The sequence below is a fragment of the Aestuariimicrobium sp. T2.26MG-19.2B genome (genome assembly GCF_950101875.1).
In the GTDB taxonomy this organism is placed as follows: Bacteria; Actinomycetota; Actinomycetes; order Propionibacteriales; family Propionibacteriaceae; genus Aestuariimicrobium; species Aestuariimicrobium kwangyangense.
In genome coordinates this window covers 56897-114044 of the sequence record NZ_CATNLW010000002.1, presented here as the reverse complement: position 1 = coordinate 114044, position 57148 = coordinate 56897, and the positions used below count along the sequence as shown (strand labels likewise).

Below are 57148 nucleotides of genomic sequence, written 5' to 3'. Positions count from 1 at the left end.
CTGCAGTCCGTCCTGCAGGAGCCGACCCATCGAGAAGCCGAGCGCGTTCGATGCGGACGGGCTCACCTGGTCGTAGAGGATCCATTGGTCCGCCCTGATCGGACGATGGAACCACATCGCATGGTCGATGCTGGCGGCCTGCAGCTGCGCCGAAAGGAACGCCACCTCGTGGGGCACCGTCGAGACACCCAGCAGTGTCATGTCCGACAGGTAGGCGGTGACGGCCTGGTGGAGGCGGTGGTCGTCGGGCAAACCCTCGGTCGTCCTGACCCAGACGCGCATGTGCGCCCGGTGGGAACTGGGGCTGATCTCCCCCGATCGACCCGAGTCACCGGCGAAGCGGACGTCGAGGGCGTCCCACTCGTGGAACAGGCTGCTCTCCGACCCGAAACGCTCACTCATCACCTCGCTGAGGCGGCGGCACTGCTCGGGTGCCGGGACGTTCACCGGCGCCGGGTCGGAGTGCTCGAGTCCTTCCTCCAGTTCATGGAAACTCGCGCTCAGGGTGAAGATGACGGTGCCCCGCTGGCGGGCGAGCACACGTCTCGCCGAGAACGTGTGGCCGTCGCGAGTCCTCTCGACGTCGTAGATGATGGGCGCGTCGGTCGAGCCCGGGCGCAGGAAGTAGGCGTTGAGCGAATGGCAGATGCGCTCGGCGGGCATGGTGCCGTAGGCAGCCATCAACGCCTGGGCGAGCACCTGTCCACCGAAGGTTCGCTGCCAGGTCGTCCGCGGGTGAGAGCCCCGGTAGAGGCCCAGTTCGATCTCTTCCAAGCTGAGCAGGTCGACGAGTTCGGCGGTGGTTGCTGGCACGCAGGTCACTCAACCACAGATCGCCGACCTCGAGACCTGGCCGCTACCTCCGCGGCGACCCGGACGACCCACCCGTGGCTGGTCAGAGCTTCTTGAGTGCCGTCCGCACCCGCTTGGGTGAGATCGGCACGGCCGTCCTCAAGGTCTGTGCGAACAGCCCCACCCGCAGTTCCTCGATCAGGAAGGCGACCTCCTCCACCTGCGGCGTGAGCGGGCCAGGCGGTTGGCGGTCGACCACCGCGGCGTACTCGTCCTCGAGTTCGTCCACCTGCTCCTGCAGTTCCCGGTCACGGACCGGATTGCGGCCGGCTGCCTCGAGCCGCAGCTTCATGGCCTGCACGTAGCGGGGAAGTTCTGCGAACCAGGGGTCGGGGGTGGCAGAGATGAAGTTCGGGAAGATGAGGTTCTGCAGTTGACGTGAAACGTCCTGGCAGGCCGACGGCGGCGCATCCTGCCGCACCAGCTCCTGCACTTCCAGGCGGTGGGTGAGGGTCTGCGCGACCAACGACACCACCCTGCGCATCGCATCGGCCTGCTCCTGGCGAACGTGCAGGGCCACCGCCTCGTAGGCGGCCGCATCCCGCACCCCGTTGAGGTCACCGACCGCACCGACCGCCAGCGACTCGACGGTCTTGAGCCGGGCATCGGCCAGCAGTTCGGGGACGGAACCGTAGGGCGAGTGCGGCAGGGCCACCTTCTCGAGGTTGCTCAGGTGTGAGACCACCCATTTGGAGGGGTCGGGATTGGTCAGCACCAGCAGGCGCCTGACCCCCCGATGGTGCGAGCGCTGTTGGGCGGCTGGCGCGTCGAGCACCACTTGGCCGACCGAGGCCCCCTCGTCGATCAACGCCGGGTAGCCGACGGCCTTCGTACCGCCCCTGCCCACCTCGACGGTGACGGGGATCTGACCGAACGTCCAGGCGGTCTGGCCGGTGATCCGGTCGGCGCGGGTGGCCTTGGTGAGGGTCCGGCTCAGCTGGGCCGCCAACTCCTGGCGCAGTTCGTCGAAGTCCTTGCCGATCCGGTCGGAACCCTCCCTCGAGGTCACCTGGAACCGGACCCGCAGGTGGTCGGGTACCGCTTCGGGACGCCAGGCATCTGCCGGCACCGGGGAGCCGGTCAGGGCGGTCAGCGCTCGTCCGAGTTCATCGGCGAAACGCACGGACCGATCTCCGCCGCCCTCACCGTCCAGCCAACGCAGGGCCTCACGGGCATGGTTGGGGGCAGGGACGTAGTTGGTCCGCAGGTGTTTCGGCAGACCGCGGATGAGTTCGGTGGCGAGTTCCTGACGCAACCCCGGCACCTGCCAACTGAACGGCTCCGCCGTCAACTGGTTGAGCAGGCGCATCGGGATGGTCACCGTCACACCGTCGTGACCGGACCCCGGCTCGAACACGTAGCGCACGTCGAGACGAAGGTCACCCACCTGCCAGTGGTCGGGGAAGGCACCGGCGTCGACCGTCTGGGTGTCGTCCCGGATGAGGTCGTCGAGGTCGAGTTCCAGCAGTCGCTTGTCGTCGACCCGCCGCCACCACGCGTCGAAATGGCTGGCCGAGACCACCTCGTCGGGGATGCGACGGTCGTAGAAGTCGAAGATGACCTGGTCGTCGACGACCACGTCCCGACGCCGGCTGCGCTCCTCGATCTCCTCGGCCCGTCGCCGCACTTCGGCGTTGTGGGCCAGCACGGCGTGACGGTTGGGCCACGCCTGTTCGACGAGGCCTTGCCGGATGAAGATCTCGCGGGCCTCGACCGGGTTGATCCGGGCGTAGTTCACCGGACGCTCCGCGATGATCGGGACCCCGTAGAGGCTCACCCGCTCCAAGGCCACCACCGAACCCGAGTTGGACGACCAGTGCGGCTCGGAGTACTGGCGCTTGAGCACGTGCTCGGCCACCTGTTCGACCCACTCGGCCTGGATCTCGGCCACCGTGCGCGCCCAGAGTCGGCTGGTCTCGACGAGTTCGACGGCCATCACCAGCGGTGGTGGGTTGCGGGCCAGCACCGATCCGGGATTGATCGCGAACCGGGCGCCACGGGCACCCAGGTACTCCCGCGGCCCCGGGCGGGTGCGCTTGCGTGGGCCTGATCCGCGCGCGGGGGTCGGCTCCCGCACGTCCGCCAGTCCGACGTGGCCCAGGAGTCCGGCCAGCACGCTGGTCAACACGTCACTGGTGGCTGCTGCGGACTGGTTGCGGTGCCAGCCCAGTTCCTTGCACAGTTCCCGCAGTTGTGCGTGCAGGTCTTCCCACTCACGCACCCGCAGGAAGTTGAGGTACTCCTCGCGGCACATCCGGCGGAAGGCGTTGCCCGACAACTCGCGTCTGGCCTCACGCAGGTAGTTCCACAGTCGCACCAGCGGCATCACGTCGCCGCCCTCACCTGCCGGCGGGCCCTGCTCCTTGCGGGTGTTGGTGTGGGCGGTGTGCCGCAGTGGCCGGCCTTGGTCGTCTGTGCTGGCCTGAGCCGCCGTCACCACCTCGCGGGTGAACCGGGCGTGCATGGCGTCGGCCTGCGGCCGCTTGTCGACGGGCCGTTCCCTGACGTCCGGGATCGCGAGCGCGGAGACGATGACCAGCACCTCGCGCAGACAGTCACGCCGCTGCGCCTCGATCAGCATCCGTCCCAGTCTGGGGTCGACCGGCAGCTTGGCGAGGGCGTGGCCCGTCTGCGTCAGTCTGGGGTGATGGCGGTTGCCGAGCGCCAGGGCACCGAGTTCGTCGAGCAGGCGCATGCCGTCGGTGATCTGCCCGGAGTCGGGAGCCTCGACGAACGGGAAGGCCGCGATGTCACCCAGCCCCGCCTGCGCCATCTGCAGGATGACCGAGGCGAGGTTCGTCCTCAGGATCTCGGGTTCGGTGAACTCGGGACGAGCCTGGTAGTCCTCCTCTGAGTACAGGCGGATGCAGATCCCGGGAGCCACGCGACCGCACCGTCCGGCGCGCTGGTTGGCCGAGGCCTGTGACACCGGTTCGATGGGCAGCCGCTGCACCTTCGTGCGGGCCGAGTACCGACTGACCCGGGCAGTTCCGGGATCGACCACGTAACGGATGCCGGGAACCGTGATCGAGGTCTCGGCCACGTTGGTGGCCAGCACCACCCGCCGACCGGTGTGCGACTGGAAGACCCGCTGCTGCTCCGCGGACGACAACCGCGCGTACAGCGGCAGCACCTCGGTCTCGGGCAGCTTCAGTGCGGTGACCGCCTCGGCGGCATCACGGATCTCCCGCTCCCCCGACAGGAAGACGAGGATGTCGCCGGGACCTTCGGCCGCCAACTCCTCCACTGCTGCGCTGATGCCGGCGACCTGGTCGTCATCGTCACCCAAGGGGCGGTAGCGGGTCTCGACCGGGAAGGTGCGACCGGAGACCTCCACCACCGGGGCGCCCCCGAAGTGCTCGGAGAACCGGGCGGTGTCGATGGTGGCCGAAGTGATGACCACCTTCAGGTCGCGTCTGCGGGTGAGCAGCTGCTTGAGGTAACCCAGCAGGAAGTCGATGTTGAGGCTGCGTTCGTGGGCCTCGTCGATGATGATCGTGTCGTAGCGACGCAGGTCGCGATCACGGGTGATCTCAGCGAGCAGGACGCCGTCGGTCATCACCTTCACCCGGGTCTCGCGGCCCGCCTGTCGGGTGAACCGTACCTGGTAGCCGACCACCTCACCCAGCGGCGTGTTGATCTCGCTGGCGAGGCGCTCGGCCACGGACCGTGCGGCGATCCGACGGGGCTGGGTGTGGGCGATGCGCCGCCGGCCACGAGCCAGCGCGATCTTGGGCAACTGCGTGGTCTTGCCCGACCCGGTCTCCCCCGCCACCACGATCACCTGGTGGCGGTCGAGCAGGTCGCCGATGTCGTCGGCCCGGGCAGAGATCGGCAGCTGCGGCGCGCAGGTGAGATCGAGGCCGGCGGGCAGGGCGGCGAGGGCGGGCTGATTCATGGCCCGCCCAGCCTACGCGGTCAGTGCACCACCAGCAGCGGACATTTGGCGTGGGCCAGCACGGCGCGGGTGACGCCCCCGATCGAGAAGCCGATGACCGACGGCGGACGCATGCCCAGCACGAGCAGGTCGACGGTCGCAGACAGCGCGATCAGCTGCTCGACGGGGTGCCCCAGGGTGACCTGCAGGGTGTGCGGGACGTCCGGGTACTCCCCTGCCACCCGGCCGACGATGTCGGCGAGCTGCAGCTCGGCGGCGTGACGCATCTCCGTCTCGGCCTCGGCGGTGAGGCGATAGCCCCCGAACATGCCGGGAGGGATGTTGGCCTGCACGGTGGTGGCCAGCACGCTGGCACCGCGCAGGCGAGCCTCGTCGAAGGCTGCCTTCAAGGTCTGGGTGGAGTGCTTGTCGCACTCGACCCCGATACCCACCACACCGTGGGCACCGGTCGGGCCGGGGTTGACGGCGTTCGAGATCACCACCACGGGGCAGGCCGCGGTCGAGGCGAGCGAGACACTGGTCGACCCCACGAACATGCGCTCCAGACCAGAGATGGCCCGTCGTCCGATCACCAACAAGGTGGCGTCCTTCGACAGTTTGGCCAGCACCGCCGCAGCGTTGCCGAGCACCACCTCGGTGTGCACCTGGTCGGCGGCCATGCCCGTGTCGACGGCATGCTTCACGGCCTCGGCGAGCACCTCGCTGGCCGCCGACTCGAGGCTCGAGGGGTCGTAGACGACACCCCAAGTGCCGGCCAGCACGGCGTCGTCGACGGCGTGCACCAGCAACAGTTCTGCCTTGCGCGCCAGGGCCGCCCGTACCCCGAACGCGACGGCACGCAGGCCGTCCTCGGATCCGTCGACCCCCACCAACACGTGCGGTCGGTACTGCTCCGGCCCGTCCGTTTCCTCATGCGTAGACATCGACATCCCTCTCGGTTCCGGGGGCGACCGATCGTCCGGAGACTTCCGTGATTCGGATGGCCCGACCCAATTCTCTCTCGCCCGGTGCCCACGGTTCGGGCGCTGGTGTGGAAGTTCGTCCCGAGTCGGCCATCACCCCTCGCGCGACGACGCTCCAGCCGGTCCTGGTCTCGTCGTCGAGGTCATCGATCTCGAAGACGACCTCGCCGACGGCGCCCGCCAGTGGGCTGCCCGGCGAGGTCCGGTACCAGATCGTCTCGCCGTCACTGGTGCAGGTGACGGGAAGCAGGTGCACCCGCCCCTCCACCGCCCAGGCGAGTCGTCCCACACCCGCCTGCCGAAGCAGCGTGCGGCATTCGTCGGGGTCGATCGTGGAGAAGTGCCCGTTGTCCATCAGTGCCTCACTCGGCTCGTTGGTCGAAGGTGGTGCGGCCGCGCAGTTTGGCGGCAAGTTCGTCGTCGATGCCGTCGGCGACAGCACTGATCAGACGGAGAGCCTGGTGCAGGTGCGCGGGCACGAAGGGATGCGCGAGCACTGACAACTGCACGAAGACGCGGTCGCGGTGCAGCGCGAAGCGACCGTGGCGTGCCTCGACATTGAGGTCGTTCAGCACCTCGACGGCCCGTGAACGGCCCTCGACGTCGTGCACGAGGGCCGAGAACAGCACCACCTCCTCGGCGTCGGGAGTGGTGCGGACGAAGACCATGGTCGAACCGACACGGATGGCGATGTCACCCTCGGAGTCGCGCAACGGCTCGTGGCCGAACATCTGCGCGAGCTCCTCGGAGACCAGTTGGTCGAGATGTGCACGACCCGAGGGCATGATGGCCACCAGGTCGCTCGGATCGAAGCGCGACGGCTGCGTGTGTGCCTCGTCCTCGGCGGGAACACTGCCCTGGAGCACCTCCGCCAAGTGGTCGGGAGCCAGGAAGACCGGGTGCTGCACCCCGAAGACGTCACGCAGCGTGCGCACCCCCAGATCGGCGAGGAACGCCGACTCGTCCTGGGGGCGGACGAGGGTGAAGTTCGGGCTGGGGGTCTCGCCGTCAACCGTCGGTGACTGCCAGCCCAACTCTTCGAGCTGGTGCAGTTGCTCGACCCCGAGCTGGAAGCCTTCCCCCAGGACCGCATTGCTGGCGGCCTCGACCAGAACGACCTCGGGCCGTTCCCTCGAGACGGAGTAGCGGACGAAGGGCGCGGCGTCGGCGCTCGACGAGAGCGTCCCGATGGTCAACTCGCCGTCGGCGATCACCGAGATGACGTCGGCCAGCCGCTCGGCGAACTGCTCCCACGCCTGGGCGACACTGCGGTCGAGATCGAAGTCCTGATCGGGCATGGGCCCTCCTTCCACCCGTCAACCTAACCCACGAGGAATCCAGCCGTCCGCCGACCCGACCCGGTGAGGCCGTCAGCCGGTGATGTCGTGGACGGCACGGCCCGGCACCGGGCGCTCCCGCGTGGAAGGGCTCAGTGATGGACCAGCGCGGCGATCACGGTGATGGTCGGGATCGAGGCGATGGTGGTGATGAACACCACGTCGCGGGCCAGCACGATTCCCCGCGAGTAGCGCACCGACCAGACGAAGACGTTCTGGGCCGTCGGCAGGCCAGCGATCACGGTCACGGCCAAGGTCTGGATGGGGTCGAGTCTGAACGCCACCGCGAGTCCCCAGGCGATCAGGGGTTGGACGAGGAGCTTCAGGACGCTCGCCAGGGCGGTCTCGAAGCCCGCTCCCCCGCGACCCGGCAGCGGACCCAGTCGGAGCGACAGGCCATAGGCGAGCAACATGCAGGGCACGGCGAGGGCACCCAACAGTTCGAGCGGGTCGGCGACGGGGGTGGGGATCCTCCAGTCGGCGAGGTTCACGACCAGCCCGAGCAGGGTGGCCACGGTCATCGGGTTGCGGAACGGCAGGGACAGGTTCCGGAGCAGGCTGGGGCTTCGTCCACTCTCGCGGGCAGCGTCGGCGTCGAGCAGTGACAGGCAGATCGGTTGTAGGACGCCGACCTGGATCAGCAGGATCGGAGCCACCCAGGTCACGTCCTTGAGCACGTAGGCGGCGATCGGGATGCCCAGGTTGGCGGCGTTCACGTAACCGGAAGCGAAGGTGCCGATGATCCGGGGGGCGCGCTCGAGGTGCGGACGAACCACCAGCGAGATGGCGAGAAAGAGCAGCGAGGCCGACACGGCAGCGATGAAGCTGACCAACAGGTTCATGGCGAACACGCGCTTCAGATCGGCTCGCGCCATCATGGCGAACAGCAGAGCCGGTGAGCCGATGAAGAAGGTCACCTTGCCCAGGACCTGCTGGGCAGCCTCGTCGAGCACCCCGACGTGCGCGAGCAGCCAACCGACCCCGATCACCACCCAGATGGTCAGGAACCCGAGCAGGACGTCGATCACCCCCACAGGCTACGGGCTGGAGGCGGACCGGCCTCGACGACACCGCTGGCTAGGATGATCCGATGAACCCGCTCGACTGGGAAGCCCCGTGGGCTGTCGTCGCGGCGGCCCTGTTCGTCATCGTCATGCTGCGCGCCAACGCCACCTACTGGCTGGGGCGTGGGTTGGGTGCCTCAGCCTCGCGGCACCCTCGACTGCACCGCCTGGCCCAGTCGGCCCGGTACCGGCGGGTGCTGGGCTGGATCGACCGTTGGGGTCCGCCCGTGGTGTCGGTCTCCTTCCTCACGGTGGGAATCCAGACGGTCGTCAACCTGGCCGCGGGCGCCACCCGGATGCGCCTGGCCCACTACCTGCCCGCGGTCACCGTGGGATGTGTGCTGTGGGCCCTCATCTACTCGACCGTGGGGTTCGTCGGCTTCCGTTCGGTGGCAGCCCTGCACGAGCGCTCCCCCGTGGCGGCCTGGTCGGCTCTGGCGATCGCTGTGGCTGCCTTGACCACGTTCGTGCTTGTGCGGAGGCGAAGCGAGGTCCAGCCGGCTCAGTCCTGACCCAGGGTGACGACTTGGCCGCGCCACCGTTGCCTCAGCCAACGGTCGTGACTGGCGATCAGCACCGCACCGGGAAACTCGTCGAGGGCCTGTTCGAGCTCTTCGGCCAGTCCCAGCGCCAGATGGTTGGTGGGCTCGTCCAGCAGCAGTAGGTGCGGGGGGTCGGCGACCAGACGAGCCAGCTCCACGCGTTTCCGCGTTCCCAGGGAGAGCTCCCCCAGCGGTCGGTGCTGGTCGCGTCCGGCCACCAGCCCCAGGTCGGAAAGCGAACGTCCGACATGCTGGAACAGCTCGGCTGGGGTCGCATCGAGGTCGGTGGGTGTCGTGTCCTGGGTGAGGGTCCCGATCCTCAGGCCACGGCGCACCAGGCGGCGGCCGTGGTCGGGACGTAGGGTGCCGTTCACGACACCGACCAGTGTGGACTTGCCCGAACCGTTGGCGCCGGTCACCAGTACGCGGTCACGACCCCGCAGGTCCAGGTTGAGCTCGGTCAGACGGTGGTTGACGCTGACCTGCTGCAGACTCACCAGCACCTCGTCGCCGTCGAGGGGTCGGCCGCCGAATCCGGTGAACCGCAGCGCCGAAGGGGGCTTGCGCACCTGCTCCCGCTCGACCTGCTCGAGGCTGGCTCGGGCCCGGTTGACCCGCCGGGCAATGGTGGCCGAGGCCTTGTCGGAGTAGAACTTCTTCGACCCGCGCTGCTCGGTCTTGGGAGCCGTGGTGTGGAACACCTGACGAGCCCCGTGGGCGACCTCATGACGGAGTTCGTTGATCCGTTGCCGTTCGGCGCCGAAACGTTCGCCCCACGCCCTGCGTTCGCTCTCTCGCTGGGCCAGATAGTCGGAGTACCGCCCTGTGGTGGTGACGCCGACCCTGAGCTCCCCGACGGCTGAGCTGGCCGGGTCCAGGTCGACGATCCTGGTGGCCACCGTGTCAAGGAAGTGCCGGTCGTGGCTGGCGAACAGCACCGGGCCACCCCAGTTCGACAGCTCACCCGCCAAGAAGTCCAGGGCGGTGTCGTCCAGGTGGTTGGTCGGTTCGTCCAGCAGCAGACCGATGGGACGTTCCAGCAGCAGCGAGGCCAGCGCGAGCCGGGAGCGCTGACCGCCCGACAGGCTGGTGACGGGCCGCTGTTGGGACACCTCGGCCAGGCCGAGACCGGCCAGTGCCGCCTCGACCCGGGGTTCGATCGTCCATGCGCCGACCTGTTCCGCCTCATCGAGCAGGGTGGCATAGCGCGCACCCGCACGTGGGTCGTGGGCCAGCGCCTCGGCGGCACGATCGAGGTCGGCCAGCAGCGTCCGGGTGGGCACCAGGGCCCGCTCGAGCACGTGGCCGACGGAGTCGGTGTGGCGGAACGGCAGGTGCTGGTGCAGCATGCCCACCCTGGAGGGTCGGACGATGGTGCCCGACTGGGGCACCAGCGCGCCGGCGGCCAGGTGCAGGACGGTTGACTTGCCTGAGCCGTTCTCGCCGATCAGGGCGACCCGTTGCCCGGGGGCTGCCGTGAGGCTCAGGTCGGTGAGGAGAGGGCGTCCATCGTGGGTGAACGAGACGCCGTCGAGGATGAAGGATTGCATGACTGACTCCGCGTGGAACTGGGCCACCGCGGTCGGCGGCCTGGGGACGAGGGCACGTCAGCGATCTGTCATGACGCCCAGCCTAGCGCCACCCCCATCATGGCGTCGCGGGGTTTTCCGGGCCCCGCCATGGCCCGTGCGGGCCATGGACACGTCCGGTCGGGATGCCCACCGTGTCGATGCAGGAGCCGGGGCGCCACGAGCAGGGTTGATCCTGCAGCTGCGATCCGCGCAGGTGCAGCACGAAGGAGCACGTCATGCCATTCATCAACGTGAAGGTCATCGAGAACGTCTTCACCCCCGAGCAGACCCAGCAGATCGTGCGCGGGCTGACCGATGCCATGGTGGCGATCGAGGGCGAGAACATGCGCCCGGTCACGTGGTGCGTCGTCGAGGAGGTGAAGAGCGGGTCGTGGGGTATCGCCGGGAATCCCCTGAGCACCGAGGACGTGAAGGCCCTGGCCAAGGGAGGGTCGGCCTGAGCCGTGCACGTCGGGATCGTTGCGCCGCCGTGGGACTGAGCACTCTCACCATGGGGAGCCGCGCTGGGGCCGAGGATTCCGCCGACCAGCACCTGCGCGCGGGGCGCTGGGGGGCGGCCCGCGACTGCTTCCTGCGCCAGCTCGCCGAACGGCCCGATGGAGGCGCATACGAGGGCCTGGCGCAAGCCCTGCGGTGGCTGGACGATGGTGCCGGCTGCCTGGCAGCCCGCGAGTCGGCGTATCGGCTGTATCGCGACCAAGCGGACGACCTCGGCGCCGCCCGCGCGGCCACCTCGTTGGGCTATGACTCCCTGCTCTTCGGTGAGGGGGAGGCGGTGGCTCGCGGATGGCGGGGCCTGGCTCACGGGCTGCTCGATCGCCTGCCGGAGACGGTGGAGCAAGGATGGCTGGCCGTACGCGAGGCGGAGGCGGTCATCGCGGCGCAGGGCGACCCGCCCTTTGCCCAGGCCTGGGCCGAGCAGGCTGCGGCTGTGGGGGTTCGGCAGCAGGACGCCGACCTCAGCCATGCGGCAACGGCATTGGCGGGACTGGCCCTGACCCTGGCTGGATGCCCCGAGGAAGGCGCTCCCCTGCTCGACCGTGCGGTGACGGCTGCCACGACGGGCGAGGTGCGGGACGCGATGTGGATGGGCAAGATCTACTGCTGGCTCATCATCGCTTGCCAGCAGACCCGAGACCTGTCGCGGGCTGACGAGTGGTGCCGACGGGTCGAGACGGTCTGCGAGCGCCGACAACTGAGCCCGTTGTTCACCGCCTGCCGCATCCAGCACTCGTCGGTGCTGATCGAGCGGGGAACCTGGTCGCAGGCGGAGACCAACCTCACCGAGGTGATGGACGAGGCCGTCCCGTCCCGTCGCCACTCCCGTCTCGATGCCGTGGTGCTCCTGGGTGAGCTTCGCCGTCGACAGGGGCGGATCAGGGAGGCAGAGGAACTGCTCCGGCAGGCCGAGTTCGAGCCCGGGGCGATCGTGTCGCAGGCGATGATCCGGCTGTCACGGGGCGAGAGGATGCAGGCATGGACGGCCATCAGTGGAGTGCTGGCCGGCATTCCTGAACACCAGCGCACCGTGCGAGCCAGCTTCCTGCTGCCCGCCGTCCAAACAGCGCTCGCGGCCGGTGACGAGGAAGCCGCGCGCAACTGCGCCGACGAACTGAGGACGACAGCCGGCCTGGTCGGGAATGGTCCCCTGCAGGGGCTCGCAGCCGCGGCCGATGCCACTCTGGCGGTCGGCTCAGAGGCGGTGGCGCAGTGGCACACCGCTGTGCGTTGGTTCCACGAGTCCCGTCTGCCCTTCGATGAAGGTGAGAGCAGGCTCGCCCTGGCCACGGCTCTCCTTGCTCTGGGGGACGAGGGCGGGGCCGGCGAGCAGGTGGGGAGGGCGATCGAGCTGCTCGAGGGTCTGGGTGCGAGGGAGCGCCTCGACGATGCGATCCGGCTCAGGGGCCAGCTGTCCGGCCGACACGAGACGAGGCCGGTCCTCACCGAACGTGAGGTCGAGATCCTCCGGTGCGTCGCCCAGGGGATGACGAACCAGCAGATCGCCCAGACCCTGACCGTGAGTCCGCACACCGTCCACCGTCACCTGTCCCACATCCTCGGCAAGCTGGAGCAGCCCACCCGAGCGGGTGCCGTCGCGCACGCGCTCAGTCATCACCTGCTGTGACGAGCGAACCGCCGGGCGTCGTGGACGCCGCGTCGGGCTGGCCTCCTGGAGACCAGCCCGACGCGGGGAGCCACAGATGCCGTGACTCAGATGGGTCTCAGCTGCAACCGGAGGTCGACCCGCAGCCCTCGCAGACGTAGCACGAGCCCGACGGACGCATCTTGGTACCGCAGGTCATGCAGAGGGGGGCATCCACCGACATGCCGGTGATCGCCTCCATCAGCTCGGCCGTGGTGTGCGCCGAACCCGGGGCCGGAGTCGCCACCGGCTCAGCCGCCACCAGCGACGGCTGGTTCGCACCTGCCTCGTCGAAGCGACGGTTGTCGGCCTCGTCGTTCTTGAGCTGCTCCGCCTCGGGCATTCCCGCCTCGTCCTCCTCGGAGAGGTAGGTGCCGGTCTCGACGTAGCGGGCTCGCTCGGCGGCGGTGTAGACCCCGAGCTCGGAGCGCTCGTCGAACGACAGGTAGTCCAGCGCCAGGCGGCGGAAGATGTAGTCCATGATCGACTGGGCCATGCGGATGTCGGCGTCGTCGGTCATGCCGGCCGGCTCGAACTTGAGGTTGGTGAACTTCTGGACGTAGGTCTCCAGCGGAACGCCGTACTGCAGGGCCACCGAGATCGCGATCGAGAAGGCGTCCATCACGCCGGCCAGGGTGGAGCCCTGCTTGCCCAGCTTGAGGAAGACCTCACCCAGACGGCCGTCCTGGTAGTCATTGGTGGTCATGTAGCCCTCCGCGCCAGCCACCGAGAACGAGGTGGTGTGACCCGAACGGGACTTGGGCAGACGGGTGCGGCGAGGACGGTACTCGACGCGCACCTCGGGCGCAGGCGCTGCTGCGGCGACGGCCTCAGGCGCCTTCTCGTCCTTCTTCTTCGCATCGGACAGGGGCTGACCGACCTTGCAGTTGTCGCGGTAGACGGCCAGGGCCTTCAGGCCCAGCTTCCATCCCTGCAGGTAGACGTCGGCGATCTCCTCCACCGTCGCAGTCTCGGGCAGGTTGACCGTCTTCGAGATGGCACCCGACAGGAAGGGCTGGGTCGCGGCCATCATGCGCACGTGGCCCATCGGCTTGATCGCGCGGGCGCCCATGGCGGTGTCGAAGACCTCGTAGTGCTCGGGCTTGAGACCGGGCGCGTCGATCACGTGACCGTGCTCCGCGATGAACTCCACGATGGCCTCGGCGGTCTCGGTGGAGTAGCCCAGGTTCTTCAGGGCCCGCGGGATGGTCTGGTTGACGATCTGCATGGAGCCGCCGCCGACGAGCTTCTTGAACTTGACCAGCGAGAAGTCGGGCTCGATGCCGGTGGTGTCGCAGTCCATCATGAAGCCGATGGTTCCGGTGGGGGCCAGCAGCGACGCCTGTGCGTTGCGGAAGCCGTTGGTCTTGCCCAGCTTGACCACGTTCTCCCACTCGCGGGTCGCGGCCTTGTGCACGTCACCGTCGAGGGAACCGAGGGTGCGCAGGTCGTCGTTGGCGGCCTGGTGCTTGCGCATCACCTTCTGGTGAGCGGCCTGGTTGCGGGCGTAGCCGTTGTAGGGGCCGACCACCGACGCGAGTTCGGCGGAGCGACGGTAGGCGGCGCCGGTCATCAGAGAGGTGATGGCAGCCGCGAGCGAACGACCACCCTCGGAGTCATAGCCCTTGCCGAGGGCCATCAGCAGGGCGCCGAGGTTGGCGTAGCCGATGCCCAGCTGGCGGTAGTCACGGGTGGTCTGGCCGATCGCCTCGGTGGGGAAGTCGGCGAAGCAGATGGAGATGTCCATCGCCGTGAAGATCAGCTCGACGGCCTTCACGAACGACTCCGTGTCGAAGGTGTCCTTGTCGGTCAGGAACTTCATCAGGTTCAGGCTGGCCAGGTTGCACGAGGAGTTGTCGAGGCTCATGTACTCCGAGCAGGGGTTGGACGCAGTGATGCGTCCGGTCTCGGGGTTGGTGTGCCAGGCGTTGATGGTGTCGTCGTACTGGATGCCCGGGTCGGCGCACTCCCAGGCCGCCTTGGCGATCTTGCCGAACAACTCCTTGGCGTGCACCTCCTCGATGATCGAGCCGTCGCCACGCGAACGCAGGCCGAAGAGCCCGTTCTCCTCGACGGCGCGCATGAACTCGTCGGTCACGCGGACGGAGTTGTTGGCGTTCTGGTACTGCACCGAGGTGATGTCACGGCCGCCGAGGTCCATGTCGAAACCTGCGTCGCGCAGGGCCCGGATCTTGTTCTCCTCGCGAGCCTTGGTCTCGACGAACTCCTCGATGTCCGGGTGGTCGACGTCGAGCACCACCATCTTGGCGGCGCGACGGGTGGCGCCACCCGACTTGATGGTTCCCGCGGACGCGTCGGCGCCGCGCATGAACGACACCGGGCCGGAGGCCGTGCCACCGGAGCTGAGCAGTTCCTTCGAGGAGCGGATGCGCGACAGGTTCAGACCGGCACCCGAACCGCCCTTGAAGATGAATCCCTCTTCCTTGTACCAGTTGAGGATCGAGTCCATCGAGTCGTCGACCGACAGGATGAAGCAGGCCGAGACCTGCTGGGGGCTCTGGGTTCCGACGTTGAACCAGACCGGCGAGTTGAAGCTGAAGTACTGGTGCAGCAGCATCCACGCCAGTTCGTGCTCGAAGATCTCTGCGTCGAGGTCCGAGGCGAAGTAGTCGTTCTCGATGCCGGCACGGGTGTAGGTCTTCACCACGCGGTCGATGAGCTGGCGCAGGCTCGTCTCGCGGGCATCGGTTCCCACAGCGCCACGGAAGTACTTGGTGGTCACGATCGTCGAAGCGTTGAGGCTCCAGAACGAGGGGAACTCCACCCCACGCTGCTCGAACACGGTCTCGCCGGTTCGCCAGTTGGTCTGTACGACGTCGCGCTTCTCCCAGGTGACGTCGTCAAAGGGATGCGCTCCCTCGCGGGAGAACACACGGTCGATCGTCAGGCCTGACGACTTCTTGCCCGACCGACGGGTCGAGCGGGTGGTTTCGCTCATGGCGGGAACTTCCTCTTCTTGGTGGTGACCTGACGGAGTCAGGGGCGGGGGCGGTGCTGGGGGCGTCGGCTGCTGAATGGGGGTCAGCCGATGGATTCAAGGGTGGGCTGGGCAGAGGCCGGGGAACTCGCGCGGTGTTTGCGGACCCGGTCGGGTTGGGCGACGGCTTCGACGTCGGGATCGAGCTGCGCACCTTCGCGCATGGCCGCGATCTCGGCGGCGAAGTCGTCGACCGACTCGTAGTGCTTGTACACCGAGGCGAACCTGAGGTAGGCGACAGGGTCGAGCTCCGACAACGGACCCAGGATGGCGACCCCCACCTCCTCGGTGGGAACCTCGGCCATGCCGGAGGCGCGGAGAGCCTCCTCCACCCGCTGGCCGAGTTTGGCGAGGTCGGCATCGCTCACGGGCCGACCCTTGCAGGCCTTGCGGACACCCTGGACGACCTTGTCGCGGCTGAACGGCTCGACCACACCGGACTTCTTCACGACCACGAGTTGCATCTGCTCGACCGTGGTGAATCGACGCTCGCAGGCAGGGCACTGGCGACGGCGACGGATGGACGTCCCGTCGTCCGAGGCGCGCGAGTCCAGCACACGTGAATCCGCGTTGCGGCAGAAGGGGCAGTGCACCCGACCCACCTCCCTGACCTGCTCGCGCTTCATCCCGGCTCGGGCTGGGGATGAACCTGTGGACACGATGTGGACAAGTCACCCAACCAGTGGACAACCCACCACAACCTGTGGACGAATCACATCCACGGAACTACTAGATGTAGTGACTGTAGACACGTGATCTGCGCAGGTCAAGGGGACCGCGACGACACGCCGACACAAGATGTGGGACTGCTCGACTCCACCGATCACCACCGGTGGCGAACTAAGCCTCCGATGTGGCTGGGCCGGACCCTCAGGGACGGCCACAGGATCACGACCCTTCAGCCCAAGGGTGCGTTCGAGAAGCCCAGGAAGGTGTTAACTACCACGGCAAGGGACAACACGACCAGGCAGGCGAGGCTGCCCAACACGAGCGCCAGGCCACGCTCGGTGATCTGGACGCGTTCGATCACCGCCGGGGTACGCATGCCGACGCGAGCGGCGGTGGGCACGGTGCACGCACGACCCGACAGCGGTGACGCGGTGGGTGCGGACGCGAGCGGGCGATGCAGTCGGGGTCCGGTGGGGCGCGGCCCGGTCGAGAGGCGACGGTCGGCGCGCCCACGAACTCGGGGGCGGGGAAGGACGGGGGCCAGGGTGGTAGCCGCAGCAGTCATCGTTCACTCCTCTGTCTTGGGCCGGACATCCTCCGGACCCGGGTTGTGCACCGCCCCGAGCGACTCGGACCGCAGTGCCTGTACACCTGTTCGATAACACTAGCCGCCCGGAGTGAATCGCACAACGGTTCGAATCAATCCGCGTGTCTCTGCCTCCATCGGGCTTCGTCGGCCAACGTGATGGGTTGCCGAACACTTCTCACCCAACAGGGCAGCTCTGACAATTTCCTTCGCGACACCGGAACACGCGGCCCGGGTGTTTGAAATCTCGTTCGATTCTGCCTACCGTCAGGCACATGTCAGGAGAAGAGGCACCCACCCCCCGCAAGCGTCGCCGGACCGTCACCAAGCGTGGGCCGGGCCGACCAAGCAATGCGGCGATCCAGGCCGAACTCGGCGCTGCCTCCTCTCCGGCGGAGGCCAACCCTGGTGCCGATGGGCTGACGCCTCGCCAGCACCGGATCCTCGAGGTCATTCGTGCCTCGATCGAGTCGAAGGGCTACCCGCCGAGCATTCGTGAGGTGGCGTCCGTGATGGGCTTCGCGTCCCCTTCGTCGGTCGCCCACCAGATGCGCGCACTCGAGGCCAAGGGCTACCTGCGCCGTGACCCCAACCGCCCCCGCGCCATCGAGGTGCGGATGCCGGCCACCGATCTCTCCGCGAAACAAACGGCCGCGCTACCGGCTCCGACCCCACTGCGGGCCAGCGCACCGACGACGAGGGCCACGGCGTCCGGAGGTGTGGCGGACGACCTCGACGTGACGGGCATCAACGACACCTTCCCCACCGCCGTCAACGTCCCCATCCTCGGTCGTATCGCCGCCGGCGGCCCGATCCTGGCCGAGGAGGTCATCGAGGACGTCTTCCCGCTCCCCCGCCAACTGGTGGGGGAAGGCACCCTGTTCATGCTCGAGGTGCGAGGCGACTCGATGATCGAGGCCGCCATCTGCGACGGCGACTGGGTGGTCGTCCGACAACAGCCGACTGCGGAGAACGGTGACATCGTCGCGGCCCTGCTCGACACCGAGGCCACGGTGAAGACCTTCAAGCGGGTTCCGGGACAGGTGTGGCTGCTGCCGCACAACCCGCTCTACTCCCCCATCGACGGCAACCACGCCAGCATTCTCGGCAAGGTCGTCGCGGTGATGCGGAAGGTGTGAGTCACGACTCCCGTGCCGCTTGCAGCCGCTTCAGGGCCTGCACTGCCACCTCACGGTCTGCGGTCATCCAGAACTCCGGCATCGTCGCCCTCAGGAATGATCCGTACCTCGCCTTGACCAGGCGCGGATCGAGCATCGCCACCACGCCTCTGTCGCTGGCTCGTCGAATCAGCCGACCTGCTCCCTGCGCGAGCAGGAGGGCGGCGTGCGATGCCGCCACGGCCATGAAGCCGTTGCCACCCGCCTCGGTGACAGCCTGTTGCCTGGCCTGCATCAAAGGGTCGTCCGGGCGAGGGAAGGGGATCTTGTCGATGATCACCAACTCGCAGGTGTCGCCGGGGATGTCGATCCCCTGCCACAGCGACAGGGTTCCGAACAGGCTTGCATGGGGGTCCTCGATGAACCTCCGCGTCAACTCGGGCAGCTGGGCATCGCCCTGGCAGAGGATGGTGAGGTCGGGCAACTGCGCACGCACGTGCCGGGCGGCGGCCTCGGCGTTCCGCTGGGAAGCGAACAGCCCCAGCGTTCGACCGCCGGCCGCCCACACCAACTCCGCCACCTCGGCCAGCACTTCGGGGGCCATCTGTTCACGACCGGGGTTGGGCAGGTCGGCCGCGACGTAGAGGATGCCCTGTCGCCGGTAGTCGAACGGCGATCCGACGTCGAGGCCAGCCCAGTGCAGCTCGGTGGACTCCTCGGCGCGGTCGACCTCGACCGAGGGTGAGTCCACCCGTTCCTTGCGCTTGAGCCCGACCGTCTGGGCCACTTGGTCGAAGTCGCCGCCGATCTTGAGGGTCGCAGAGGTCATCACCACTGTCGCGGTGCTCATGACGGCCTCCCTCATCAGGCCGGCCACCGACAACGGGGCCACGTGGGCCCAGCGCCCGAACCGATCCCGGTCAGTGGTCCACACGACATCGGCGGGTCGCAGGGCCGCCATGCGTTCGGCGATGTCGAAGATCTCCTTCACGGCGGCGGCGGCCTGGGTCTTCTCGGCGTCGGCTCCCTGCATGACCGCTGGACGGTCGTCCGGCTTGGTGGCGAGTTGGCTGACGGCGTGACGGGCGGCATCACGCACGAGGGCGAAGGCCTGGGTCATCACCCCCGCCTCGGTGATCCGCCCCACCGGTGCCTCGTCGAGCGCGGACTTGAGCGCGTCGGCCGCCTCGAGCAGTTGCATGCCGGTGTCGTCGTCCACATGGTTGAGCGCGCGGCGAGCCACCCTCTCCACCAGCTGGGGGCTGAGCTCGTCCGAGGCCGCCCCGGTGACCCGGGACACCAGGTCATGGGCCTCGTCGATCACGACCAGGTCGTGCTCGGGCAGAGCTGTGCCACCGTGCATGGCATCGATCGCCAGCAACGCGTGGTTGGTGACGATCAGTTGGGCCTTGCGAGCCTCGTCGCGTGACTTCTCCACGAAGCACTCGGACCCGAACGGGCAGCGCTGCACCCCCAGGCACTCCCGCACCGGGATCGAGACCTGTTCCCACGAACGGGGCAGGTGACTGGGGGCATCGTCGCGGTCAGCCACACCATGCTCGGCCAACTGCTGCTCGGCCCACTCACGCAGCATCACCACCTCTGCGCCGATCACCGATTCCGCGCCCGCTCCTGAGGCCTTGGCGGCCTCGGCCACCTCCTCCCCACCCAGCAAGGTGTCCTGATCGGGTGCCAGTCCCTCGCGCACGCGGTGGAGGCAGGCGTAGTTGGTGCGGCCCTTGAGGATGGCGGTCGCGGGACGCTTGCCGTGGACGGCCTCGATGGCGTCGAGCGCGGCCGGGATGTCCTTCTTCGCCAGCTGCGCCTGCAGGGCCAAGGTGGCGGTCGCGACGATCACCGTGTCGCCGCTGGTGGTACAGCGGTCGAGCGCCGGGGCCAGGTAGCCCAGGGACTTGCCCGTGCCGGTGCCGGCCTGGATGAGTGCGTGCACACCGGTGTCAAACGCGTCGGCGATGGCGTCAGCCATCAACTCCTGGCCCGGCCGCTCCTCGCCACCGAACCCGGCCACAGCTGCCGCGAGTACGTCCCGATGCCGGCGCTGTTGAGTCACCCGGACATGGTAACGAACACGTCCGACATTCCTCGGCGCCCGAACTCAGCGCCGGTAGGGCTCGATCTCTGCTGCGAGTCCGGGGTGGACGTGGGCCGTCACCAAGGTGCCGTCCGCGGTGTGTTCGCTGGTCACCAACTGGCCGGTGCGGTGGATCTTGTCGATCAGGTCACCGCGTGCGTAGGGAACCATGGCAGTCACCTCGACCTCGGGCACCGGCAACCTCGCCTCGGTGGCCCGCCTGAGCTCATCGATGCCCTCACCCGTGCGCGCCGACACGAACACGGCGTCGGGGTACTGGCTGCGAAGCATGGTGAGGGTGTCCGGGTCGGCACGGTCGATCTTGTTGATGACCATCTGCTCGGCTCGGTGACCAGCCCCGATGTCGTTGAGCACCGTCCGCACCGCATTGATCTGCCCGATGGGGTCGGGGTCGGAACCGTCGACCACGTGCAGCAGAAGGTCGGCTTGGGTCGACTCCTCCAGTGTGGACGCGAACGCCGCCACCAGGTCGTGGGGAAGGTGACGCACGAAGCCGACGGTGTCGGTGAGGGTGAACACCCGTCCGTCGGAGGCGTTGGTGCGGCGGGTGGTCGGGTCAAGGGTGGCGAACAGGGCGTCCTCGACCAGCACCCCCGCGTGGGTCAGACGGTTGAGCAGGGACGACTTGCCGGCGTTGGTGTAGCCCACGATCGCAACCGAGGGGATCCGGTTGCGCACGCGATCGGCGCGCTTGGTCTCCCGTACCCCGTCCATCTCCCGCAGCCGGGCCCGCAACTGGGCGATGCGAGTGTTGATCCGGCGCCTGTCCGTCTCGATCTTGGTCTCACCGGGGCCACGGCCACCGATTCCCGCGCCACCGGCCGCACGACCGCCGGCCTGGCGGGAGAGGTTCCCACCCCACCCACGCAACCGCTGCTTGAGGTAGCTCAGCTGGGCCAGCTCCACCTGGGCCTTGCCTTCGACGCTCTTGGCGTGCTGGGCAAAGATGTCGAGGATCAGCGCGGTCCGGTCGACGACCTTCACCTTGATCCGGTCCTCGAGGTTGCGCAGCTGGGCAGGTTGCAGTTCCCCGTCGCAGATCACGGTGTCGGCGCCGGTGGCCACGACCACCTCACGCACCTCATCCACCTTGCCCCGTCCGATGTAGGTGGCGGGGTCGGGAGACTTCCTGCGCTGGACGAGCCCCTCCAGCACCTGCGAGCCCGCGGTCTCTGCCAGCAGTTTGAGTTCAGCCATGGCGTTGTCGACGTCCTGCTCGGTGCCGGAGGTCCAGACGGAGACCAGCACCACCCGCTCGAGTCGGAGTTGGCGGTACTCGACCTCGGTGACGTCCTCGAGCTCGGTCGAAATGCCCGCCACCCGGCGAAGGCTGTGCCGGGCAGCGAGGTCGATCTGGTCACCGTCGAAGCCCTGCTCCTCCTCGGGGTCGGGTTCGGCCCACGGATCGCTGAGCTCGTCCCCCTCGAGGTAGTCGTCCTCGTCATCGAGTCCGCCGGGGTCGACTTCTGTGGTCGCGAGTTCAATGGCGTCGAGGTCGCTGGGCTCGAGCGAATGCTGGGGTGCTTGGGTCATCGTCCATCCATTTTGCCAGCCGAACCGTCACACGACCAGCGCAATTCAGTCGGGAAGGCTGGTCTCCCCGGTTGCCACGAGCACGGCCGGACCGGTCAGGGTCGCTCGCTGGTCGCCCAGACTGACCCAGAGTTGGCCACCCGGAACGGTCACCGCATAGCTGCCCGACCCGCCCCCACTGGCCCGGGCGAACGCTGCCGCCGCTGCGACCACCCCGGTTCCGCATGACAGGGTCTCGCCGCTGCCCCGTTCGTGCACCCTGAGCGCGATCGAGCGCTCGCCGGTGGGTACGACGAACTCGACATTCACACCCTCGGGGAAGGCCTCGGACGGCTGCCACCTGGGCTGCTGCTGCACCGGGAGCCCCGCGAGGTCGGTGCCCTCGTCCAGCAACACGACCGCGTGGGGGTTGCCGACGTCCACGACGGTGGCCGACCAGTTGCGCCCTTCCAGGTCGACCTCCACGGTGCCACCCAGCGTCACCTCGCCCATGTCGACGGTGAAGGTACCGTCGTTGGTGACCTGGACGGCACGCTCCCCGGCACGGGTGGCGATCCGTGGTTGGTTGAGCCAGTCGTTCTCGATCAGGTAGCGCACGAAGACCCTCAGCCCGTTGCCGCACATCTCGGCGATGGAGCCGTCGGCGTTGCGGTAGTCCATGAACCACAGGTCGGGATCGCCGTCCCACTCGGGGATGTGCTCGGCCTTCACCGCACGCAACACTCCGTCGCCACCGATTCCGAAATGGCGGTCGGTGAGGGTCCGCACATCATTGGCCGACAACGGCATCGTGTTGTGCCGATCTGCCACGATCACGAAGTCGTTGCCGGTGCCGTGACCCTTGGCGAACCTGATCCTGCGCACGTGTGCCTCCCGTGGTGTGATCCCCGCAGTCTTTCACGCTCCCTGAGGGGCGCACCGGCGGTTCAGCTCATAGCGACTCGATGACCCGATCGACGTTGGCCGGGTCGCCCGCGGGCAACCAGGTGATCCGTGGATCCCGCCTGAACCAACCCAGCTGCTTGCGGGCGAAGCGTCGGGTCTGCGCCACGGTGGCCAGCCGGGCCTCCTCCTCGGTGCAGGCGCCGGCGAGATGGTCGAGCACCTGTCGATAGCCGAGGGCTCGCGACGCCGTGCGCGCGGATCTCAGGCCCTGAGCCTCGAGTCGACGCACCTCGTCGACGAATCCCTGGTCCCACATCTCGTCGACCCGTTGGGCGATCCGGGCGTCCATCACCCCACGTTCGACCTCGAGGCCGAACTGGTGCACCTCGTCCAGGGCGTAGGTGGGTTCCGGCAGAGTCGCGGTGAAGGTGCCCGTCAGCGAGATGACTTCGAGGGCCCGGATGATTCGGCGGGCGTTCCCAGGCTCGATCCGCTCCGCGACCTCGGGGGCAATGGCGGCGAGTTCGGCGTGCAGGGCCTCTGCCCCCACCGTCTCGTAACGGTGCTGCCATGCGGCCCTCACCCGCGGGTCGGTTCCGGGGAAGTCGAACTCGTCGGTGATGGCGTGGGTGTAGAGCGCGGATCCGCCCACCAGGACGGGGATGGTGCCGTGGGACCGCAGTGTCGCGATCACGTCTCGGGCGAGTTCCTGGAACTCGGCCACCGACGCCGTGACCGCGGGCTCCCAGATGTCGACCAGGTGGTGGCGGACCGCCTCCCGTTGATGAGGGGTGGGCTTCGCCGTGCCGATGTCCATCCCTCGATAGACCGCCATGGAGTCGGCGTTGACGATCTCACTGGGACGTCCGGAGGCCGACAGGGTGCAGGCCAGGTCAACGGCCAGCTGCGACTTCCCACTGGCTGTGGGGCCGACCAGGACGATCAACGGGACGGACGTGGGCACCCCGTCATTCTGCCAGCCCCGGAAGGGACCGGTGGCGGATGCGGCAGCACCCGGGGCATCGGGCGAGGCGCTGGAACTGGGGCAACCCGGGAGCCCATCGACGACCATCGTGGGAGAAATCTGACGCGAACGCCTGACAGCCGGATCGCTCGTGTGCACAGTGGATCCAAGCCCTCCGGGGATCGCACGCAGAAGGGAGACCACATGGGACTGCTTGACGATGTGAAGAATGCGTTCGACGGTGACGACAGCAATGACTCCGACCTGGTCAACAAGGGCCAGGAGCTGGCGAACCAGCACGCAGACCAGATCGATGGTGGCGTGGAGCAGGCGGGCGACTTCGTCGACGACAAGACCGGCGGCAAGTACTCAGGCCAGGTTGACCGAGGTCAGGCCTTCATCGAGGACAAGACCGGCAACCTCTGATTGCCGCTGCACATCAAGCAGCACGAACAGCATCACCAGCGGTACCGGCACACCAGCGGTACCCGAAACTCCAGCATGACGAAGGGGACGAGCGAAGCCGCTCGTCCCCTTCTGCGTTCAACTCGTCCCACGTCCAGCTCGTGCAGCGTCCAGTTCGCGGGACCGATGAACGTCCCGGAGGACCGATGAACGCGGTCAGGACGTGGGCCGAAGCGTCGGCATGCCCAAGGAGACGCCCGCAGGCACAGCAGGAGTCTCCTGACGCCGCTGCCAGGCATCCCCGCCCCGGGTGCGACGCAGGTCGGTGATGCCGGCGTCGGCGTTCAGGTGGTGTGGGGCGGCGTGGGTGACCACGGTTGTGGCGATGTCACCGGGGCGCGGGCGCAGGGCAGCGTCCTCGGACACGGTGACGTGGACGAGACGGTTGTCCCGGGCGCGACCGCTCATGCGGTGGGTGGCTTGGTCCTTGCGACCCTCCCCGTCGGCGAACATCACTTCGAGTTCACGTCCCTCGAGCGCCTGGTTCTCCCGGTGGGCGACGTCGTTCACCAGGTCCAGCAATCGCTCGTAGCGCTCATGGACGACGGGCTTGGGCACCTGGTCGGGCATGGTCGCCGCCGGTGTCCCCGGACGGATCGAGTACTGGAAGGTGAACGCGGCCGCGAACCGCGAGGCGGCCACGACGTCGAGGGTCTGGCGGAAGTCGTCCTCGGTCTCGCCGGGAAAGCCCACGATCAGATCGGTCGTGATGGCCGCCTCGGGCATGGCCGAGCGGACCCGCTCGATGATCCCGAGGTAGCGCTCGGCGCGGTACGAGCGGCGCATCTCCCGCAGGATGCGGTCCGACCCGGATTGCAGGGGCATGTGCAGTTGCGGCATCACGTTGGGGGTCTCGGCCATGGCCTCGATCACGTCATCGGTGAAGGCGGCCGGGTGCGGGCTGGTGAACCTCACCCGCTCAAGTCCCTCGACCCCACCGCAGGCACGCAAGAGCTTGGCGAACGCACCACGGTCACCGAACTCGACTCCGTAGGAGTTGACGTTCTGGCCGAGCAGGGTGATCTCCTGCACTCCTTCGGCCACCAGCGTCTCGATCTCGCGCAGAATGTCGCCCGGACGCCGATCCGTCTCCTTGCCACGCAGGGCCGGGACGATGCAGAAGGTGCAGGTGTTGTTGCACCCCACCGAGATCGAGACCCAGGCCGAGTAGGCGGAGTCACGACGCGTCGGCAGGTTGGACGGGAAGGTCTGCAGGGCCTCGACGATCTCGACCTGCGCCTCCTGCTCGATGCGCGCGCGCTCGAGCAGCACGGGCAACGCGCCGACGTTGTGGGTTCCGAAGACGACGTCGACCCACGGCGCGCGGTTTGTGATCGTGTCCCGGTCCTTCTGGGCCATGCACCCGCCCACGGCGATCTGCATCCCCGGACGGACGGCCTTGACCGAAGCGATGTGCCCGAGATTCCCGTACAACTTGTTGTCGGCGTTCTCACGCACGGCGCAGGTGTTGAACACGACCAAGTCGGCTTGGTCGTCCGCCTCCGTGCGGACGTAACCAGCGTCCTCGAGCAGACCCGAGATCCGCTCCGAGTCGTGAACGTTCATCTGGCAGCCGTAGGTCACGACCTGGTAGGTGCGCCGGGCGATGGTGGGAGACGTCATGATGGGCCGGATTCTACCGGCGCCGAACTGGGAGCCCGACCATCGTCCCCGCGGCCGCACGGTCGCAGCAAAGTGGCTAGCGTGACGTCCATGCACGCACCAGCAGCCCACCACCCCACCGGCGAGCAGTACCAGATCACCGCGGGCGAGGTCTCGGCCGTCGTCACCGAGCAGGGCGCCACGCTGCGCAGCCTGACCATCGGGGGCCAGGACCGCCTGTGGGGGTTCGGGCCCGAGGACATGCCCCAGGGGAGCCAAGGTCAACAACTCCTGCCGTGGCCCAACCGGATCCGCGACGGTCGCTATGGCTTCGACGGTGCCGAGCACCAGCTTCCGGTCAACGAGATCGACCGCTTCACCGCCCTGCACGGGCTGGTGGCCTGGGTGCCGTGGCAGTTGGTGCACCACACCGACACTGAGGTCGAACAGCAGGTCCGCGTGCTCCCGCAACCGGGCTACCCCTTCGGTGTCGAGGCGATCCTGACCCACCGCGTGGACGAGACCGGCCTCACGGTCGAGGTGAGCGCCCGCAACGTCGGCTCGACTCCCGCCCCCTGGGGATACGCGGCCCACCCCTACGTCAAGGTCGGGGGCCCCATCGACGAGTGGGTGGTCCGCTCGCCGTTCCGGCAGTACCTCGACGTCGAGGCCGACCGCCTCCTGCCCATCAGCTTGGTCGACACCCAGGGCACGTCCGAGCAGTTGGACGACAGTGCGCCGCTCGGGGCTCGCACCTTTGACCGTGCCTTTGCCGGCGTCGACGGGGCCTGGGAGCTGCACGTCCGCGGACGAGACGGCGAGATCACCCTGTGGGCCGACGAGAAGCTGCCCTGGCTGCAGATCTTCACCCCCGCGGACCGTCTGTCGCTGGCCATCGAGCCCATGAGCTGCGGCCCCGATGCCTTCAACCCGGGGCCGACGCACGACGGTCTGGTGACCCTGCAACCCGGCGCGGAGTGGTCGGCGAGCTGGGGTTTCAGGGTCCGCTGACTCCTCTCGGGAGGGTGTTACAGGTTGGCAACAGATGGGGGCCTCAGCAGCGAACCCGAGCCCCCACCCGCATGCTTGCCCTAGTGTTCCGGGCATGAGCGCAGTCGCAGAGCCTTCGCAGTCGCCGTCCACCTCGGGCCGCGACCTGGTCGTGCTGAAGGACGTCAACAAGCACTTCGGCGACAACCATGTGCTGCGGGACATCAACCTCACCGTGCGTCAGGGCGAGGTGGTCGTCGTGCTCGGACCTTCGGGCTCGGGCAAGTCGACCCTGTGCCGCACCATCAATCGTCTCGAGACCATTGAGTCGGGCGAGATCCTGATCGACGGACAGCGACTCCCCGAGGAGGGCAAGGCCCTCGCCCAGTTGCGCGCCGACGTCGGCATGGTCTTCCAGTCCTTCAACCTGTTCAGCCACAAGTCGATCCTCGACAACGTCACGCTCGGACCCACCAAGGTTCGCCGGCTGGGCGCTGCCAAGTCCCGCGACAAGGCCATGGACCTCCTGACCCGGGTGGGCGTCGACTCCCAGGCACAGAAGTACCCGGCCCAACTGTCGGGAGGACAGCAGCAACGTGTCGCCATCGCCCGAGCGCTGGCCATGGACCCCAAGGTCATCCTCTTCGACGAGCCCACCTCTGCGCTCGACCCCGAGATGGTCAACGAGGTGCTCGACGTGATGGTCGGGCTGGCCAAGCAGGGAATGACGATGATCGTTGTCACCCATGAGATGGGATTCGCCCGCAAGGCGGCCGACCGGGTCATCTTCATGGCCGACGGCCAGATCGTCGAGGAGGCCGAACCCGAGGCCTTCTTCACCTCACCCCAGTCCGATCGGGCCAAGGACTTCTTGTCGAAGATCCTGCACTGACCCCTGATCTGTTCCACCCGCCACCATCCACCACCGAAAGGCTCACCATGAAGCTCACCCGCAAGATCGCGGCAGGGGCTGCCGCCCTCCTGCTCGCCACCTCGCTGGCCGCCTGCGGCAACAACTCAGGCGCGGGCGACAAGATCGCCATCGGCATCAAGTTCGACCAGCCGGGCCTGGGACAGAAGGTCGGTGACTCCTACCAAGGCTTCGACGTCGAGGTCGCCAAGTACGTCGCCAAGGAACTCGGATACGACGAGAACAAGATCGAGTGGAAGGAGTCCCCCTCGGCGCAGCGGGAGAACCTCATCCAAGGTGGGCAGGTCAAGCTGATCTTCGCGACCTATTCGATCACCGATGCGCGCAAGGAGAAGGTGTCGTTCGCCGGGCCGTACTTCGTGGCTGGTCAGGACCTGCTGGTCGCCAATGACTCGACCATCTCGGGTCCGAAGGACCTCGACGGCAAGAAGCTGTGCTCGGTCACCGGCTCGACCTCGGCCGAGAAGGTCAAGAAGGTCGTCCCCGGCGTCGACCTGCAGCAGTTCGACACCTACTCCAAGTGCGTCGAGGCGCTCGCCAACGGGTCGATCGACGCCGTCACCACCGACAACGTCATCCTCGCCGGTTTCGCCGCCCAGGACGCCTACAAGGGCAAGCTGAAGGTCGTCGGGGCCCCGTTCTCGGAAGAGCGCTATGGAGTCGGTCTGAAGAAGGGCGACGTCGAACTCTGCAAGAAGGTCAACACCGCCATCGAGAAGATGGTCTCGAGCGGCGACTGGGCCAAGGCGATCGAGAAGACTGTCGGCGCATCGGGGTTCAAGGCTCCCGCCGAGCCCAAGGTCGATCCCTGCAGCTGAGTGCCCTCGGGTACCCAGAAACCAATCTGACCGGGACGAGCCTGCGTGGCAGGCTCGTCCCGGCGGACACCTCCTGATCCGAAAGGCGCGCGGATGAACGACGTGGCAGAACTGTTCAGGCAGTACAACCTGCTGCAGGCCTTCGGCATGACGCTGCTGCTCACGGTCCTGTCGGCCATTGGCGCCGCCCTGATCGGGATGGTGATCGCGGTGCTGCGCATCTCCCCCGTGGCAGCACTCCGCTTCTTCGGTACCAGCTATGTCACGCTGATCCGCAACACTCCCCTGACGCTGATCCTCTTCTTCTGCGTGTTCGGCTTCCTGCTGTCGATGAACTGGCCCCTGCTCGGACGAGGCGCCAGCACTGAGTGGAACAACTTCGCGTGGGCCGTGGTGGCGCTGTCGGTCTACCACGCCTCGTTCGTCGCCGAGGCGATCAGGTCGGGGGTCAACACGGTGCCGATGGGTCAGGCCGAGGCCGCTCGGGCACTGGGGCTGTCCTTCGGGGGCTCGATCCGCGAGGTCATCCTCCCGCAGGCCCTGCGCGGGGCGGTCGCACCTCTCGGCAACACACTGATCGCGCTCACCAAGAACACCACGGTGGCGGCGACCGTCACAGTCACCGAGGCCTCGACCCAGATGAAGAACATGATCGAGTTCCGTCCCGACCTGATCGTGCTGATCTTCGCGATCATTGCCTTCGGGTTCGTGGTGCTGACGCTACCGATGGGCATCATCTTCACGCGGCTGTCACAGAAGTTGGCGGTGGCCCGATGAGCGCACAGTCGTCGTCGGTCATCTTCGACGCACCGGGGCCCCGGGGACGAGCCCTCAGCCGCGTGGTCGGCGCCGTGGGCGTGCTCGCCTGCCTGGTGATCGGAGCAGCCTTCCTGTGGGCGCTGAGGAGCCAGTTGCTCACAGCATCGAAGTGGGAGCCATTCCTCGAGGCATCAACCTGGACGAACTTCGTGCTGCCCGGTCTGTTGCAGACCCTGCAGGCGGCCGCCCTGTCGGTGCTGACCGCAGGGGTCGTCGGCGTGCTGTTGGGGGTGGGTCGGCTCAGTCACGTCAAGCCCATCTCCTGGGCGTCCGGCGTACTGGTGGAGTTCTTCCGATCAGTGCCCGTGCTGGTCATGATGGTCTTCTTCTACTACGTCTTCCTCTACTCCGGCGCCCTCAGCGGTGACGCCCTGCCGTTCCTCTCGGTGGTGCTGGGACTCACGTTCTACAACGGCTCCGTCATCGCCGAACTGATCCGCTCCGGAGTTCACTCACTTCCCAGCGGGCAGCGGGAGGCGGGATGGGCCATCGGGCTGACCCGGGAGCAGACCCTGTGGAACGTCCTGCTGCCCCAGGCCGTGACCGCGATGCTGCCGTCGCTGCTGAGTCAGATGGTGGTCGTGCTGAAGGACACGGCGCTCGGCTACATCGTCACCTACCCGGACCTGTTGCGCTCCTTGGGGACGCTGGCCTCGGGCAAGTCCAACATCCTGGCCGCCCTGCTGGTCGCGGCGGTGATCTACATCGTGATCAACTACGCCCTGACGACGTTCGCCGGCTGGGTCGAGACGAAGGTTCGCACCCGCCGCGCCGGAAAGGCCGTGGGAGTGGGCGCCGTCCCTGTGACCGGTATCGGTTCTGCCAACGTCGATCCCGCCGACTGAGCCTGCTCAGCGAGGCCCGGACCGACCCGGAGTGGCTCCGTCAGAGCCAGCGCGCTCATCCCGGGGCCGCTCAGTTCCAGGTGTGAGGGCCGGGATCGCCGTCGGCGTCGGTCAGGTCGCCCAGGATGTCAGAGTCGGCATCGAGTACCTCGCGACAGACACGGATGATGACGCTCGGGCCATAGCCGCGCCTGGCCAGTACCCCTTCCAGCCGACGCCGCGCCACCACCGGGTCGAGTCGGGCCAGACTGCGTGCCTTCTTCTCGGCGATCTGCCGAGCCGAACGCAGTTCGTCCTCATCGGTGATCTGGTCGAGCGCCTGCTTCGTGTCATCGTCCGACACGCCCTTGGCCCGCAGCTCGCGCCCGATCACCCGACGGGAGAGGTTCCGGTTGCGGTGCCTCGACTCACTCCACGCCGCTGCGAAGGCGGCATCATCGATGAGTTGCACCTCACTGAACCGGTCGAGCACCTCGTCGATGATCTCGCCGGGCACCAGTTTCGCTCGCATCGCCTCAGCCAGTTCGTGCCGACTGTGGGCGCGCAGCGTCAGTCGTCTGAGCGCGATCTCGCGGGCGACCTCCCGCGGGTCGGCGTCCCCATCAGCCGACCCCGCGGGCTCGCCGGAGCTCAGAACGCCACCTCGCCCGTCACGGGATCCACGCCGTCCGGCACGGCCTCAGGCGCACCCAGCCCCATCTTCTGCTTGATCTTGGTCTCGATCTCGAGGGCGATGTCGGGGTTGGCCTTGAGGAAGGCTCGGGCGTTCTCCTTGCCCTGGCCCAACTGGTCGGTCTCGTAGGTGAACCAGGCACCCGCCTTGCGGATGATGCCAGCGTCGACACCCATGTCGATCAGCGAGCCCTCCCTCGAGATGCCCTGTCCGTACAGGATGTCGAACTCGGCCTGCTTGAAGGGCGGCGCCACCTTGTTCTTGACGACCTTGACCCTGGTTCGGTTGCCCACGGACTCGGTACCGTCCTTGAGGGTCTCGATCCGGCGGACGTCGAGACGGACCGAGGAGTAGAACTTCAGGGCCTTGCCACCGGTCGTGGTCTCGGGCGAGCCGAACATGACGCCGATCTTCTCGCGCAGCTGGTTGATGAAGATGGCCGTGGTGCCGGCGCCGCTGAGCGCGCCGGTCATCTTGCGCAGCGCCTGGCTCATGAGTCGGGCCTGCAGGCCGACGTGGTTGTCACCCATCTCACCCTCGATCTCGGCGCGAGGCGTGAGGGCGGCCACCGAGTCGATCACGATGAGGGTCAACGCACCCGACCGGACCAGCATGTCGGCGATCTCGAGCGCCTGTTCACCGTTGTCGGGCTGGCTCACCAGCAGGGCGTTGGTGTCGACACCCAACTTGGACGCATACTCCGGGTCAAGTGCGTGCTCGGCGTCGATGAACGCACAGATGCCGCCATCACGCTGGGCGTTGGCGATCGCGTGCAACGCCACCGTCGTCTTTCCCGAGGACTCGGGACCGTAGATCTCGACGACTCGGCCTCGCGGGAGACCCCCGATGCCCAGGGCGATGTCGAGGGCCACGGAGCCCGTGGGGATGGCCGCGATGGGCTGTCGGGTCTCCTCACCCAATCGCATCACGGAGCCCTTGCCGTGCTGCTTCTCGATCTGGGCGAGCGCCGCCTCGAGGGCCTTGGCGCGATCTGCAACCGCCATGCTCGTTCCTTTCCTGGTCCCGGAGACCGGGCTCGTCCTGTTCGGTTCTGACGTCTGTGACTGTATGGACGGGCTCCGACAAAATCTCACCGGGCCCGATGCCTGTGGACAAGTGTTCGACCGTCGCCGCAGGTGTGGACAACACGTCATAGCTTACCGAACACGCGTACGAATCACGGGAACGCATCGGTGTGTCGCACGTGTTTGGTGAGGGAGGCACGCAGGGCGTGATCCCACCGCCTGTCCTCTTCTGCCTGCGGGTCAGCGATGAACGGGGGCGAGCTCGAGCTCGGCCCACACGGCCCGCCAGATCGTCTTGCAGTTCACGCCGGCGACCAGTGCCTCCTCGACCGTGCGCCCGCCCAATGAGGCCATGGACTGGTTCTCGGCCCAGTGCAGGGAGTAGGCGCTGCCGAGATGTTGCGCCATGCGCGCCCTCAGCTCGGTTTCTCGCATGCGCGCAGCCTACCCGCGCCACGAGGTCGGCCAGAACATGTCGGTGCCGTCTGCAACGATGCTTCCATGGTCGAGAAGCGGGCATCACCTCAGCAGGACGGGTCCGCCCTCGCCAGCTTCTCCGAGCCGACGCAGCGGTGGTTCACCGATTCGTTCACCGCCCCGACCCCGGCCCAGGCTGGCGCGTGGCGTGCGATCTCGTCCGGCGAGCACAGCCTGCTCATCGCGCCGACGGGTTCGGGCAAGACCTTGGCCGCCTTCCTGCACAGCATCGATCGGCTGACACATCGGGCCTCCCGACCCGAGGAGGGGCACGGCGACCAGGATCAGGTCCGGGTGCTCTACATCTCACCCCTCAAGGCCCTCGCCGTCGACGTCGAGCGGAACCTGACCGCCCCCCTGCGGGGAATCCAGTTGGCGGCTGCACGGCTCGGCCGGGCGTTGCCACCGGTGACCGTGGCGGTCCGCACCGGGGACACGGCACCGGCAGAGCGACGCCGGCAACTCGTGCGTCCCCCTGACATCCTGATCACGACTCCTGAGTCGTTGTTCCTGATGCTGTCGGGCCAGCACCGGGACACGCTGACCGATCTCGACCTGGTGATCATCGACGAGATCCACGCCCTGGCCGGCACCAAACGGGGTGCCCATCTGGCGCTGAGCCTGGAACGGCTCGATGCGCTCCACCAGCGCGGGGGCGCTCAACGGGTCGGGCTCTCCGCCACCGTTCGGCCGGCCGAGCGCGTCGCTGCCTTCCTGGGTGGCGACCGACCCGTCACGATCGTGCAGCCGCCCGCGGACAAACGGTGGGAGCTCCACGTCGAGGTGCCGGTCGCCGACATGACCCAGTTGGCGCTCCCCCCCGACCCCGAGACCGGCATGGCTGAACCGAACCAGTCGATCTGGCCCTTCATCGAGTCGCGGGTGCTCGACCTGATCGAACCCCGCCGATCGACCTTGTGTTTCGTGAACTCACGGAGAGTGGCCGAACGTCTGACCGCACACCTCAACGAACAGTGGGCGACCCGGCTCGGTGAGGAGCCCATGGCCCCGAGCGTGCCGGCCCACGTGATGGCCCAGTCCGGGGCAGGCGGCGGCCGGGAGGAGCATTCAGGGAAGGCTCTGGCCCGAGCCCACCACGGCTCCGTCAGCAAGGAGCGACGGGCCCAGATCGAGGCCGACCTGAAGTCGGGGGCGCTCGCCTGCGTGGTGGCCACCTCGTCGCTCGAGCTCGGCATCGACATGGGCGCCGTCGACCAGGTCATCCAGATCTCCTCGCCTCCTTCGGTGGCTTCGGGGCTGCAGCGGGTCGGTCGGGCCGGTCACCAGGTGGGCGCCGTGTCGCGAGGTGTGATCCTGCCCACTCACCGCGGAGACCTCATCGAGTCGGGGGTCATCGCCGAACGCATGGTGACCGGGCAGATCGAGGACGTACGACGGATCACCAATCCTCTGGACGTGCTCGCCCAACAACTGGTGAGCATGTGCATCGACACCTCCGTGACCGCCGCCGAGGCCCGCGCCATCGTCTTGCGCAGCGATCCCTACCGTGAGCTGCCGGAGTCCGCGTTCAACGCCACCCTCGACATGCTCACAGGCCGCTATCCCAGTGACGACTGGGCCGAGCTTCGTCCACGCTTGGTCTGGGACCGTGCCACGGACCGGCTCACCGCCCGACCGGGTGCGAAGCGGCTGGTGACGACCTCTGGTGGCACGATCCCAGATCGCGGCCTCTTCGGCGTCTTCCTCGTCGGCGACGGCGCCGGGCGTCGAGTGGGTGAACTGGACGAGGAGATGGTCTACGAGTCACGCGTGGGTGACCTGTTCACCTTGGGCACCAGTACGTGGCGCATCGAGGAGATCACCGCCAACCAGGTCATGGTCAGCCCCGCACCGGGCCAGCCGGGCAGGTTGCCGTTCTGGCACGGGGACGCCAACTCCCGTCCATTGGCGCTGGGGCGTGCACTGGGCGAGTTCACCGACCGCCTGCAGTCCCAGCCCGACAACCGAGCCGAGGAGCTGCGCGGACGAGGCCTCGACGCGTGGGCGGTCGACAACGCCTTGGCCCACTTGGACGAGCAGCAGCGCGCCACGGGGGTCGTCCCCGGTGCGCGCACCGTCGTCGTGGAACGCTGCCGTGACGAACTGGGCGACTGGCGCGTCCTCGTGCACGCCAACTGGGGAGCCGCGGTGCTAGCACCGTGGGCGATGGTGATCGAGTCGAGGGCGCGGGACCACTACGGCGTCGAGGCCCGGGCCACCGCCACCAACGACGGCATCATCATCCGCATCCCCGACGTCGAGCGCCAGCCGCCGGGGGCCGAACTGCTGGACATCTCCCCCGACGACGTGGAACAGGTGCTCACCACCGAGGTGTTCGGCAGCGCCCTGTTCGCGGCACGCTTCCGCGAGTGCGCGGCACGAGCCCTGCTGCTGCCCCGCCGCGACCCCCGCCGTCGATCACCGCTGTGGCAACAACGGATGCGTTCGGCCCAGTTGTTGCAGGTCGCCAGTCAGTACCCGGACTTCCCGATCGTGCTGGAGACCCTGCGCGAGTGCATGGAGGACGTGTTCGACCTGCCGGGGCTCACCGAACAGCTCATGGCACTGGCCAGCCGTCGAATCAGGTTGCTCGAGGTCGAGACCGACCAGCCCTCCCCCTACGCCCGCAACCTGCTGTTCTCCTACGTCGGCGAGTTCATCTATGACTCCGACCAGCCGCTGGCGGAGCGCACCCTGGCAGCAGCTGGAATCGACCAGAACCTCCTGGCCGAACTGCTCGGCAGGTCGGGTGAGATCGCTGACCTGCTTGACCCCGAGGCTGCCCGGCAGGTCGAGGCTGAGGTTCAGCGCACCGCCGAGCACCACCGCGCCGAGACCCTCGAGTCGTGGTGGGACGTGATCCGCACCCTCGGCCCCTTGACTGTCCAGGAGGCAAACGAGCGGGCCGAGGGTGATGCCGAGCTCTGGTTGCGGGAGCTCACGTCCGCTCGACGCGTGGCGGCGGTCAGCCTTGGCCGCACCACCTTCCTGGTGACCCCCGACGACCTGCCGCTGCTGCGTGACGGTCTGGGAGTGCCGGTACCTCCGGGCCACAGCGCCGGCGCACCCCTCCCTCCTGAGGAGGCATTGGCACGACTCGTCCTGCGGTGGGTGCGCACCCACACAGGTGCGTCAGCCGAGGTCGTCGACGCCCGGTACCGGCTCCCGTCGGGCACCAGTGAGGGCATCCTCGAACGGGCCCGGTCGTCCCCCGGTTCGGAACTCGAGGTGCTCTCGCACCAGTGGTGGCACCGAAGCATGGTCCAGCGGGTTCGACGCCGGTCCCTGGCCCTGCTGCGCAGCGGCGTGGAACCGGTCGACCAGAGCCGCTTCGCCGCCTTCGCCCCCCGCTGGCATGAGCTGGACGAACCGGGGAGCGGTCCGGAGGCGCTGATGGCCGCCGTGGAGGCCTTGGCGGGATGTCCCATCCCTGCCTCCATGCTCGAGACCCTGGTGCTACCGGCCCGGGTCAGCGATTACCGACCGGAGATGCTGGACGACCTGCTGGCCCGAGGTGACGTGTCGTGGAGTGGTCACGGCGCGATCGGCACCCGCGACGGCTGGGTGCAGCTGTGGCCCGCGGACCTCGCCCTGCCCGAACCGGCCGAAGGCACCCTGTCACCGCTGGCCGAGAAGATGGTGCAGCGTGCCCTCAGCGGAGGGGCCTGGACGGTGGCGGAGCTGTCCGGCACCGACGAGGTTGCCTCGACCGAGTCGGCCGAGGCCACGGACGCACTTTGGGAACTCGTCTGGACCGGACGCCTCACCAGCTCGACCTTCATGGCCGTACGTGAACACACCACCCGAGGCGCGCTGCGGACCCCCAAGCGGGCCACGCCGCGGCGACGGACGATCGCCCGCCCGCTGCGCGCCCCCCGATCTGGAGGAACTCCCGGTCGCTGGTCGGCCAGCACACCCGCCGCAGGCACCCCGACCGAGCGTGACCTGATGGCGGCGTCCATGCTGCTCAGTCGCCACGGGGTGGTGACTCGCGGGGCCGTCCAGTCCGAGGCATTGTTCGGCTCGTTCGGGGCGGCCTACCGTGTGCTGGCGGCGCTGGAGGAGCAGGGTGGGGTACGGCGCGGGTACTTCGTCGAAGGTCTCGGGGCGAGTCAGTTCGCCCTGCCGGGAGCCGTCGACCTCGTGCGCGAGGACCACCCCGAGGGGGCGGTGCGACTGTTGGCGGCGTGCGACCCGGCCAATCCTTTCGGTGCTGCTCTGCCCTGGCCTGAGTCACCCTCGCACCGTCCCACGCGCCGGGCCGGCGCCCTGGTGGTGCTCGGATCAGGGCAACCGCTCATCCATCTCGAGCGAGGGGTGCGGACGATGCTTGCCTTCACCGATGACCCTGAGCGGATCGTGGGTGCGTTGTCGGTGGTGGCCGATGCGGTGCGTCGTCGAGTGATGTCGCCGATGACGATCGAGACGATCAACGGCGAACCGGCATTGGGAGCACAGCTCGCCAACGGCACCTCATGGCGTTCCCTGCTCGAGGGCAGTCGATTCACCATGACACCCCAGGGGTTCCGACCTCGCACCACCCCGTGAGGGCGTTCCCATGAACCAGGCGTCCGGATCAGGGTGTCCGGATCATGACCCAATGACGATCAAGGACGTGAGCGATCGCTACGATTTCCTCAGCCAAACGCTCACCCTGCGTTGATCGGAGAATCCATGACCACTTCCCCCGTCGATGCCGCCCAAGGAGGCCGTCGATCGGACCGCATGGTCGCACTGCTCGCCGCCGTCGCCGACAAGGGCGACGTGCAGCTCAGTGAGCTGTCGGAGATGCTGGGAGCCTCCGCCGCGACCATCCGGCGCGACGTGGCTGCCCTGGCCGAGCAGGGTCTATTGGTGCGAACCCACGGCGGTGCCAAGCGGGTCCGACAGGGTGAGGAGTTGCCGGTTCAGTTGCGGGACGGGCGCAATCGCCGCGCCAAGCAGGCCATCGCCCGCGCGGTCGTGGATCGGATTCCGCCGGGCAAACACGCCCTCGCCCTGACCGGAGGGACCACGACCACCGAGGTGCTGAGGGCCCTGCACGGGCGCAGGGACATCACTTTGATCACCAACTCGGTCTCGCTCGCGCTCGAGGCGGCCAAGGTGGGTCAGCAGCGAGTCCTGATCGCGGGTGGTGTGCTGCGCTCCAACTCCCTGGAGTTGGTGGGATCATTGGCCGAGGCGACGTTCCGCCAGATCAATGTCGGAACCGCGATCGTGGGTTCCGACGGGGTCAGTGTCGATGGAGGCCTCACCACCCATGACGACACCGAGGCGGCCACCAACCACACCATGATCGAGCGCGCCCAGACCGTGATCTGCGTCGCCGACGGGTCGAAGATCGGTCGCGTCACGCTCGCCAAACTGGCCGACCTGAGCGAGATCGACCTGCTGGTCACGGACTCGACGGCCGACCGCAATGAACTGGCCAAGATCCGCAAGGCAGGGGTCGAGGTGCTGCTGGTTCCTGCCAACGGCGAGGTCTGACCGACACATCCGCCCGGCGGAGCGAGCCGTCACGAGCCATTGACGAGAACACCCTGCGTGCACCGCCCTCTGGGATGCACGCAGGGTGTTCGTCCGTTGGACCGGACCTGCTCGTCGACCGCGCTCAGGCGGCCTTGACGACCACCGGACGCTGCGGCTGTTCCGTCGTCACCAATTTCTGGCTCACCGTGTGCAGCACCTGGGACAGGGGCACGTTGAGCGCCGTGGCGATCGAGGCCAGCAATTCGGAGGATGCCTCCTTCTGGCCACGCTCGACCTCGGACAAGTACCCGAGGCTCACCCGGGCATCCATCGAGACGTCTCGCAGGGTGCGGCCCTGACCGAAGCGGAGTTCGCGCAGGGTCTCGCCGATCAGCTCTCGCATCAACATGGGCTTCATTGCGGCCGCCTCTCGTTCACCGTCTGTTCCGCCACAGTGGCGGTTCGACATTGGGGTCAACGTCGTCTGCGGGCGAATCATTCCCGCTCTGCGCGAAAGCCTCGAGCGGAGATGAAGCCTCGCGACTTTACATGATCTGATTAAGCCTTCAGGCTTTCGGCCGTCAGCGCGATCAGCGCCGCCACGGTTGCCTCCCGCACGCGTTGACGGTCACCGCTCTCGGCCAGCCTCCGCGCGATCGTCCCGCTCCGTGCTGCGACGGCGATCCACACGGTCCCGGCAGCCAACCCGTCCTGGGCGCCGGGACCGGCCACCCCGGTGCACGCGAGCCCCAGGTCTGCTCCCAGACGCGACCTGACGCCTTCCGCCATCGCACGGGCGACAGCTTCGGAGACCACACCATCGGCGGCGACCACGGCGGGGTCAACCCCGGCCAGACTGCTCTTCAGATCGGTGGCGTAGGTGATCAGGCCACCGCGCACCACCGCCGACGACCCCGGCACCGACGTCAGGGTGGCCGCCAACAGGCCGCCGGTGAGGGACTCACACGTGGCCACGGTGGTTCCGCGTTCGATCAGCGACTCGACCAGCCGGCCGACCCCCGCAGCCCCCGACGTGGAAACCTCGGAGGTGTCCCCCTCAGGCACGGTCATCGGCATGCTCGGCCCGCCAGGTGGCGCGCAACCTGCGCGCGCCGTTCAGGTAGTCGAGCCCGGTGACCACGGTCAGCACGAACGCGAGGCCCATGGCCACCCACGCCACCCATTGCACCCACAACGGCAGGTGGGGCAGCCACAGCAGGTAGAGGATCAAGGCGATCGACTGCACCAGGGTCTTGAGCTTGCCACCGCGGTTGGCGGCCATCACCCCGTACTTGAGGATCGCGAATCGGAGCAGGGTGATCCCCCATTCCCGCACCAGGATGATGATGGTCACCCACCACTGCAGTTCACCGATGATGCTCAGCCCGACGAAGGCCATGCCGGTGAGGGCCTTGTCGGCCAAGGGATCCCACAGCTTGCCGAAGTTGGTGACGAGGTCGTACTTGCGGGCGATCCGCCCGTCCGCGAAATCGGTCAGGATCGCGCCGACGAAGACCGCCGTGGTCGCCCACCGCCACCCCTGGTCGTGGGGGTGCGCCAGCAGCATCCAGGCGAAGACCGGCACGGCCAGGATGCGGATCCCTGTCAGGACGTTGGGGACGTTCCACTGGCTCTTCACGAGCCGACCGGTTCCGCGATCAGGTCGACGCCGTCCGATGCGGTGACGGCGGCCAGGACGAACTCCCCGACCTCTGCTCGGGATCCCACCACCGTGGTGGTGCCATCGACCTCGGGGCCCTGGTGCTCGGCTCGTCCGGTCACCTCTCCCCCGTCGACCGACTCGACGAGCACGGTGAGCACCTCACCGATCCGGTCCTCGGCCCGCTGGGCGCACAGTTCTGCGGCGAGGTCCGAGATCGTCGCGGCACGGGCCTCGACCTCGTCTGGGTCGACGTGGTCACTCAGGCCCAGTGCCTCCGTCTCGTCCTCGTCGGAGTACCCGAACACCCCGACCACGTCCAGTCGGGCGTCGATGAGGAACTGCTTGAGCGTTTCGACGTCTGCCTCGGTCTCACCGGGGAAGCCGGCGATCACGTTCGAGCGGATCCCGGCCTGAGGGGCGAGCGTGCGCACGCTGTCGATCAGACCCAGGAAGCTCTCGGCGTCGCCGAAGCGACGCATGCGCCGCAGCACCGACCCCGATGCGTGCTGGAACGACAGGTCGAAGTAGGGCACCACCTTGTCGGTGGACACCATCGCCTCCACCAGGGAGGGCCTCAACTCGGCGGGCTGCAGGTACGAGACCCGGATCCAGTCGAGTCCGTCCACCGCGGACAGGTCACCGAGCAACTTCTCCAGGGCGCGCAGGTCGCCGAGGTCCTTGCCGTAGGACGAGGAGTTCTCGCTCACGAGGAAGACTTCCTTCACCCCGTGGTCGACCAGCCAGCGCGCCTCCTCGACGACATCGGACGCTGGCCGGGACAGGTAGGAACCCCGGAACCTGGGGATGGCGCAGAAGGCGCAGCGACGGTCACAGCCCGAGGCGATCTTCAGCGGTGCGTACGGGGAATTGCCCAACCTCTTGCGCAGCGTGCGCGGACCGCTCACGGGCGCCAGCCCCTCCGGGAGGTCGGTCAGGTGAGCGGCTCCGTGCCCGGGGATGGCCACCCCCCCAGCGGCGGCCGAGCGGGCCACCGGGGTCAGGGGCAGCAGGCTGCGACGGTCACGGGGCACGTGGGCCTCGTGGTGGCCCCCGGCCAGGATGGTCTGGAGTCGTCCTGCAATGTCGGTGTAGTCGTCGAAGCCCAGCACGGCGTCCGCCTCCGGCAGCGAGTCGGCCAGTTCCCTGCCGTAACGCTCAGCCATGCAACCCACGGCGACCACTGCCTTCGCGCGGCCCTCGCCCTTCAGTTCCGAGGCCTCGATGAGGGTGTCGATGGAGTCCTTCTTGGCCTGCTCGACGAAGCCGCAGGTGTTCACCATCACGGTGTCGGCCTCTTCTGCGTCGTCGACCAACCGGAAGCCGCCAGCCTCGAGTCGGGCGGCGAGTTCTTCGGAGTCGACCTCGTTGCGGGCACAGCCCAAGGTGACCAGGTGCACGTTCATCAGGTCAGTCATGATGGGCCCAGTATCTCATCCGCTGCGGCGCCTCGGGTGACGGTGCTCCCGCACCCCCCCTGCGCCCAGGTCAAGCCTCGATGACGAAGGTCGCGTGCCGACCGCCCAGTTCGAGAACCAGGTCGGGGTAACTGCTGGGCTCCTCCGGCAGGTACCACACACGGGTGTTCGGGGTGCTGGCCATCACTGCCGTGGCCCCCTCGAGGTGCCAGGTCAGGGTCACGGCCGAGGCATCGCCCTGGGCGCTCGACCACGTCACGGCGATCACCACCCACCCGTCCGGGAGGGTGATCCGTTGCGCCACCAGCCCCACTTCGAGTGTGGAACCGGTGGGCCTGAGCCCCAGCAGGTGCTCGGATGCGACGGGCTGTGGCAGGCCTGCTGCCTCGTCCGACAGAAGTCTGACCACCAGGGACGACCCGGCGAGGTAGACGACCGCGTCGGGTCGGGTGGGAACCACCGCCCAGGCGTCAACCGCCGCACCGTGCACGCGTCCCGCGAGGTCGCCCCACACGAGGGCGGGCGTGGTCCTGGTCGACCTGGGGTACACACCGGCGGCCACTCGGTGTGGACGGTCGTGGCTCAATGAGACGGGACCTTCGGCATCGACCAGGTCGGCCCACGCCAACTGGGGGTGGTGGACGACCAGCACCCGCTCACTGCCGAGGTCGGGCTCCCCCGCCGGCAGGATCCCCGTGGTGGGTGTGCCAGCGGTGGCGTCGTCCAACAGCGGTATGGCCGCGAGCCCGACCCCGCGGTCGCTCTCGGAGGGCAACCGGACCAGTCGCGCCGTCGGACGGTCCGGGGAACCCACCCGGATGCGCAGGGCGAACCCACTGCCGATCATCATCAACGTCTCGGTCTCAACGACCCCCTTCGAGGTGAGGACCCACGCCCCGAGAGCGGCGAGCGGCACCACGAGGGCAGCACCAGCGAGGGTCCGTCTGCTGACGGCTCTGCGACCCAGTGCTGAGCCGAGGCCACGAGGCAGTCGACCGCCCTCGACCACCCCACAGGGGTGCACCGGTGGGCCCTCCCACGGCCTCAGCCCCTCCGCTGCCCGAGCCCGTTCGGCTCGACCACGCAGCAGCCAGGTGTTCGACGGGCTGTCACTGGGCCGAAGCCCCACCTCGACGGGCCGGCTGTGCCGCACCAGCAGCAGTCGGAGCAGGTGGTCCGCGTCCTCGACGATCCACCGCCGCGCCCACACCCCGGCGAAGGCACGGTCCACGACGGTGGTGACATCGGGGTGGTCGGCAGTCAGTCCCATCAAGGTCGCCGAGACGGCGATCGCGGCCGGTCGACGCATTCCCCACCAAGCCTCGAACTGCTCCCGGTTCATGCGTTCACCACGGCCCTGTGAGGCAGGCCCTCCGAACCGAACCATCGCACCTCGACCGGATGTCCCGGGCTGGCAGGCGGACGGCAGACCGCCATCACGATCGGCCCGAGGTGGGGGCTGTCGACGATCCCGGTGGCCAGTTCGACCCCGTTGCGCCACAGCGACGGAGAAGAGCCGGAGTGTGCCCTGACGGCCAGCAGCTGGCTGTCGTGGATCACGGGTCCGAGGTGGAGGACGAATTCGTGGCCCAGATGACGGGTCATCACGACGTGGACCGGTTCGGCCAGGACGAGGGTGTCCCCCCACGACACGTGATAGCCCGAGATCCCGCGCTCGGGAGTGTCACGGAATCCGACCACGGAGCGGGGCACCTCACTGAGGAAGGACTGCCCGTCGCTGCGCACGACCATGGGCAGCGGCCACGGGCCGTCGACGAGCGCCAGGCCGATCGAGACCTGCACGCCCGCCAGTCCCAGGCCCAGCACGACTCCCGTGCACACCCCGCCGTCCGGAGTGTTGACCCAGTCGATGGCAGTCCACTCCCCCCGCACCCACGAGGCGATCAGGGTGCGGGGCGAGGCTGGGTCGCCGGACCACGGCACGGTCACCGTGGTGGGTTCGTCGACGGGGTGCGAGAACTCGGCCAGCAGTCGATCCGCGTGCCACAGCTGCAGCCACGCGTCATCGCCGTCGCCGCTCGGCAGCAGTTTCAGTTGCTCGCCACCCACCTGCACGGGCCAGCCGTGGCCGGTCGAGGCGATCGTGGCCCCGGTGACCGCGATGACACCGGCCACCGTCACCCTCGAGAGGGTGGTGCTCAGTCGCCTCGACCCCTCGTCGATCACCGGCGATAGGACCCCGGTGCGCGCCAGACCGGCAGCAGCTCGCTGCCTGGACGGTGTCGGCCATTGCTCACCCATCGCCCACAGCTGGGCCAGGTGGCGGCGCGCCCAGCCGGCCCGCACCTCGCCGCGAAGACTCGCACGCTCACGCCAGAGGTCGGTCAGGGTCCGGTCGACCAATTGCTCGGCGACACCACGATCGGAGACGAGCGCGTCGGCCACCGCCTGCAGGTCGTCGCCGTAGGTGGTCACGAAGTCCTCGTGAGCCTCGACGTCGTCGTCGATCCCCATACCGACAGGCTAGTCCGCCGACGAACGGGGTTCGGCGCTGCCTGGCGCTGCCTGGCGCCGCCGGCGTCCGAGATCAGAACGACATCACGTACTGCACCTCGTCGCGTGCCGTCCGCAGCGTCAGCCGCACCTCGAACGGGTCACCGGGACGGGTGGCCTGCGGCAGGGCAGGCACGTGCCAGAACCTGCCCGTGCCCGACACCGCACGAGAGGTCGCCAGACTGGGCAGGTCCCACGACAGTTCCCCAGGTTCGTCGGCCGTCACGGCGACCAGGCCCGTGCCGTCGACCAGTCCGAGCCCGTAGACCGTCACCCCGGGGGCGTCGGTTCGTCCCCAAGCCGGACGAACCGTGACCGGGTGGGAGCTCAATCGCATCTGCGAGAGCCCCCGCGTGAGGTGACGCACGACCAGGTGGTCGTGGGAGAGGTAGCAGATCCGCCCGGGGTCACCCGGGAAGGGTCCGTGCACGATCCAGGCGTCGCCGAACACCCCACCGGCCTCATCTCCCCACACGAGGGTGGACGGCCCGTAGGCGTCCAACGAGAAGAGCCCGGCCGCGAAGGGCTCCTCTGCGCTGGCGGCGAAGGGCACCACGGCGGTGTTCACGAGGTCGGCGAAGACCAGACCCGGCTGGTGCAGCAGGAGGGTCTGCAGGGTCGCGTCGTCCGACAGGCCTGCCGTGGGCAACACGACGCTGGTGCCGTGGGCGGCATCAACCACGAAGGAGCCGATCAGCGCCGGCAAGGAGGGCGACCAGCGTGGGTCGGAGGTGTAGACCTTGGCCTGGCGCCGGTTGCCGTGCCCCAGGATGTCGATCGTCAGGCGGAGCCGGGTGCCCCCGTCGATGGTGGTCCGGGTGCTGCGTACCGCGTCGTGCACCGCCAGCCCCAGAGTGGTGGCGCCGGCGGCGGTGGCGACACCGACGCCGCCGACGATCACGGCCCTGCGGGGCACGCCGGCGGGGTCGACGTGCTCGGTCCTGGCGGCCGCGGCACGCGCCCGCCATTCCACGGCGTTGGGGGGCCAGCGAACCCCCGGCTCCGGCTTCCTGCCCGGGTGCGTGTGTCGGACCAGCGCGCGACGCAACAGCACCACCGGGTCGGCCCACCACATCCACCGGCGGGACCACACGTCGGCCAGCGCCCGGTCGGCTGCCGCGACGACTCGTCCGTCGGCGGTGGGCAGGCCCAGCAATTGGGCGGCCGAGGCCACGGCCCGCTCCCGGTGGCCCAGCACCAACTCGTCGAACTGCTCGCGCTTCATCGGCCCACCACCCGGATGCTGACCAGTCCGTTGACCCCGACCACCACGACATCGACAGGGTGGGCCGGGGAGGCCGGTGGTTCGAGCAGGGCACACACCAGTGCACCGTTCTGGAACACCTGCCGCAACGCCGGCAAGGGTGCACCGTCCCGGGACAGGGTGGCTGCCACCAGGCTCCAGCTCTGCACCACCAGCAGTTGGGTCTCGGCGCCGATGTCAGCGAGGAAGACCGTCGCCTGGTTCTCCCCGCGCCCCACCAACACCTCCCGGTGGGGCTTCTGCAGGACGAACACCCCCGTCTGGGGGGCGAAGTAGCCGGTGATCCGGTGGGGGGACCAGTCGACCAGGGCCTGCGGCACCCGTGGCGGCTCGCTGCGGTACCCCGGGTCGGAGAGGTACGTGACCACCGGCAGGCGCCCGACGGCTCGTCCGATCGCCAACGCCAACGTGCCGTGACCCGGATGCACCAGGGTCGTGGGCATCACCGGTTCTGAGCCCGCACCGACGAGGTCGACGGCTTCCACCTCCCCGCGCAGCCAGACCGCCACCAGGTCGCGCCCGTCGGGCAGCGGAGTGATCGAGGTCATCGGGCGCTCCCGGGCGGTCGCGAACTCGGCCAGGAGATCACCACGACGACTGATCCGCACCACCGGCCCGGTCGGATCCCCCTGCGGGGACGAGACGTCGAGGGCGAACCCGTCGACGAGGACCCGACTCCCGCGGCCGGCCGTCGCCAGGGACTGCCACAGGGCGCCCCCCAGGGCAGCAACCCCCGTGGCCCCGGCCACCATCAGGCCACGGCGGGTCGCCATCACGTGCCCGGCGGCGACGATCGCATCGGTGGTGGGCCGGGCCGCCTGGTCGACCGGTTCCTCCGCGATCGAGGTGGGCCACCCGGAACGACGGGCCCAGCGGCGCGCCACTCGCTCGCGGGCGAAGGCGGGCCACTCCGGGCTGTCGAGCCGATGACGCTCGGCCCACACGTCGGACAGGGCCGCGTCGACCAACGCGCTGGCCGCGTCGGGATCGCCCGTCAGCTGCTCGGCGAACTGCTGCAGCGGGGCGCCGTGGCTGGCCGCGAAGTCCTCGTGGTCGTCGACGTCATCGTCTGCCATGCACAGACGATAGGCCGACCGAGCCCCCAGGGGAATGGCCCGGCCACCCGGACTCAGCCCAGGGCGAGGTTCTCGAGCACCGTGTCGAGCTCGTCCGGCTTCACCAGCACCTCCCGGGGCTTCGACCCCTCGGAGGGGCCCACCACGCCGCGGGTCTCGAGGATGTCCATCAGGCGGCCGGCCTTGGCGAAGCCGACCCTGAGCTTGCGCTGCAGCATCGAGGTCGAACCCAGCTGCAGCTCGACCACCAGCTTCGCGGCGTCGATCACCAGTTCCAGGTCGTCACCGATGTCCTCGGCGACCTTCTGGCTTCCCGCGGCGGGAGCGACGACGTCCTCGCGGTACTGGGGCTGGAGCTGGGTGCGAATCGACTCCACCACGGAGCGCACCTCGCGCTCCCCCACCCAGGCTCCCTGCACCCGGATCGGCTTGCCGGCCCCCATCGGCAGGAAGAGCCCGTCGCCCTGACCGACGAGCTTCTCGGCCCCGGGCTGGTCGAGGATGACGCGTGAGTCGGTCATCGACGACGTGGCGAAGGCCAACCGCGAGGGCACATTGGCCTTGATCAGTCCGGTGACGACATCGGTCGAGGGACGCTGGGTGGCCAGCACGAGGTGGATACCGGCGGCCCGGGCCAACTGGGTGATGCGGACGATGGAGTCCTCGACGTCACGGGGCGCCACCATCATCAGGTCGGCCAACTCGTCGACGACCACCAGCAGGTAGGGATAGGGCGCGAGCACCCGCTCCGAGGCTTCCGGCACCTTGACCGTGCCCGCCCGAACGGCGGCGTTGAAGTCGTCGACGTGACGGAACCCGAAGGCTGCGAGGTCGTCGTAGCGCAGGTCCATCTCACGGACGACCCACTGCAGCGCGTCGGCCGCCTTCTTGGCGTTGGTGATGATGGGGGTGACCAGGTGGGGGATGCCCTCGTAGGCGGTCAGTTCCACCCGCTTCGGGTCGACCAGCAGCAACCTGACCTCGTCAGGGGTCGAGCGCATCATGATCGAGGTGATCAGCGAGTTGATGAAGGACGACTTGCCCGAGCCGGTCGCGCCAGCCACCAACAGGTGGGGCATCTTGGCCATGTTCGCGATCACGAACCCGCCCTCGACGTCCTTGCCCAGCCCGACCGTCATGGGGTGGTGGTCGTTCATGGCGCGGGGGGAACGGAGCACGTCACCCAGCGAGACGATCTCCTTGTCGAGATTGGGGATCTCGATGCCGATCGCCGACTTGCCCGGGATGGGCGACAGGATGCGCACCTCGGAAGAGGCCACCGCGTAGGCGATGTTCTTCGACAGTGCCGTCACCTTCTCGACCTTGACGGCCTGTCCCAGCTCGACCTCATAGCGGGTCACGGTCGGACCACGGGTGTAGCCGGTCACCGTGGCGTCGATCTCGAACTGGTTCAGCACCTCGGTGAGGCGCGCCACGATGGCGTCGCTGGCCGGTGTCTTGGCCTTCGGCGCGGTGCCGGCCTTGAGCATCGAGGGCTGCGGCAGCACGTACTGCACGTCGCCCGACAGCACCAACTGTTCGACCCGCGCCGGAACCGGCGTGTGGGGTGGGGCCTGCAGTGTGGGTTCTGGTGGCAGTCCCACCTGGCTGCGATCGACCGCGGGGGCCTCACCGGGCTGTCGGCGCACCGACTCCACGGCGTCATGGTCGTAGACGCCGGTGTCGTCGCGAGGACCGTCGGGAACGGCGTCGAACAGGTCGGTGGGCTCGTCGTCGTCGCTGACCAGCGGTGAGTCGTAGGCCTTGTCCACCTCGGTGACCAGGGCCGCCCGCTGTTCGGCGCGCTCGGCCCGGTGTGCCTGCAGGCGGTCGTGGTGGTCGCGCAGCCGGTCTGCGATCTCCCACAGCGGCATGCCGATGATCACGATGATGCCGAACAGTGACAGCAGCACCAGCAACGGAACTGCGACCCAGACGGTGAGCAACTGGGTGAGCATCGACGAACTGATGTAGCCCAACGCTCCGCCGGCGGCCCTCAGGGCCGGTGCGTCGGCGGGGCTCGGCGAGTCCTTCATGATGTTGACCAGCCCGAGCACGCCGAGGAAGAAGGCCGACCAGCCCACCACCTGTCGCCCGGTGGGTCCGTTCTTCTGCGGGTGTCTCAGGGTGCGCCACGCCATCCCGAGACAGAACAGCGGCAGGGCGTAGCTGATCGCCCCGAAGATGGTGGAGATGCCGATCTCGAGCCAGCCACCGACCGGGTCGGGCAGGCCGAACCAGAACACGGCGGCCACCACGATGGCCGACCCCAGCAGGAACAGACCGGCACCGTCGCGGCGCAGTTCTGGGTCGACCTCAAGAGCGGTGTCGCCGACCTTGCGGGCTCCGCTGCCGAGCAGACCAGCCGTTCCGCGCCACAGGGCTGCCAGTCCCTTGCCCAGGCCGCCGGAGCGTGGCCGCGCGGACGATCGTCCCCTCGACTGGGTCGAGCGGCTGGTGCCGGATCGGGCGGTGGACTTGGAGGAACTTCCGGACGACCGCGTGCCGGACGAAGACCTCGAGGAGGACTTGCCCGACGACCGCGGTGGGGAAGACGCGCGGGTCGCCATGCTGGAAGATTAGCCCACCCCCCCGACCGGGGGGCAGCCTGCCACGCCGGTCCGACCGGCAGCAGCATCCGCCGGTTCAGGCGAAGTGGTCGTACCCGCCGGGCCCACTGAACTGCTCGCCGTCGACGAGCACGGCCGGTCGTCCGTCGTCCTGGGCGGGGAGGACGCGCCCGATCACGTGCCAGTCGTCAGGGACGAACCCGGGCTCGAAGCAGGCCACCAGCGCATGGTCCTCACCGCCGGTCAACACGAACGACAACGGGTCGGAGCCCGTGGCCTGGGCGACCACGGTGAGTGGCTCCGCCACCACCAGGCGTGAGGTGTCGACGTCGATCACCACCCCCGAGGCGTTGGCCAGGTGGGTGAGATCGCCGACCAGGCCGTCGGAGACATCGCACATGGCGGTCGCGCCCGCCTCGGCGGCCCGTCGGCCCTGCCGATAGGGAACCTGCGGGGTCCGTTGCGCCTCGACCACCGCCCGGGGCGAGCGGAACCCGCGCTTGAGCACCGCCAGACCCGCGGCGGCCCAACCGAGACGACCCACCATGGCCACCACCTGACCGGGTCGGGCACCGGAGCGGAGCACGGGTGCGCGTCCCTCGGTCTGCCCCACGACGGTCACGCAGACGGTGATCCGTTCCGCGGCCGTGGTGTCGCCGCCGACGATCGTCACGCCTGCGGTCTGGGCCTCTTCACGCATGCCCGTCATGAACTGCCTGACCCACGTGAGCGGGGTGCTGGCCGGTGCCCCGAGGGCAACCACCAGCGAGACCGGAGTGGCGCCCATGGCCTCGAGATCGGCGACGTTCACGGCCACGCACTTGCGTCCCACGTCGGCGCCACCCGACCAGTCGGTACGGAAGTGCACCCCCTCCACCAGCAGGTCGGTGGAGCACACGGCCGACCCGTTCACCAGGAACACGGCGGCATCGTCCCCGGGGCCGACCGAGACGGCCGCGTCCAGTCCGAGGTCGCGGGTGAAGACCTCGATCAGGCCGAACTCGCCCAACTCAGCGATGGTCTGCATGTCTTCTCCCCAACTCAACTGTGGCTGATCGTCGTTCACGCTACCGTGAGCGGGACAACCCACCAGCGCGACGGGCAGGAGTGACCCATGGTCAACGCATACATCTTGGTCCAGACCAATGTCGGCAAGGCCGCCGACGTCGCCGTCGCCATCCGCGAGATCGAGGGAGTCACCCTCGCCGAGGACGTGACCGGGCCCTATGACGTGATCGTGCGCGCCGAGGCCGGGTCGGTCGACGAGTTGGGACAGATCGTGGTCGCGAAGGTGCAGGCAGTCGAGGGCATCACCCGCACCGTCACCTGCCCCGTCGTCAACATTTGATGCGGACGGCCCGCTCGGCCATCCCTGGTGTCCTGGCCTGCCTGACGCTGGCCGCCTGCGGCGCCCAGGAACCCCCTTCGGCCACCTCGCACACTCCCCCACCGGCTGCCATGGCCGCCTGCCAACGCGTGCTCGCTGACCTGCCCGAGACCGTTGCAGGTCTGCAGGGAGCGGTGGACGCCCGGGGTCGCGTGGCCTACTGGGGTTCCGACGAGAAGAGGGTGGTGCTGCGCTGCGGTGTCGACAAGCCCGCTGGGCTTGAGCCGGGGAGCCGCTGCGACATGGTCAACGGTGTCGGCTGGTGGGCCGAGAAGCTCGAGGGAGGCTACCGGTTCACCACCCTCGGGCGAGCTGCCTTCGTGCAGGTGGAGGTGCCTCCGGCGCACGCGCCCGAGGCCGACGTGCTGAACGAGCTGAGCGGCGCCGTGGGCCAGGACCCCGTCGTCACCCCCTGCGTCTGAGCCCGGAAACCGCAGTGTGGGGGCGCCTGCTCAGCGCAGGCCGGTGGGCCTGGCCAGCGCGACGGCGATCAACTCGTCAATCAGTTCGCCGTACCCCAGCCCCGACTTCTGCCACAGCTGGGGGTACATCGAGTACTGGGTGAAACCGGGCATGGTGTTGATCTCGTTGACCAGCACCTCCCCCGACTCGAGCACGAAGGTGTCCACCCTGCCCAGACCCTCGGCGCCGATGGCATCGAAGGCCTGTACGGCGATCTCCTGCACCCGGGCCTGCAACGCGTCGTCGATCCGGGCGGGGATGTCGAGGGCCACCTGCTCGCCGGGCAGGTACTTGGCGTCGAAGTCGTAGAAGCCCGACCCGTCCACCATCCTGATCTCGCCGACCAGGGAAGTGCGGGGGGATGCGCCGTCGGGTGAGCCCAGCACCGCACACTCGATCTCGCGGCCGATGATGCCCTGCTCGATGACCACCTTGGGGTCATGCTGCTGGGCCGTCCCGATGGCCGCCGCCACCTGCTCGGGGTGGTTGACCTTCGTGATCCCGATGGACGAGCCGGCTCTGGCCGGCTTCACGAACCATGGCAGGTCGAGGCGCTCCAGCCGGGACGTCACCGCGTCCCGGTCGGTGGCCCACTGCCGGGCGGTGACCACCTCGTAGGGTCCCTGGGGCAGTCCGGCCGCAGCGAAGCAGGCCTTCATCAGGTGCTTGTCCATGCCGTTGGCGCTCGCGGCCACCCCGGCTCCGACGTAGCGCAGCTGGTGCATCTCGAACAGCCCCTGGATCGTGCCGTCCTCACCGAAGGGACCGTGCAGCAGGGCGAAGGCGACGTCGAGGGGGCGGGGTTCGTCCAGCCGGTCGCCCTCGCGCACGCACAGTCCCGGCCCCCGGCCGGTCGACAGCAGCACCACCTCGGGGCCGGACTCGGGGACCGTGGGCAGCACCCCGTCGACGGTGTGCAGGGAACGGGCGACGTCGAGGTCGACCAGGGTCCACCGCCCCGAGGGGGCGATGCCGATGCAGGTCACCTCGTAGCGGTCGAGGTCGATCGCCTGCAGCACGCTGGCCGCGGTCAGGCACGAGACGCCGTGCTCGGACGAGACTCCGCCGAAGACGATGGCAACTCGGGTGGGCGTGCTCATACTTCTCCTGGATCGGTGGGGCCTCGGGATCCGGCCTCGTCCACCCTAGCCGGGGGCTGCGGCACCCGCGCGCCCACACGCGTGTCCCAGCGATCCCTCGGGGCAGGGGTCCCACGGAGTTCCTCGACCAGACCCGTGAGGGCGTCCATGATCCGCACCGAAGCCGCCCGCACCGCCTCGCCCTCGCGCTCGGTGCCCACCCAGGGCCGCAGGTCGGAGAGGTCGATCGGCTCACCGCAACACACGTGGATCCGTTTGCGGGGGAAGAACCGGGGCATGCCCATGCCGGTACCCCCGATCACGTGGTTGGCACCCCACTGTCCCACCGGGACGACGGGGTGCTGGCTGCGCAGGGCCAACCTGGCGGCCCCCGACCTGGCCGTCATGGGCCAGGTCTCGGGATCACGGGTGAGGGTGCCCTCGGGGTACATCGTCACGCATCGTCCGTCGTCGAGGGCCCCTTGGGCGGTGACCAGCACCTCGGCGGCCTTGGCGGAGCCGCGGTCGACGGGGATCTGCTCGCACGACCGCGCCAGCCAACCCACCACGGGGGTCTTCCACAACTGCACCTTGCCGAGGTACCGCGGCCAACGGCCCGACCAGATCAGGAACTCACCCAACGCGACCGCATCGAAGTAGCTCAGGTGGTTCGAGACCACCAGCACGCCGCCGGTCTGGGGCAGTCTGTCGCTGCCACGCCAGTCGTGGGTCACCAACAGGCCCATGGCCGCGTGGACGAACCGCCCGAGCGCGGTGAACACCCGTCCGCCGTCCTCGTGGTTGGCGCGCCGCAGGGGCCAGGCGAGACGGTGGTTCGACTCTCCCGGCGGAAGGGGTTGGTGGGTCATGCCACGCAACGCTAGCGCCTAGTCTGTGGCCATGAGCGACCATCGTGACGGGGGGGCCGTGCCCACCGTGGTGCAGGCGACGGTGGTGGCCGTCATGCCTGAGGGCTGGCGAGCCCTCACCGATCGCGGGACGGCCGTCGACCTGCCCAGGGCCAGCCTGGTACGGCTGCGGTCGTTGCGCCCGGGTCAACGAGTCACCGTCACCAGGCGCGGCGACGAGGTCGTCCGCGTCTCGATCGGGTGAGGGTCGTCCGTCCGGGGACGACCGCCCCAAACCGGCTCGTGAGGATCAGTCCGCGGTGCGCACCGGCAGGGTGGCCGGCTTGAAGCTCGGGCGTGAGGCCTCGTAGGCAGCGATCTCGTCGGAGTGCTGCAGCGTCATCGAGATGTCGTCGAGCCCCTCGAGCAACCGCTGCCGGGTGAAGTCGTCGATCGTGAACCCGTGACGCGTGCCGTCGGGCAGGCTGATCACCCGATCCTCCAGCGACACCTCGATGGCGGTGCCCGGGTGGGCCTCGACCCAGTCCCACAACTGCTCGACGACGTCCTGCTCGACGAGCGCCACCAACAAGCCGGCCTTGCCCGAGTTGTTGCGGAAGATGTCACCGAAGCGGCTGCCGATGACCACCTTGAAGCCGTAGTTCTGCAGGGCCCAGACCGCGTGCTCACGCGATGAACCCGTGCCGAACTCCGGGCCCGGGATCAGGATCGTCCCCGCCCGGTACGCCTCCTGGTTGAGCACGAAGTCGGGGTCGTTGCGCCATGCCGAGAACAGCCCGTCCTCGAACCCGTCGCGGGTGATCCGCTTGAGGTAGACGGCAGGGATGATCTGGTCGGTGTCGACGTTGCTGCGTCGCAGCGGCACAGGCACACCGATGTGGGTGGAGAACTTGTCCATGGTGATCAGCCCTTCTGTTCGGCCGGGATGAGGTCTTGGGGTGCGGACAGGTGTCCGGTGATGGCGGTGGCGGCCGCGACGGCGGGCGAGACCAGGTGGGTACGTCCACCCTTGCCCTGCCTGCCCTCGAAGTTGCGGTTCGAGGTCGACGCGGCCCGCTCCCCGGGAGCCAACTGGTCGGGGTTCATGCCCAGGCACATGGAGCAGCCGGCAGCGCGCCACTCGGCACCCGCCTCGAGGAAGACCTTGTCGAGTCCCTCGATCTCGGCCTGGAGCCGTACCCGGGCTGAACCGGGAACCACCAGCATGCGCACCGAGTCGGCGATCCGGTTGCCCTGCAGCACGCTGGCCGCGAGGCGGAGGTCCTCGATGCGTCCGTTGGTGCAGGATCCCAGGAAGACGGTGTCGACGGCGATCTCACGCATCGGCGTGCCCGCCGTCAGGCCCATGTACTGCAGGGCCTTCTCGGCGGCGGTGCGGTCGACCTCGTCGGTGAAGTCGCTGGGGGTGGGGACGACTGCCCCGAGCGGCACTCCTTGGCCGGGGTTGGTGCCCCAGGTCACGAACGGGGTGAGCTGGGTGGCGTCGATGTCGACCTCGCGGTCGAACACGGCGTCGTCGTCAGTGCGCAGCGTCTTCCAGTACTCGACCGCGGCGTCCCACTGCTCACCCTCGGGAGCATGCGGACGGCCCTTGATGTAGTCGAAGGTGGCCTGGTCGGGGGCGATCATGCCCGCCTTGGCTCCCCACTCGATCGACATGTTGCAGATGGTCATGCGACCCTCCATCGACAGGTTCTCGATGGTCGTGCCGCGGTACTCCACGATGTAGCCCTGGCCGCCGCCGGTGCCGACCTTGGCGATCAGTGCCAGCACGACATCCTTGGCGGTCACACCGGCGGGCAGGTCACCGTTGATGTTGACGGCCATGGTCTTCGGACGAGCCTGCGGCAGCGTCTGGGTGGCCAGGACGTGCTCGACCTCGGAGGTGCCGATGCCGAAGGCCAGTGCCCCGAAGGCGCCGTGGGTGGAGGTGTGGGAGTCGCCACACACGATGGTCATGCCCGGCTGGGTGATGCCCAACTGGGGACCGATGATGTGGACCACGCCCTGGTCCTTGTCACCCAAGGAATGGATGCGGATCCCGAACTCGGCAGCGTTCTTGCGCAGGGTGTCGACCTGGGTGCGGCTGACCGGGTCTGCGATGGGCCGATCGATGTCGAGCGTCGGGGTGTTGTGGTCCTCGGTGGCCAGGGTCAGGTCGGGCCGGCGCACGGGGCGTCCCGCGAGCTTGAGTCCGGCGAAGGCCTGCGGGCTGGTGACCTCGTGCACGAGGTGCAGGTCGATGAACAACAGGTCGGGCTCACCCGCGGCCTGACGGACGACGTGGGCGTCCCAGACCTTGTCGGACAGGGTGGTCGGACCACTGGCAGTGGTGGGCATTCAACACCTCGATGTGGGTCTCTGACTGGCTCGCGACGAAGCAGGACTCTTCGCCGAGGAGTCCAACTCTAGCGCTTGCATTTCCAAAATGCGGACATGTAATCTCAAATCATGGACGACACCAGTGGCGTGGGCGTGCTCGACAAAGCCGCCCTTGTACTCACCGCACTCGAATCCGGACCGACCACCCTGGCGGGACTCGTCACGGCGACCGGACTGGCCCGACCGACAGCCCATCGCCTAGCCGTGGCGCTCGAACACCACCGTCTGGTGGGACGCGACCTGCAGGGCCGTTTCGTGTTGGGTCCGCGTCTGGGTGAACTCGCCTCCGCCGCGGGCGAGGACCGATTGCTGGCCACCGCCGGCCCCATTCTCGCGCGGCTTCGCGACATCACAGGTGAGTCCGCCCAGCTGTTCCGCAGGCAGGGCGAGTTCCGCGTGTGTGCTGCGGCGGCCGAGCGTCCCTCGGGACTGCGCGACACCATCCCGGTGGGCACCCAGTTGACGATGTCAGCTGGCTCCGCCGCCCAGGTGCTGCTCGCCTGGGAGGAGCCGGAGCGGGTGCAGCGCGGCCTGTCGTCCTCGAACTTCTCGGCAGTGGCCCTGGCGTCGGTGCGTCGACGTGGCTGGGCGCACTCCGTCGCCGAACGCGAGCCGGGGGTCGCCTCGGTCAGCGCGCCCGTCCGCTCCCCTTCCGGCAAGGTGATCGCCGCACTGTCGGTGTCGGGTCCGATCGAACGTCTGGGTCGCCAGCCGGGACGACTGCACGCCGCCGCCGTGATGAGCGCCGCCGAGCGGCTCTCGGAGGTCCTGCGCAGGGCAGCCTCGGCCGAGTGACCTGACGCCCGCACCAGCGGGCTCCCCTCGTCCACACCCGCAAACTCTCACCTTCGGGACAGACTGCACGCTCACAACCGTGAAGTGTGTCCCGGGGGTGGGAGTTTGTGCTGTCGGGGGCTCAGGAAGGGGCGATCCCGGTGAGCACGGAGCCGACCGGAACCACCCGACTGTGCCGCCCGGCCGCCACCCGTTCGGGACGCACCCCCGGCAGGTCGAGGTCGGCCTCGACGGGGGTGTCGACGAGCACGTGGAGCTCGCCGTCGGCCACGCTCCACCGGATCGAGGCTCGGCCGTGCGGTGTGTCGAGCCATGCCCTGGCCCACTCCACACCAAGACCCGGACGAGGCGCGAACCGCACCCGCGCATAGCCTGGCTCGGCGGGTGCCAGACCGGCGACGGTGCGGTGCAGCCAGTCGGCCACGGCGCCGAGGGCGTAGTGGTTGAAACTGGTCATCTCGCCGGGGTTGATGGAGCCGTCGGGCAGCATCGAGTCCCATCGCTCCCAGATCGTCGTCGCCCCCATCGTCACCGGGTAGAGCCACGAGGGGCACTCGGTCTGCAGCAGCAGTCGGTAGGCCTCGACCAGGTGACCGGTGCTGGTCAGGGCGTCACACACGAACGGGGTGCCCGCGAAGCCGGTGGCGATGTGGAACCCCTCCTCGCGGGTGAGCTGGGCCAACCTGTCCCCGGCCAACTGGCGGCGGGGTTCGTCCAGCAGGTCGAACGCGATCGCCAGGGCGTAGACGGTGGGACAGTCCGAGAAGACGGTCCCGTCGTCGCCGACCCAGTGCTCGTTGAAAGCCCGTTTGGTGCGGGTCGCCAGTGCTTCCAGCCGCGCGGCATCCTGCTCGCGACCCAGCACCCGCGCGGCCGTGGCCGTCAATGTTGCGCTCCGGTACAGGGCGGCGGTAGCCACCACCCCCTTGTCGGCTCGCGCCTGGTCGGCGTGGTCCGGCGGCGCGGCCGGATCCAGCCAGTCGCCGAACTGGAAGCCCGTGTCCCACAGGCCGGTGGGCGAGAGCAGGGTGGTGACGTGGTCGACGTGGTCGAGCATCGCGGGGTATGCCTCAGTCAGGGCATCGACGTCACCGTGGGCCTGCCACAGCGCCCACGGCACCCACACCGCGGCGTCCGACCACACGGCGGCGGTCGCGTCGTTCCCGGGTTCGACGATCTTCAGGGCGTCGGGGATGACGAAGGCCACCCGGCCGCCGGCGTGCACCTGTTCGGCCCGAAGGTCGGCCAACCAGTCGCCCAGGAACCCGCGCATGTCATAGAGGAAGGTGGCGGTGGGGGCGAACACGGCCAGGTCACCCGTCCAGCCCAACCGCTCGTCACGCTGCGGGCAATCGGTCGGGACGTCGACCATGTTCCCACGCAGCCCCCACACGACGTTGCGGTGGAGTTGGTTCAGTCCGGCGTGGGAGGACTCGAAGTGCCCGGTGCGCCTCAGGTCGGACGAGACCACCACGGCGCGGAGGTCGTCGCGGTCCAGCTCACCGGGCCAGCCCTCCACCTCGACGTAGCGGAATCCGTGGAAGGTGAACGTCGGTTCGAAGTGGTCGGCACCCCCCGACAGCACGAAACGATCGGTGGCGAGCGCCGAGCGCAGCGGACGAGTGCCCAACTCCTCGTGCTCCAACACCTCGGCATGCCGCATGATCACCTCCTGACCGGCGGGCCCCTGCACCCTCAGCTTCACCCACCCCACCACGTTCTGGCCGAAGTCGACCAAGGTGCGTCCGGACGGGGACGTCCAGATGCGTCGGGGTGGCAACTCCTCATGCCTGACCACGGGCGGACCCAGATAGGGAACCAGCACCGAGGCGTCGAAGTCGAGCACCTCGGCTGGGCCCCAGCCACGGGGCTCGGACTCGGACGAGAAGCCGGGCCTCAGCCAGTCCCGCGCGGCTCGCCGCGCATCGATGGTCTGCCCGTCGTAGAGGTCATCGGTCAACACCTCGGACGGGCCCACGTCCCAGGACGCGTCGGTCACGACCGTTTGCACGTACCCGTCGGCGAAGGTGATCTCGAGTTGGGCGATCACGGCCGTGCGGTCGCCGTAGAGGTGGCGGCGTCCTTCCTGCCAGGTGAGGCGACCGGCCCACCACCCGTTCCCGACCAGGATGCTGGCCACGACAGGGTCGACGCTGGGGTGCAGGCGATGGGTGACGTCGTACTCGCGGTAGCGCTGCCGCCACTCGTAGCTGGTCCACCCGGGGCTCAACACGTCCGGACCGATCGGTCGTCCGTCGAGTTGTGCCTCGAAGATGCCGTGGGCACTCACGAACCAACGAGC

49 protein-coding genes (2 of these 49 cut by a window edge) are annotated in these 57148 nt (G+C 68.6%); 16 read left to right on the top strand and 33 right to left on the bottom strand.

The genetic code is table 11. The features are described 5' to 3' along the window. The 6 genes from QQZ11_RS10290 to QQZ11_RS10265 form a co-directional block, all read right to left on the bottom strand. Positions 1–813, bottom strand: partial view of an acyl-CoA thioesterase gene (locus tag QQZ11_RS10290; RefSeq protein ID WP_284550320.1) — the 5' portion only. 60 nt of this gene lie to the left of the window's left edge; the window shows 813 of its 873 coding nt (coding positions 1–813); it begins with the start codon at positions 811–813; the stop codon falls past the left edge of the window. An 82-nt stretch (positions 814–895) separates the two neighbouring features. Then, entirely contained in the window at positions 896–4750 is a 3855-nt protein-coding gene (gene hrpA, locus QQZ11_RS10285; RefSeq protein ID WP_284550319.1) for an ATP-dependent RNA helicase HrpA, read from the bottom strand. A gap of 20 nt (positions 4751–4770) precedes the next feature. Next, positions 4771–5673, bottom strand: a complete 903-nt coding sequence (locus QQZ11_RS10280) for a universal stress protein (protein ID WP_284550318.1) — start codon at positions 5671–5673, stop codon at positions 4771–4773. After that, a complete protein-coding gene (locus QQZ11_RS10275) occupies positions 5660–6067 on the bottom strand; it encodes a pyridoxamine 5'-phosphate oxidase family protein (RefSeq protein WP_284550317.1) in 408 nt (135 codons plus the stop codon). Before QQZ11_RS10275 ends, QQZ11_RS10280 begins: the two co-directional genes overlap by 14 nt. 7 nt (positions 6068–6074) lie before the next feature. Next, entirely contained in the window at positions 6075–7010 is a 936-nt protein-coding gene (locus QQZ11_RS10270; RefSeq protein WP_284550316.1) for a T3SS (YopN, CesT) and YbjN peptide-binding chaperone 1, read from the bottom strand. Between the two features lie 131 nt (positions 7011–7141). Then, the gene (locus tag QQZ11_RS10265) at positions 7142–8077 is read right to left on the bottom strand and encodes an AEC family transporter (protein WP_284550315.1); all 936 of its coding nucleotides are present in this window, start codon (positions 8075–8077) and stop codon (positions 7142–7144) included. A gap of 62 nt (positions 8078–8139) precedes the next feature. On the opposite strand from QQZ11_RS10265, the gene QQZ11_RS10260 reads away from it, so the two are divergent. Continuing rightward, the gene (locus QQZ11_RS10260) at positions 8140–8625 is read left to right on the top strand and encodes a DedA family protein (RefSeq protein WP_284550314.1); all 486 of its coding nucleotides are present in this window, start codon (positions 8140–8142) and stop codon (positions 8623–8625) included. Here QQZ11_RS10260 and QQZ11_RS10255 read toward each other — a convergent pair. Further along, positions 8616–10205 carry an ABC-F family ATP-binding cassette domain-containing protein gene (locus QQZ11_RS10255; protein WP_284550313.1) on the bottom strand — a complete coding sequence of 530 codons (1590 nt, stop codon included), beginning with the start codon at positions 10203–10205 and terminating at the stop codon, positions 8616–8618. The two genes, QQZ11_RS10260 and QQZ11_RS10255, sit on opposite strands and share 10 nt — an antisense overlap. A gap of 257 nt (positions 10206–10462) precedes the next feature. Here QQZ11_RS10255 and QQZ11_RS10250 point away from each other — a divergent pair, with 257 nt between their 5' ends. Next, positions 10463–10687, top strand: a complete 225-nt coding sequence (locus tag QQZ11_RS10250; protein WP_284550312.1) for a tautomerase family protein — start codon at positions 10463–10465, stop codon at positions 10685–10687. 50 nt (positions 10688–10737) lie between these two features. Next, entirely contained in the window at positions 10738–12372 is a 1635-nt protein-coding gene (locus tag QQZ11_RS10245) for a LuxR family transcriptional regulator (protein ID WP_284550311.1), read from the top strand. Positions 12373–12469: 97 nt separating this feature from the next. On the opposite strand, the gene QQZ11_RS10240 is transcribed toward QQZ11_RS10245, so the two are convergent. From QQZ11_RS10240 to QQZ11_RS10230, 3 genes are all read right to left on the bottom strand, one after another. Beyond that, on the bottom strand, positions 12470–15349 hold the full coding sequence (locus QQZ11_RS10240; RefSeq protein WP_284550310.1) for a vitamin B12-dependent ribonucleotide reductase: 2880 nt from the start codon (positions 15347–15349) through the stop codon (positions 12470–12472). An 83-nt stretch (positions 15350–15432) separates the two neighbouring features. Next, positions 15433–15981, bottom strand: coding sequence for a transcriptional regulator NrdR (gene nrdR / locus QQZ11_RS10235; protein ID WP_284550756.1), 549 nt, complete (start codon positions 15979–15981; stop codon positions 15433–15435). 305 nt (positions 15982–16286) lie between these two features. Next, positions 16287–16622: a hypothetical protein gene (locus QQZ11_RS10230; RefSeq protein ID WP_284550309.1), complete on the bottom strand. Its 336-nt coding sequence runs from the start codon at positions 16620–16622 to the stop codon at positions 16287–16289. Positions 16623–16918: 296 nt separating this feature from the next. On the opposite strand from QQZ11_RS10230, the gene lexA reads away from it, so the two are divergent. After that, entirely contained in the window at positions 16919–17782 is an 864-nt protein-coding gene (gene lexA, locus QQZ11_RS10225; protein ID WP_022910012.1) for a transcriptional repressor LexA, read from the top strand. A gap of 1 nt (position 17783) precedes the next feature. Here lexA and QQZ11_RS10220 read toward each other — a convergent pair whose 3' ends face one another. The 4 genes from QQZ11_RS10220 to miaA form a co-directional block, all read right to left on the bottom strand. Next, on the bottom strand, positions 17784–19748 hold the full coding sequence (locus QQZ11_RS10220) for an ATP-dependent DNA helicase (RefSeq protein ID WP_284550755.1): 1965 nt from the start codon (positions 19746–19748) through the stop codon (positions 17784–17786). Between the two features lie 129 nt (positions 19749–19877). Then, on the bottom strand, positions 19878–21407 hold the full coding sequence (gene hflX / locus QQZ11_RS10215; protein WP_284550308.1) for a GTPase HflX: 1530 nt from the start codon (positions 21405–21407) through the stop codon (positions 19878–19880). A gap of 45 nt (positions 21408–21452) precedes the next feature. Beyond that, a complete protein-coding gene (gene dapF, locus QQZ11_RS10210) occupies positions 21453–22271 on the bottom strand; it encodes a diaminopimelate epimerase (protein WP_342395081.1) in 819 nt (272 codons plus the stop codon). A gap of 67 nt (positions 22272–22338) precedes the next feature. After that, a complete protein-coding gene (gene miaA, locus QQZ11_RS10205; protein ID WP_284550307.1) occupies positions 22339–23256 on the bottom strand; it encodes a tRNA (adenosine(37)-N6)-dimethylallyltransferase MiaA in 918 nt (305 codons plus the stop codon). Between the two features lie 204 nt (positions 23257–23460). Here miaA and QQZ11_RS10200 point away from each other — a divergent pair, with 204 nt between their 5' ends. Further along, positions 23461–23682, top strand: a complete 222-nt coding sequence (locus QQZ11_RS10200) for an antitoxin (RefSeq protein WP_022910007.1) — start codon at positions 23461–23463, stop codon at positions 23680–23682. 195 nt (positions 23683–23877) lie between these two features. On the opposite strand, the gene miaB is transcribed toward QQZ11_RS10200, so the two are convergent. Next, positions 23878–25344, bottom strand: coding sequence for a tRNA (N6-isopentenyl adenosine(37)-C2)-methylthiotransferase MiaB (gene miaB, locus QQZ11_RS10195; RefSeq protein ID WP_284550306.1), 1467 nt, complete (start codon positions 25342–25344; stop codon positions 23878–23880). A 90-nt stretch (positions 25345–25434) separates the two neighbouring features. On the opposite strand from miaB, the gene QQZ11_RS10190 reads away from it, so the two are divergent. From QQZ11_RS10190 to QQZ11_RS10170, 5 genes are all read left to right on the top strand, one after another. After that, a complete protein-coding gene (locus QQZ11_RS10190) occupies positions 25435–26334 on the top strand; it encodes an aldose 1-epimerase family protein (RefSeq protein ID WP_284550305.1) in 900 nt (299 codons plus the stop codon). 94 nt (positions 26335–26428) lie between these two features. Continuing rightward, positions 26429–27205, top strand: coding sequence for an amino acid ABC transporter ATP-binding protein (locus tag QQZ11_RS10185; RefSeq protein WP_022910004.1), 777 nt, complete (start codon positions 26429–26431; stop codon positions 27203–27205). Positions 27206–27252: 47 nt separating this feature from the next. Next, a complete protein-coding gene (locus QQZ11_RS10180) occupies positions 27253–28062 on the top strand; it encodes a glutamate ABC transporter substrate-binding protein (protein ID WP_022910003.1) in 810 nt (269 codons plus the stop codon). Between the two features lie 93 nt (positions 28063–28155). Then, the gene (locus QQZ11_RS10175; RefSeq protein ID WP_284550304.1) at positions 28156–28839 is read left to right on the top strand and encodes an amino acid ABC transporter permease; all 684 of its coding nucleotides are present in this window, start codon (positions 28156–28158) and stop codon (positions 28837–28839) included. Then, entirely contained in the window at positions 28836–29726 is an 891-nt protein-coding gene (locus tag QQZ11_RS10170) for an amino acid ABC transporter permease (protein ID WP_284550303.1), read from the top strand. The genes QQZ11_RS10175 and QQZ11_RS10170 overlap by 4 nt, the downstream gene beginning before the upstream one ends. Before the next feature lie 70 nt (positions 29727–29796). On the opposite strand, the gene QQZ11_RS10165 is transcribed toward QQZ11_RS10170, so the two are convergent. The 3 genes from QQZ11_RS10165 to QQZ11_RS10155 form a co-directional block, all read right to left on the bottom strand. Further along, complete coding sequence (locus QQZ11_RS10165; RefSeq protein WP_446698862.1) at positions 29797–30294, bottom strand: regulatory protein RecX; 498 nt, start codon at positions 30292–30294, stop codon at positions 29797–29799. A 62-nt stretch (positions 30295–30356) separates the two neighbouring features. Continuing rightward, complete coding sequence (gene recA / locus QQZ11_RS10160) at positions 30357–31403, bottom strand: recombinase RecA (RefSeq protein ID WP_022909999.1); 1047 nt, start codon at positions 31401–31403, stop codon at positions 30357–30359. Between the two features lie 261 nt (positions 31404–31664). Next, positions 31665–31859, bottom strand: coding sequence for a DUF3046 domain-containing protein (locus tag QQZ11_RS10155; RefSeq protein ID WP_022909998.1), 195 nt, complete (start codon positions 31857–31859; stop codon positions 31665–31667). A gap of 66 nt (positions 31860–31925) precedes the next feature. Here QQZ11_RS10155 and QQZ11_RS10150 point away from each other — a divergent pair, with 66 nt between their 5' ends. Then, a complete protein-coding gene (locus QQZ11_RS10150) occupies positions 31926–36449 on the top strand; it encodes a DEAD/DEAH box helicase (protein ID WP_284550301.1) in 4524 nt (1507 codons plus the stop codon). Positions 36450–36626: 177 nt separating this feature from the next. Then, entirely contained in the window at positions 36627–37388 is a 762-nt protein-coding gene (locus tag QQZ11_RS10145) for a DeoR/GlpR family DNA-binding transcription regulator (RefSeq protein ID WP_284550753.1), read from the top strand. A 124-nt stretch (positions 37389–37512) separates the two neighbouring features. On the opposite strand, the gene QQZ11_RS10140 is transcribed toward QQZ11_RS10145, so the two are convergent. From QQZ11_RS10140 to QQZ11_RS10095, 10 genes are all read right to left on the bottom strand, one after another. Beyond that, complete coding sequence (locus QQZ11_RS10140; protein ID WP_026377900.1) at positions 37513–37788, bottom strand: helix-turn-helix domain-containing protein; 276 nt, start codon at positions 37786–37788, stop codon at positions 37513–37515. A 140-nt stretch (positions 37789–37928) separates the two neighbouring features. After that, complete coding sequence (locus tag QQZ11_RS10135; RefSeq protein ID WP_284550300.1) at positions 37929–38441, bottom strand: CinA family protein; 513 nt, start codon at positions 38439–38441, stop codon at positions 37929–37931. Then, positions 38428–39009 (bottom strand): CDP-diacylglycerol--glycerol-3-phosphate 3-phosphatidyltransferase, encoded by a 582-nt coding sequence (gene pgsA / locus QQZ11_RS10130; RefSeq protein WP_284550299.1) that lies wholly within the window; start codon positions 39007–39009, stop codon positions 38428–38430. Before pgsA ends, QQZ11_RS10135 begins: the two co-directional genes overlap by 14 nt. Next, complete coding sequence (gene rimO / locus QQZ11_RS10125) at positions 39006–40436, bottom strand: 30S ribosomal protein S12 methylthiotransferase RimO (protein WP_284550752.1); 1431 nt, start codon at positions 40434–40436, stop codon at positions 39006–39008. Before rimO ends, pgsA begins: the two co-directional genes overlap by 4 nt. 82 nt (positions 40437–40518) lie before the next feature. Then, positions 40519–41790, bottom strand: a complete 1272-nt coding sequence (locus QQZ11_RS10120) for a hypothetical protein (protein ID WP_284550298.1) — start codon at positions 41788–41790, stop codon at positions 40519–40521. Beyond that, complete coding sequence (locus QQZ11_RS10115) at positions 41787–42923, bottom strand: hypothetical protein (protein ID WP_284550297.1); 1137 nt, start codon at positions 42921–42923, stop codon at positions 41787–41789. The genes QQZ11_RS10120 and QQZ11_RS10115 overlap by 4 nt, the downstream gene beginning before the upstream one ends. Before the next feature lie 73 nt (positions 42924–42996). Further along, positions 42997–44187: a hypothetical protein gene (locus QQZ11_RS10110; RefSeq protein ID WP_284550296.1), complete on the bottom strand. Its 1191-nt coding sequence runs from the start codon at positions 44185–44187 to the stop codon at positions 42997–42999. Beyond that, positions 44184–45302 (bottom strand): hypothetical protein, encoded by a 1119-nt coding sequence (locus QQZ11_RS10105; RefSeq protein ID WP_284550295.1) that lies wholly within the window; start codon positions 45300–45302, stop codon positions 44184–44186. Before QQZ11_RS10105 ends, QQZ11_RS10110 begins: the two co-directional genes overlap by 4 nt. A gap of 53 nt (positions 45303–45355) precedes the next feature. Next, positions 45356–47872, bottom strand: a complete 2517-nt coding sequence (locus QQZ11_RS10100; protein ID WP_284550294.1) for an FtsK/SpoIIIE family DNA translocase — start codon at positions 47870–47872, stop codon at positions 45356–45358. Between the two features lie 76 nt (positions 47873–47948). Further along, entirely contained in the window at positions 47949–48899 is a 951-nt protein-coding gene (locus tag QQZ11_RS10095; protein WP_284550293.1) for a thiamine-phosphate kinase, read from the bottom strand. Between the two features lie 87 nt (positions 48900–48986). Between QQZ11_RS10095 and QQZ11_RS10090 the strand changes: the two genes are divergently transcribed. Both QQZ11_RS10090 and QQZ11_RS10085 read left to right on the top strand, forming a co-directional pair. Continuing rightward, positions 48987–49220: an Lrp/AsnC family transcriptional regulator gene (locus QQZ11_RS10090; protein ID WP_022909985.1), complete on the top strand. Its 234-nt coding sequence runs from the start codon at positions 48987–48989 to the stop codon at positions 49218–49220. After that, positions 49220–49681: a DUF3515 family protein gene (locus QQZ11_RS10085; protein ID WP_284550291.1), complete on the top strand. Its 462-nt coding sequence runs from the start codon at positions 49220–49222 to the stop codon at positions 49679–49681. The genes QQZ11_RS10090 and QQZ11_RS10085 overlap by 1 nt, the downstream gene beginning before the upstream one ends. Before the next feature lie 30 nt (positions 49682–49711). Here the strand turns inward: QQZ11_RS10085 and QQZ11_RS10080 are convergent, their stop codons facing one another. Then, on the bottom strand, positions 49712–50821 hold the full coding sequence (locus QQZ11_RS10080; protein ID WP_284550290.1) for a D-alanine--D-alanine ligase family protein: 1110 nt from the start codon (positions 50819–50821) through the stop codon (positions 49712–49714). Further along, entirely contained in the window at positions 50818–51669 is an 852-nt protein-coding gene (locus QQZ11_RS10075) for a lysophospholipid acyltransferase family protein (protein WP_284550289.1), read from the bottom strand. Before QQZ11_RS10075 ends, QQZ11_RS10080 begins: the two co-directional genes overlap by 4 nt. 31 nt (positions 51670–51700) lie before the next feature. On the opposite strand from QQZ11_RS10075, the gene QQZ11_RS10070 reads away from it, so the two are divergent. After that, on the top strand, positions 51701–51913 hold the full coding sequence (locus QQZ11_RS10070) for a hypothetical protein (RefSeq protein ID WP_284550288.1): 213 nt from the start codon (positions 51701–51703) through the stop codon (positions 51911–51913). A gap of 45 nt (positions 51914–51958) precedes the next feature. Here QQZ11_RS10070 and leuD read toward each other — a convergent pair whose 3' ends face one another. Together leuD and leuC are read right to left on the bottom strand one after the other, a co-directional pair. Then, positions 51959–52567, bottom strand: a complete 609-nt coding sequence (leuD, locus tag QQZ11_RS10065) for a 3-isopropylmalate dehydratase small subunit (protein WP_284550287.1) — start codon at positions 52565–52567, stop codon at positions 51959–51961. A 5-nt stretch (positions 52568–52572) separates the two neighbouring features. Continuing rightward, the gene (leuC, locus tag QQZ11_RS10060) at positions 52573–54009 is read right to left on the bottom strand and encodes a 3-isopropylmalate dehydratase large subunit (RefSeq protein ID WP_284550285.1); all 1437 of its coding nucleotides are present in this window, start codon (positions 54007–54009) and stop codon (positions 52573–52575) included. A gap of 111 nt (positions 54010–54120) precedes the next feature. Between leuC and QQZ11_RS10055 the strand changes: the two genes are divergently transcribed. Further along, positions 54121–54846 (top strand): IclR family transcriptional regulator, encoded by a 726-nt coding sequence (locus QQZ11_RS10055; protein ID WP_022909978.1) that lies wholly within the window; start codon positions 54121–54123, stop codon positions 54844–54846. A gap of 121 nt (positions 54847–54967) precedes the next feature. On the opposite strand, the gene QQZ11_RS10050 is transcribed toward QQZ11_RS10055, so the two are convergent. Beyond that, positions 54968–57148: the 3' portion of an alpha-L-rhamnosidase gene (locus QQZ11_RS10050; protein WP_284550283.1), read on the bottom strand. 141 nt of this gene lie beyond the right edge of the window; only the last 2181 of its 2322 coding nucleotides appear in the window; the start codon falls outside the window, past its right edge; its stop codon occupies positions 54968–54970.

Coding starts and splice junctions, on each gene's coding strand:
- hrpA (WP_284550319.1), bottom strand. CDS start 4,750: ATGAATCAGCCCGCCCTCGCCGCCCTGCCCGCCGGCCTCGATCTCACC.
- QQZ11_RS10280 (WP_284550318.1), bottom strand. CDS start 5,673: ATGTCTACGCATGAGGAAACGGACGGGCCGGAGCAGTACCGACCGCAC.
- QQZ11_RS10275 (WP_284550317.1), bottom strand. CDS start 6,067: ATGGACAACGGGCACTTCTCCACGATCGACCCCGACGAATGCCGCACG.
- QQZ11_RS10270 (WP_284550316.1), bottom strand. CDS start 7,010: ATGCCCGATCAGGACTTCGATCTCGACCGCAGTGTCGCCCAGGCGTGG.
- QQZ11_RS10260 (WP_284550314.1), top strand. CDS start 8,140: ATGAACCCGCTCGACTGGGAAGCCCCGTGGGCTGTCGTCGCGGCGGCC.
- QQZ11_RS10255 (WP_284550313.1), bottom strand. CDS start 10,205: ATGCAATCCTTCATCCTCGACGGCGTCTCGTTCACCCACGATGGACGC.
- QQZ11_RS10250 (WP_284550312.1), top strand. CDS start 10,463: ATGCCATTCATCAACGTGAAGGTCATCGAGAACGTCTTCACCCCCGAG.
- QQZ11_RS10245 (WP_284550311.1), top strand. CDS start 10,738: ATGGGGAGCCGCGCTGGGGCCGAGGATTCCGCCGACCAGCACCTGCGC.
- QQZ11_RS10240 (WP_284550310.1), bottom strand. CDS start 15,349: ATGAGCGAAACCACCCGCTCGACCCGTCGGTCGGGCAAGAAGTCGTCA.
- QQZ11_RS10230 (WP_284550309.1), bottom strand. CDS start 16,622: ATGACTGCTGCGGCTACCACCCTGGCCCCCGTCCTTCCCCGCCCCCGA.
- lexA (WP_022910012.1), top strand. CDS start 16,919: ATGTCAGGAGAAGAGGCACCCACCCCCCGCAAGCGTCGCCGGACCGTC.
- QQZ11_RS10220 (WP_284550755.1), bottom strand. CDS start 19,748: ATGGCTGACGCCATCGCCGACGCGTTTGACACCGGTGTGCACGCACTC.
- hflX (WP_284550308.1), bottom strand. CDS start 21,407: ATGACCCAAGCACCCCAGCATTCGCTCGAGCCCAGCGACCTCGACGCC.
- QQZ11_RS10200 (WP_022910007.1), top strand. CDS start 23,461: ATGGGACTGCTTGACGATGTGAAGAATGCGTTCGACGGTGACGACAGC.
- miaB (WP_284550306.1), bottom strand. CDS start 25,344: ATGACGTCTCCCACCATCGCCCGGCGCACCTACCAGGTCGTGACCTAC.
- QQZ11_RS10190 (WP_284550305.1), top strand. CDS start 25,435: ATGCACGCACCAGCAGCCCACCACCCCACCGGCGAGCAGTACCAGATC.
- QQZ11_RS10185 (WP_022910004.1), top strand. CDS start 26,429: ATGAGCGCAGTCGCAGAGCCTTCGCAGTCGCCGTCCACCTCGGGCCGC.
- QQZ11_RS10180 (WP_022910003.1), top strand. CDS start 27,253: ATGAAGCTCACCCGCAAGATCGCGGCAGGGGCTGCCGCCCTCCTGCTC.
- QQZ11_RS10175 (WP_284550304.1), top strand. CDS start 28,156: ATGAACGACGTGGCAGAACTGTTCAGGCAGTACAACCTGCTGCAGGCC.
- QQZ11_RS10170 (WP_284550303.1), top strand. CDS start 28,836: ATGAGCGCACAGTCGTCGTCGGTCATCTTCGACGCACCGGGGCCCCGG.
- recA (WP_022909999.1), bottom strand. CDS start 31,403: ATGGCGGTTGCAGATCGCGCCAAGGCCCTCGAGGCGGCGCTCGCCCAG.
- QQZ11_RS10155 (WP_022909998.1), bottom strand. CDS start 31,859: ATGCGAGAAACCGAGCTGAGGGCGCGCATGGCGCAACATCTCGGCAGC.
- QQZ11_RS10150 (WP_284550301.1), top strand. CDS start 31,926: ATGGTCGAGAAGCGGGCATCACCTCAGCAGGACGGGTCCGCCCTCGCC.
- QQZ11_RS10145 (WP_284550753.1), top strand. CDS start 36,627: ATGGTCGCACTGCTCGCCGCCGTCGCCGACAAGGGCGACGTGCAGCTC.
- QQZ11_RS10140 (WP_026377900.1), bottom strand. CDS start 37,788: ATGAAGCCCATGTTGATGCGAGAGCTGATCGGCGAGACCCTGCGCGAA.
- QQZ11_RS10135 (WP_284550300.1), bottom strand. CDS start 38,441: ATGACCGTGCCTGAGGGGGACACCTCCGAGGTTTCCACGTCGGGGGCT.
- rimO (WP_284550752.1), bottom strand. CDS start 40,436: ATGAACGTGCACCTGGTCACCTTGGGCTGTGCCCGCAACGAGGTCGAC.
- QQZ11_RS10120 (WP_284550298.1), bottom strand. CDS start 41,790: ATGAACCGGGAGCAGTTCGAGGCTTGGTGGGGAATGCGTCGACCGGCC.
- QQZ11_RS10115 (WP_284550297.1), bottom strand. CDS start 42,923: ATGGGGATCGACGACGACGTCGAGGCTCACGAGGACTTCGTGACCACC.
- QQZ11_RS10110 (WP_284550296.1), bottom strand. CDS start 44,187: ATGAAGCGCGAGCAGTTCGACGAGTTGGTGCTGGGCCACCGGGAGCGG.
- QQZ11_RS10105 (WP_284550295.1), bottom strand. CDS start 45,302: ATGGCAGACGATGACGTCGACGACCACGAGGACTTCGCGGCCAGCCAC.
- QQZ11_RS10100 (WP_284550294.1), bottom strand. CDS start 47,872: ATGGCGACCCGCGCGTCTTCCCCACCGCGGTCGTCGGGCAAGTCCTCC.
- QQZ11_RS10095 (WP_284550293.1), bottom strand. CDS start 48,899: ATGCAGACCATCGCTGAGTTGGGCGAGTTCGGCCTGATCGAGGTCTTC.
- QQZ11_RS10090 (WP_022909985.1), top strand. CDS start 48,987: ATGGTCAACGCATACATCTTGGTCCAGACCAATGTCGGCAAGGCCGCC.
- QQZ11_RS10085 (WP_284550291.1), top strand. CDS start 49,220: ATGCGGACGGCCCGCTCGGCCATCCCTGGTGTCCTGGCCTGCCTGACG.
- QQZ11_RS10080 (WP_284550290.1), bottom strand. CDS start 50,821: ATGAGCACGCCCACCCGAGTTGCCATCGTCTTCGGCGGAGTCTCGTCC.
- QQZ11_RS10075 (WP_284550289.1), bottom strand. CDS start 51,669: ATGACCCACCAACCCCTTCCGCCGGGAGAGTCGAACCACCGTCTCGCC.
- QQZ11_RS10070 (WP_284550288.1), top strand. CDS start 51,701: ATGAGCGACCATCGTGACGGGGGGGCCGTGCCCACCGTGGTGCAGGCG.
- leuD (WP_284550287.1), bottom strand. CDS start 52,567: ATGGACAAGTTCTCCACCCACATCGGTGTGCCTGTGCCGCTGCGACGC.
- leuC (WP_284550285.1), bottom strand. CDS start 54,009: ATGCCCACCACTGCCAGTGGTCCGACCACCCTGTCCGACAAGGTCTGG.
- QQZ11_RS10055 (WP_022909978.1), top strand. CDS start 54,121: ATGGACGACACCAGTGGCGTGGGCGTGCTCGACAAAGCCGCCCTTGTA.